General features: G+C 44.6%; 51 protein-coding genes (1 of these 51 only partly in view). 32 read left to right on the plus strand and 19 right to left on the minus strand.

The window, feature by feature from the left end; all coding sequences use genetic code 11:
- From A136_RS16405 to yfcE, 5 genes are all read left to right on the plus strand, one after another.
- A partial coding sequence (locus A136_RS16405) for a DUF1538 family protein (RefSeq protein ID WP_017063399.1) occupies window positions 1–321 on the plus strand: 321 nt, incomplete at its 5' end.
- Window positions 318–1,112, plus strand: a complete 795-nt coding sequence (locus A136_RS16410; protein WP_017063400.1) for a DUF1538 domain-containing protein — start codon at window positions 318–320, stop codon at window positions 1,110–1,112. The genes A136_RS16405 and A136_RS16410, both read left to right, overlap by 4 nt.
- A complete protein-coding gene (locus tag A136_RS16415; protein ID WP_017062207.1) occupies window positions 1,102–1,452 on the plus strand; it encodes a P-II family nitrogen regulator in 351 nt (116 codons plus the stop codon). Before A136_RS16410 ends, A136_RS16415 begins: the two co-directional genes overlap by 11 nt.
- Window positions 1,449–1,856, plus strand: coding sequence for a CBS domain-containing protein (locus tag A136_RS16420; protein ID WP_017062206.1), 408 nt, complete (start codon window positions 1,449–1,451; stop codon window positions 1,854–1,856). The genes A136_RS16415 and A136_RS16420 overlap by 4 nt, the downstream gene beginning before the upstream one ends.
- Window positions 1,857–1,903: 47 nt before the next feature.
- Complete coding sequence (gene yfcE / locus A136_RS16425) at window positions 1,904–2,449, plus strand: phosphodiesterase (protein WP_017063401.1); 546 nt, start codon at window positions 1,904–1,906, stop codon at window positions 2,447–2,449.
- Between the two features lie 24 nt (window positions 2,450–2,473).
- Here the strand turns inward: yfcE and A136_RS16430 are convergent, their stop codons facing one another.
- The 3 genes from A136_RS16430 to A136_RS16440 form a co-directional block, all read right to left on the minus strand.
- Window positions 2,474–2,794 (minus strand): SelT/SelW/SelH family protein, encoded by a 321-nt coding sequence (locus tag A136_RS16430; RefSeq protein WP_017062204.1) that lies wholly within the window; start codon window positions 2,792–2,794, stop codon window positions 2,474–2,476.
- Window positions 2,795–2,929: 135 nt separating this feature from the next.
- Entirely contained in the window at window positions 2,930–3,445 is a 516-nt protein-coding gene (locus tag A136_RS16435; protein ID WP_017063402.1) for a regulatory protein ToxS, read from the minus strand.
- 1 nt (window position 3,446) lies between these two features.
- Complete coding sequence (locus A136_RS16440; RefSeq protein WP_017063403.1) at window positions 3,447–4,358, minus strand: transcriptional regulator; 912 nt, start codon at window positions 4,356–4,358, stop codon at window positions 3,447–3,449.
- Window positions 4,359–4,629: 271 nt separating this feature from the next.
- Here A136_RS16440 and htpG point away from each other — a divergent pair, with 271 nt between their 5' ends.
- The 3 genes from htpG to hemH all read left to right on the plus strand — a co-directional run bounded on the left by htpG (window position 4,630) and on the right by hemH (window position 8,808).
- Complete coding sequence (htpG, locus tag A136_RS16445; protein WP_017062201.1) at window positions 4,630–6,534, plus strand: molecular chaperone HtpG; 1,905 nt, start codon at window positions 4,630–4,632, stop codon at window positions 6,532–6,534.
- 389 nt (window positions 6,535–6,923) lie between these two features.
- Entirely contained in the window at window positions 6,924–7,568 is a 645-nt protein-coding gene (adk, locus tag A136_RS16450; RefSeq protein WP_017062200.1) for an adenylate kinase, read from the plus strand.
- Between the two features lie 277 nt (window positions 7,569–7,845).
- Window positions 7,846–8,808: a ferrochelatase gene (hemH, locus tag A136_RS16455; protein WP_017063404.1), complete on the plus strand. Its 963-nt coding sequence runs from the start codon at window positions 7,846–7,848 to the stop codon at window positions 8,806–8,808.
- 123 nt (window positions 8,809–8,931) lie between these two features.
- Here the strand turns inward: hemH and A136_RS16460 are convergent, their stop codons facing one another.
- Window positions 8,932–10,329 carry a peptide MFS transporter gene (locus A136_RS16460; RefSeq protein WP_017062198.1) on the minus strand — a complete coding sequence of 466 codons (1,398 nt, stop codon included), beginning with the start codon at window positions 10,327–10,329 and terminating at the stop codon, window positions 8,932–8,934.
- 501 nt (window positions 10,330–10,830) lie between these two features.
- Here A136_RS16460 and rfaH point away from each other — a divergent pair.
- Entirely contained in the window at window positions 10,831–11,337 is a 507-nt protein-coding gene (gene rfaH, locus A136_RS16465) for a transcription/translation regulatory transformer protein RfaH (protein WP_017062197.1), read from the plus strand.
- A gap of 78 nt (window positions 11,338–11,415) precedes the next feature.
- Here rfaH and asnB read toward each other — a convergent pair whose 3' ends face one another.
- The 4 genes from asnB to nagA form a co-directional block, all read right to left on the minus strand.
- Window positions 11,416–13,086: an asparagine synthase B gene (gene asnB, locus A136_RS16470; RefSeq protein ID WP_017063405.1), complete on the minus strand. Its 1,671-nt coding sequence runs from the start codon at window positions 13,084–13,086 to the stop codon at window positions 11,416–11,418.
- 235 nt (window positions 13,087–13,321) lie between these two features.
- Window positions 13,322–14,908 (minus strand): cation:proton antiporter family protein, encoded by a 1,587-nt coding sequence (locus A136_RS16475; protein ID WP_017062195.1) that lies wholly within the window; start codon window positions 14,906–14,908, stop codon window positions 13,322–13,324.
- Between the two features lie 83 nt (window positions 14,909–14,991).
- On the minus strand, window positions 14,992–16,206 hold the full coding sequence (nagC, locus tag A136_RS16480) for a DNA-binding transcriptional regulator NagC (protein ID WP_017062194.1): 1,215 nt from the start codon (window positions 16,204–16,206) through the stop codon (window positions 14,992–14,994).
- Window positions 16,207–16,208: 2 nt separating this feature from the next.
- Window positions 16,209–17,345 (minus strand): N-acetylglucosamine-6-phosphate deacetylase, encoded by a 1,137-nt coding sequence (gene nagA / locus A136_RS16485; RefSeq protein WP_017062193.1) that lies wholly within the window; start codon window positions 17,343–17,345, stop codon window positions 16,209–16,211.
- A gap of 475 nt (window positions 17,346–17,820) precedes the next feature.
- On the opposite strand from nagA, the gene nagE reads away from it, so the two are divergent.
- Window positions 17,821–19,371: an N-acetylglucosamine-specific PTS transporter subunit IIBC gene (nagE, locus tag A136_RS16490; RefSeq protein WP_032546287.1), complete on the plus strand. Its 1,551-nt coding sequence runs from the start codon at window positions 17,821–17,823 to the stop codon at window positions 19,369–19,371.
- A 299-nt stretch (window positions 19,372–19,670) separates the two neighbouring features.
- Complete coding sequence (gene glnS / locus A136_RS16495; protein WP_017063407.1) at window positions 19,671–21,338, plus strand: glutamine--tRNA ligase; 1,668 nt, start codon at window positions 19,671–19,673, stop codon at window positions 21,336–21,338.
- Between the two features lie 162 nt (window positions 21,339–21,500).
- Here the strand turns inward: glnS and fcrX are convergent, their stop codons facing one another.
- Window positions 21,501–21,947, minus strand: a complete 447-nt coding sequence (fcrX, locus tag A136_RS16500; protein WP_017061956.1) for a ferric iron uptake transcriptional regulator FcrX — start codon at window positions 21,945–21,947, stop codon at window positions 21,501–21,503.
- A gap of 207 nt (window positions 21,948–22,154) precedes the next feature.
- Between fcrX and A136_RS16505 the strand changes: the two genes are divergently transcribed.
- Window positions 22,155–22,661, plus strand: coding sequence for a DUF4442 domain-containing protein (locus A136_RS16505; RefSeq protein WP_017061955.1), 507 nt, complete (start codon window positions 22,155–22,157; stop codon window positions 22,659–22,661).
- A gap of 96 nt (window positions 22,662–22,757) precedes the next feature.
- Here A136_RS16505 and fldA read toward each other — a convergent pair whose 3' ends face one another.
- From fldA to A136_RS16520, 3 genes are all read right to left on the minus strand, one after another.
- Window positions 22,758–23,291, minus strand: coding sequence for a flavodoxin FldA (gene fldA / locus A136_RS16510; RefSeq protein ID WP_010436745.1), 534 nt, complete (start codon window positions 23,289–23,291; stop codon window positions 22,758–22,760).
- A 58-nt stretch (window positions 23,292–23,349) separates the two neighbouring features.
- The gene (locus tag A136_RS16515) at window positions 23,350–23,568 is read right to left on the minus strand and encodes a DUF2788 domain-containing protein (protein ID WP_004737900.1); all 219 of its coding nucleotides are present in this window, start codon (window positions 23,566–23,568) and stop codon (window positions 23,350–23,352) included.
- A gap of 108 nt (window positions 23,569–23,676) precedes the next feature.
- Window positions 23,677–24,438 (minus strand): alpha/beta fold hydrolase, encoded by a 762-nt coding sequence (locus tag A136_RS16520; protein WP_017061954.1) that lies wholly within the window; start codon window positions 24,436–24,438, stop codon window positions 23,677–23,679.
- Window positions 24,439–24,531: 93 nt separating this feature from the next.
- Here A136_RS16520 and seqA point away from each other — a divergent pair, with 93 nt between their 5' ends.
- Together seqA and pgm are read left to right on the plus strand one after the other, a co-directional pair.
- Window positions 24,532–25,071 (plus strand): replication initiation negative regulator SeqA, encoded by a 540-nt coding sequence (seqA, locus tag A136_RS16525; RefSeq protein ID WP_017061953.1) that lies wholly within the window; start codon window positions 24,532–24,534, stop codon window positions 25,069–25,071.
- A gap of 92 nt (window positions 25,072–25,163) precedes the next feature.
- Window positions 25,164–26,810, plus strand: a complete 1,647-nt coding sequence (pgm, locus tag A136_RS16530; protein WP_017061952.1) for a phosphoglucomutase (alpha-D-glucose-1,6-bisphosphate-dependent) — start codon at window positions 25,164–25,166, stop codon at window positions 26,808–26,810.
- A gap of 122 nt (window positions 26,811–26,932) precedes the next feature.
- Here the strand turns inward: pgm and A136_RS16535 are convergent, their stop codons facing one another.
- A complete protein-coding gene (locus A136_RS16535; protein WP_017063408.1) occupies window positions 26,933–27,691 on the minus strand; it encodes a DUF1853 family protein in 759 nt (252 codons plus the stop codon).
- Between the two features lie 90 nt (window positions 27,692–27,781).
- Between A136_RS16535 and A136_RS16540 the strand changes: the two genes are divergently transcribed.
- The gene (locus A136_RS16540) at window positions 27,782–28,540 is read left to right on the plus strand and encodes a Nif3-like dinuclear metal center hexameric protein (RefSeq protein ID WP_017063409.1); all 759 of its coding nucleotides are present in this window, start codon (window positions 27,782–27,784) and stop codon (window positions 28,538–28,540) included.
- A gap of 248 nt (window positions 28,541–28,788) precedes the next feature.
- On the opposite strand, the gene A136_RS16545 is transcribed toward A136_RS16540, so the two are convergent.
- A complete protein-coding gene (locus A136_RS16545; protein ID WP_017061949.1) occupies window positions 28,789–30,078 on the minus strand; it encodes a citrate synthase in 1,290 nt (429 codons plus the stop codon).
- 416 nt (window positions 30,079–30,494) lie between these two features.
- Here A136_RS16545 and sdhC point away from each other — a divergent pair, with 416 nt between their 5' ends.
- From sdhC to sucD, 8 genes are all read left to right on the plus strand, one after another.
- Window positions 30,495–30,887 carry a succinate dehydrogenase cytochrome b556 subunit gene (sdhC, locus tag A136_RS16550; protein WP_017061948.1) on the plus strand — a complete coding sequence of 131 codons (393 nt, stop codon included), beginning with the start codon at window positions 30,495–30,497 and terminating at the stop codon, window positions 30,885–30,887.
- Entirely contained in the window at window positions 30,881–31,228 is a 348-nt protein-coding gene (sdhD, locus tag A136_RS16555) for a succinate dehydrogenase, hydrophobic membrane anchor protein (protein ID WP_010436768.1), read from the plus strand. The genes sdhC and sdhD overlap by 7 nt, the downstream gene beginning before the upstream one ends.
- A complete protein-coding gene (sdhA, locus tag A136_RS16560) occupies window positions 31,229–32,995 on the plus strand; it encodes a succinate dehydrogenase flavoprotein subunit (RefSeq protein ID WP_017061947.1) in 1,767 nt (588 codons plus the stop codon).
- Window positions 32,996–33,007: 12 nt separating this feature from the next.
- Window positions 33,008–33,721: a succinate dehydrogenase iron-sulfur subunit gene (locus tag A136_RS16565; protein ID WP_010436773.1), complete on the plus strand. Its 714-nt coding sequence runs from the start codon at window positions 33,008–33,010 to the stop codon at window positions 33,719–33,721.
- A 97-nt stretch (window positions 33,722–33,818) separates the two neighbouring features.
- Window positions 33,819–36,635, plus strand: a complete 2,817-nt coding sequence (gene sucA, locus A136_RS16570; protein ID WP_017063410.1) for a 2-oxoglutarate dehydrogenase E1 component — start codon at window positions 33,819–33,821, stop codon at window positions 36,633–36,635.
- A gap of 21 nt (window positions 36,636–36,656) precedes the next feature.
- The gene (gene odhB, locus A136_RS16575) at window positions 36,657–37,865 is read left to right on the plus strand and encodes a 2-oxoglutarate dehydrogenase complex dihydrolipoyllysine-residue succinyltransferase (RefSeq protein ID WP_017056410.1); all 1,209 of its coding nucleotides are present in this window, start codon (window positions 36,657–36,659) and stop codon (window positions 37,863–37,865) included.
- Between the two features lie 206 nt (window positions 37,866–38,071).
- A complete protein-coding gene (gene sucC / locus A136_RS16580) occupies window positions 38,072–39,238 on the plus strand; it encodes an ADP-forming succinate--CoA ligase subunit beta (protein ID WP_017063411.1) in 1,167 nt (388 codons plus the stop codon).
- Window positions 39,238–40,110, plus strand: a complete 873-nt coding sequence (sucD, locus tag A136_RS16585; RefSeq protein WP_017061945.1) for a succinate--CoA ligase subunit alpha — start codon at window positions 39,238–39,240, stop codon at window positions 40,108–40,110. Before sucC ends, sucD begins: the two co-directional genes overlap by 1 nt.
- A gap of 114 nt (window positions 40,111–40,224) precedes the next feature.
- Here the strand turns inward: sucD and znuB are convergent, their stop codons facing one another.
- Together znuB and znuC are read right to left on the minus strand one after the other, a co-directional pair.
- A complete protein-coding gene (gene znuB, locus A136_RS16590; RefSeq protein ID WP_017061944.1) occupies window positions 40,225–41,010 on the minus strand; it encodes a zinc ABC transporter permease subunit ZnuB in 786 nt (261 codons plus the stop codon).
- Window positions 41,010–41,789, minus strand: coding sequence for a zinc ABC transporter ATP-binding protein ZnuC (gene znuC / locus A136_RS16595; RefSeq protein WP_017061943.1), 780 nt, complete (start codon window positions 41,787–41,789; stop codon window positions 41,010–41,012). The genes znuB and znuC overlap by 1 nt, the downstream gene beginning before the upstream one ends.
- Window positions 41,790–41,872: 83 nt before the next feature.
- Between znuC and znuA the strand changes: the two genes are divergently transcribed.
- From znuA to A136_RS16620, 5 genes are all read left to right on the plus strand, one after another.
- On the plus strand, window positions 41,873–42,763 hold the full coding sequence (gene znuA, locus A136_RS16600; RefSeq protein ID WP_017063412.1) for a zinc ABC transporter substrate-binding protein ZnuA: 891 nt from the start codon (window positions 41,873–41,875) through the stop codon (window positions 42,761–42,763).
- Between the two features lie 269 nt (window positions 42,764–43,032).
- Complete coding sequence (locus A136_RS16605) at window positions 43,033–46,395, plus strand: helix-turn-helix domain-containing protein (RefSeq protein WP_017063413.1); 3,363 nt, start codon at window positions 43,033–43,035, stop codon at window positions 46,393–46,395.
- A gap of 613 nt (window positions 46,396–47,008) precedes the next feature.
- Complete coding sequence (locus A136_RS16610) at window positions 47,009–47,230, plus strand: FeoA family protein (protein WP_004734203.1); 222 nt, start codon at window positions 47,009–47,011, stop codon at window positions 47,228–47,230.
- The gene (gene feoB, locus A136_RS16615; protein WP_017061939.1) at window positions 47,231–49,504 is read left to right on the plus strand and encodes a Fe(2+) transporter permease subunit FeoB; all 2,274 of its coding nucleotides are present in this window, start codon (window positions 47,231–47,233) and stop codon (window positions 49,502–49,504) included.
- Complete coding sequence (locus A136_RS16620) at window positions 49,501–49,731, plus strand: FeoC-like transcriptional regulator (protein WP_017061938.1); 231 nt, start codon at window positions 49,501–49,503, stop codon at window positions 49,729–49,731. Before feoB ends, A136_RS16620 begins: the two co-directional genes overlap by 4 nt.
- Before the next feature lie 132 nt (window positions 49,732–49,863).
- Here the strand turns inward: A136_RS16620 and A136_RS16625 are convergent, their stop codons facing one another.
- Window positions 49,864–50,292 (minus strand): HIT domain-containing protein, encoded by a 429-nt coding sequence (locus A136_RS16625; protein ID WP_017063414.1) that lies wholly within the window; start codon window positions 50,290–50,292, stop codon window positions 49,864–49,866.
- Window positions 50,293–50,683: 391 nt separating this feature from the next.
- The gene (gene argS, locus A136_RS16630; protein ID WP_017063415.1) at window positions 50,684–52,417 is read right to left on the minus strand and encodes an arginine--tRNA ligase; all 1,734 of its coding nucleotides are present in this window, start codon (window positions 52,415–52,417) and stop codon (window positions 50,684–50,686) included.
- 347 nt (window positions 52,418–52,764) lie between these two features.
- Here argS and A136_RS16635 point away from each other — a divergent pair, with 347 nt between their 5' ends.
- Complete coding sequence (locus A136_RS16635) at window positions 52,765–53,361, plus strand: VOC family protein (RefSeq protein ID WP_017063416.1); 597 nt, start codon at window positions 52,765–52,767, stop codon at window positions 53,359–53,361.
- A gap of 315 nt (window positions 53,362–53,676) precedes the next feature.
- Here A136_RS16635 and purU read toward each other — a convergent pair whose 3' ends face one another.
- On the minus strand, window positions 53,677–54,510 hold the full coding sequence (gene purU, locus A136_RS16640) for a formyltetrahydrofolate deformylase (protein ID WP_029235131.1): 834 nt from the start codon (window positions 54,508–54,510) through the stop codon (window positions 53,677–53,679).
- Window positions 54,511–54,811: 301 nt separating this feature from the next.
- Between purU and A136_RS16645 the strand changes: the two genes are divergently transcribed.
- The 3 genes from A136_RS16645 to tsaB all read left to right on the plus strand — a co-directional run.
- A complete protein-coding gene (locus tag A136_RS16645) occupies window positions 54,812–55,012 on the plus strand; it encodes a hypothetical protein (protein ID WP_017062381.1) in 201 nt (66 codons plus the stop codon).
- Window positions 55,013–55,184: 172 nt separating this feature from the next.
- The gene (locus A136_RS16650) at window positions 55,185–57,113 is read left to right on the plus strand and encodes an ATP-dependent DNA helicase (RefSeq protein WP_017063417.1); all 1,929 of its coding nucleotides are present in this window, start codon (window positions 55,185–55,187) and stop codon (window positions 57,111–57,113) included.
- Between the two features lie 59 nt (window positions 57,114–57,172).
- Window positions 57,173–57,671, plus strand: partial view of a tRNA (adenosine(37)-N6)-threonylcarbamoyltransferase complex dimerization subunit type 1 TsaB gene (tsaB, locus tag A136_RS16655; RefSeq protein ID WP_017062379.1) — the 5' portion only. The gene runs 203 nt beyond the window's last position; 499 of the gene's 702 nt are visible here — the first part of the coding sequence; its start codon is at window positions 57,173–57,175; its stop codon lies beyond the right edge, outside the window.

Below are 57,671 nucleotides of genomic sequence, written 5' to 3' on the forward strand. Positions count from 1 at the left end.
GCACTGTCAGTCGGTATCGCTATTTTACTCGGTGTGCTGAGAATCTTAAAAGGTTGGCCAATCCAGTACATGATCATCGGTGGATATATTGGAGTGGTCGTGCTCACTGCATTTGCTCCGGAAAACATCATTGGAATTGCGTATGACTCTGGTGGAGTAACGACATCGACGATCACCGTCCCATTAGTAACTGCGTTAGGGGTGGGTTTAGCCTCGGCAATTAAAGGGCGTAATCCGATGATAGATGGTTTTGGGTTGATCGCGTTTGCTTCGTTGCTGCCGATGATGTTTGTCATGGTGTACGGGATGGTGGTGACATGATCAGTGTTCAACAATTTATCGACACCTTTCTCGGCACTGTGATGGATGTGATCCCGATTGCGATCATCATCTTCGGTTTTCAGTTGGCGGTATTACGAAAGCCAGTCAATAACCTAGCCAAAGTGCTGATCGGTTTCTTCTACGTCATTCTTGGCTTATCACTCTTTTTGATGGGATTGGAGCTCGCGTTATTCCCTCTAGGGGAGACGATGGCAATGCAACTCACCGAGCCAAGCTTTTTGACTGAGTTTAAGATCAGTTCTGGTCTTGCTTTGGTTTGGTTTGATTATTACTGGGTTTACCTGTTTGCGTTTTGTATTGGTTTCAGCACCACGATAGCCGAGCCTTCTTTGATAGCTGTAGCGATTAAGGCGAACCAAGTTTCCGGTGGCAGTATCAGCGTCAATGGGCTGAGGATCGCCGTGGCATTGGGCGTTGCTATCGGTATCTCTCTGGGCAGCTACCGTATCGTTGCGGGTGACCCGATCCATTACTACATCATTTTGGGTTATGTCGTCGTGGTCATTCAAACCTTTTACGCCCCAAAACTCATTATCCCATTAGCCTACGATTCGGGTGGCGTCACTACATCAACGGTGACAGTCCCTTTAGTGACGGCGCTCGGGCTTGGACTTGCTTCAACCGTACCAGGAAGAAATCCTGTCATTGATGGCTTTGGATTGATCGCCTTTGCCAGCTTATTTCCCATCATTTCAGTGATGGGCTATGCCCAAATAACACAATGGTTAAACCGTTTACATACCTCTAAGGAGAGCAAAGATGCGCTTTAAACTTATCCTAGCGTTTGTAGAAGAGAGCAAGACCGACACTGTGCTCGATGCCGCGCGTGATGCGGGCGCGACTGGAGCAACGGTGATTAATAACGCCAGAGGGCAAGGCTTAAACCAAAAAACCACCTTCTTCGGCTTAACGTTAGAGGTGCAAAAAGATGTGTTGCTGTTTGTGGTTGAGGAACACTTAGCTAGGCATATTCTTGAAACTATTGGCGAAGTCGGCGAGTTTGACCAGGAGTCAGGACAAGGTATAGCGGTGCAGATCGATATCGAAGACGCAGTCGGGGTTGCGCATCAAGTCGAGACGTTAACAAAGGTTGTGGAGGATGAGCTATGAGTACCAGTGAAAAGATCCGAGTAGGCGATGTCATGGCCAATACGTATGTGATTATCGATGGGCTAACCACGGTGTTAGAAGCGATAGAGATGGCTAAAAAGCACAAAGTGAAGGCAATCATTGTCGATAAACGCCACGAAGATGACGAATACGGTATCGTATTGATGAATGACATTGCCAAGAAAGTACTGGCTAAGAACCGATCTCCAAAGCGAACCAATGTTTATGAGATCATGACCAAGCCAGCGCTAAGCGTGTCTGCTGAGATGAACGTAAAGTATTGCGCTCGCCTGTTTGAACGCTTTGGTATCAGTCGTGCGCCAGTAGTTCGTGATAACAAGATAGTCGGTATGGTTAGTTACAATAATATCGTGATCAATGGTATGGCGAGAGATGACGTGTAGCATTTAGATACGTACAATAGGCTCATAAATTTTATGGAGAAGTACGTGTGAAATTATTTTTTGCTTCAGACCTACACGGTTCGCTGCCAGCAACAGAAAAGGTATTAGAACTCTACCAAGCATCTGGTGCGCAATATTTAGTTCTATTGGGTGACATTCTGAATCATGGACCAAGAAATCCGATTCCAGAAGGATACAACCCGCCGGCGGTTGCAGATAAGTTGAATGCGTTTTCTCAAGAGATCATTGCCGTTCGTGGTAACTGCGATAGCGAAGTGGATCAGATGTTGTTGTCTTTTCCAATGATGATGGATTACTCGTGGGTGCTATTAGGATCAGGCCAGCGTATCTTCCTAACGCATGGCCATTTGTACAACACCAATAAACGCCCTGCGTTGAAGGCGGGCGATATCATTGCACACGGTCATACCCATATTCCTGTCGCCGAATACCAAGATGACATCTTTATCTTTAACCCTAGCTCGGTGACATTCCCACGAGAGGGACACGCGGCAAGCTATGGCATCTATGAAAACAATACCTTCAAAGTCATTAGCCTTGAAGGTGATGTTCTCGTGAGTGGTCAGCTTTAAATCATTGGATCGGCTGTGAAAGGCTTATTTTGAGTCCACGTGGCCGAGATCTCTGTCTGGAGCAATGATGTTTCGTACTCTTTGCTTCAGAACTTTCGCCTCTGGAAAACCGTCATCTGCTTTTCTTTCCCAAATCTGCACACCATTACAAAAGATTTCGAACCTGCCTCCTGTGTCTGGGTGTAAGCTCACTTGTTCAATTTCTTCGCTGAAGGTATGCAGTAGCTCTTGGCATAACCAACTAGAGCGAAGCATCCAATTGCATTGACGGCAATAGTGTATCGCGATTGTGGCTTTTGTTGCTGTCTCTTTCGCTGGCGCCAGATTAGGTTGTTCCGTTTTCATGGTTAATCCTTAAAATGCTACATCCGTAATTTGATACCAACGGCTAACAAAAAAGGGGCTTCATGCCCCTTTTTTCTATTGGTTTACCGTTTCATGGTATTCAGCTATTCATAAACAGTAAATAGCGATCCAATCTTAGTTTGAAAACAATACGGTAGAACCATGATTTAAGCTAGTCAGTAGCAGTGCCTTCGGGTTAACAATATCTATGCGGCGGCTTTGCTCTGCGTCCATCTTAATGACTTGAGTGATCAGCTCTAGCTGTTCTTCTGAAAAGTCTTGGCGCTGAGCCGAGGTCACATCTTTAAACTCCGTTGGCGAAACCAGTAAGTAGTTATCGTTAATATCCCACTGACCCGTTTCAGAGATGTTGATGACATTCGCAGGCTCAGTTTGATTACCGTAAAGTCTAACCACTGACATTCTTAAATATGTACCATTTGGTAGGTATTTCGCATTCGATGATAGTTCAACTCTACGAAGTGGGCCGATTGAGTCAGCTTGCTTGTTATCGCTAATCAGCGTCACCATTCTCGACTGCCATTCATGCTGAGTGAGCAAGCGCTCTACTTTTGCATTGCTGCTCCAATATAGCCAACCACTCAAAAATGCCGATAGAACCAGTAAGATAATCGATACTTTTAATTTCATGTTACTTACCACCGTTACAAATGTCGTTTACATCCGACTGGTTTGCGTAAATTCTTAGGGTTACATTTTCGCTCGAGTAATCTTGCGGGTGAATGTAATTGAGGGCAAGGTTATTGGTTTGTCCTCCTGTAGCGATCACTTCAGCCGGCTTTAACACACCAGTGTGACTCGTGTTGTAACTTAATACACACTTTTCTATTGCTGGCAGCCAACTGCTGAGGTCTGGGTGGTTAACCGGTGATTGAACCTTTACACCATCCACTTCAGTCAAAACCGTGAACTCGGACTCCACCGGGGTAGTAAACGTTAAAACGAGAATCGGCATGATGAAAGCGGCAAGCAGTAACCAAAATGTTAACCATTTATTGGTGCTTTTAGCCGGAGCTACAACAGGAGCGGTTGCTGGTTCTACTGCCACTTTAGTTTGTTGAACTTTTGTAATTGGCTCAGGTTCAAATGTGTCAGTGATTGCTTGTTCAGTCGCTGCAGGCGTTGCAAACGTTAGGATAGGTTCAACGTCATTTTCTGCAATTTCAGCGGCTACTGGCTGATCATTTGATGACAGTGGCGCAGAGCGCTCAACGGTCGCAATAAATTGGTAACCGCGCTTCGGTACTGTCTTTACGAATTCAGGAGATTTAGTCGAGTCTTTGAGCATCTTTCTCAGAGTCGATACGGCTTGCGTTAAGCTTGAGTCATCCACCTCAAAGCCTTGGTCTCGCCAAACATACTCATGCAATTCATTACGAGTGATAACTTCATTAGGCCTTTCTGACAGCATCAAGAGAATGCGGCTTTCATTGCTACCAAGACGTACGACTTCACCGTCGCTCATTTGATCGACAAGTGAATTGCTGTTTGGGTCGAATACGAACCGTTGTGCGAGAATAAACTTTGTGCCGATATTACTCATTGAATTCTTCTATTTTGGATTGTTTTGGGGGGCGAAATAGACAAATCTCAGGTGAAGTTCCGTTAATTCTTCACCAAATCATGGCTTATTTTATGTTCTTTTATATTTATCAGGCTCAAGGATAATAAAAACAGATAAAAAAAACAGTGTTTTTATGATTTTTGACCTTGAATTTACATTTGTCATCCTCATGTTAATGTACAGAAGAGTGGCATCAAGTGTTACGCCCCTATGATTATTCAACATAAAGTATAGATGTTTTGGAGTAAAAATGAGCGAAACGGCAACGCAAAATAAAGAGACTCGTGGCTTTCAATCTGAAGTAAAACAACTACTTCATCTAATGATTCACTCACTGTATTCAAATAAAGAAATCTTTCTACGTGAGCTGATCTCTAACGCATCTGACGCGGCTGATAAGCTTCGTTTTCAAGCTCTATCGAACGGTGACCTTTACCAAGGTGATGCAGATCTAGGTGTAAAACTTTCTTTCAACGCGGAAGCAAACACGTTAACCATTTCTGATAACGGTATCGGTATGAGCCGCGACAACGTTATTGAGCATTTAGGTACGATTGCTAAGTCAGGCACTGCAGATTTTTTCTCAAAGCTGTCTGAAGACCAAAGCAAAGACTCTCAACTGATTGGTCAATTTGGTGTGGGTTTCTATTCTGCATTCATCGTCGCAGACGCGGTAACGGTTCGCACACGTGCAGCTGGCCTGCCGAACAATGAAGCTGTTCAGTGGCACTCTGCAGGTGAAGGCGATTACACAATCGAAGACATCACTAAAGAGTCTCGTGGTACTGACATCGTTCTGCACATGCGTGAAGACGGTAAAGAGTTCTTAAATGAGTGGCGTCTGCGTGAAGTGATTGGTAAATATTCTGACCACATCGGTATTCCTGTTTCTATCTTCACAGCAGTGAAAGATGACGAAGGTAAAGACACCGAAGAGAAACATTGGGAACAGATCAATAAGGCGCAAGCGCTTTGGACTCGCAACAAATCTGATATCGAGAAAGAAGAGTACCAAGAGTTTTACAAGCACGTATCTCACGACTTTGCTGATCCACTAACCTGGAGCCACAACAAGGTTGAAGGTAAGAACGATTACACAAGCCTGCTTTACATCCCAGCGAAAGCACCTTGGGACATGATGAACCGTGACCACAAGAGTGGCTTGAAACTTTACGTGCAGCGTGTATTCATCATGGATGACGCAGAGCAGTTCATGCCATCTTACATGCGTTTCGTTCGTGGCTTGATTGACTCAAACGATCTGCCATTGAACGTGTCTCGTGAAATCCTGCAAGACAACAAGGTAACTCAGTCTCTTCGTGGCGCATGTACCAAGCGTGTACTGACTATGCTTGAGCGCATGGCGAAGAATGACAATGATAAGTACCTAGAGTTTTGGAAAGAGTTCGGCCTAGTATTGAAAGAAGGCCCGGCTGAAGATATGGCGAACAAAGAGAAGATCGCTGGTCTACTTCGTTTCTCGTCAACGGAAGTGGATTCTGCTGAACAAACCATCAGCCTAGAATCTTACGTTGAGCGCATGAAAGAAGGCCAAGATAAGATTTACTACCTGACAGCAGATAGCTACGCCGCCGCTAAGAACAGCCCACACTTGGAGCAGTTCAAAGCTAAAGGTATTGAAGTGGTTCTAATGTACGATCGTATTGATGAGTACGTAATGAACTACCTGACTGACTTCGACGGTAAACAGTTCCAATCGATCACTAAAGCAGGCTTAGACCTAAGCAAGTTTGAAGGTGAAGAAGAGAAAGAGAAGCAAAAAGAGACAGAAGAAGAGTTCAAATCTGTTGTTGAGCGTACTCAATCTTACCTAGGTGGTCGTGTTAAAGAAGTTCGTACGACCTTCAAGCTAGCAACGACACCTGCGGTTGTTGTGACTGACGACTTCGAAATGGGCACGCAAATGGCGAAGCTTCTTGAAGCTGCGGGTCAAGCGGCACCGGAAGTGAAGTACATCTTCGAGATTAACCCTGAGCACGCACTGGTTAAACAGATGGCTGACGAAGCAGACGAGCAAGCGTTTGGTCGTTGGGTTGAGTTGCTACTTGGTCAAGCGATGCTGGCTGAAAAGGGCTCAATGGAAGATCCGTCACAATTCTTGGGTGCAATCAACGAGCTACTAACAAAGCGTTAGTCTTTCGACTTTAGGTTAAGCCAACAATTACAATAAAAAGCTCGCAAATGCGGGCTTTTTTTTATGAACGTCGTTGAAAATTGACCTAACGTGGTCAACGTCACCGTTATCGTCACAACAAATGTTGTCGATGCATTCTTTAGTCGTAAATTCAGCCAAATTGAATATTAATGTGATAGAATGCTCGACCTAATCAGCTGGGGCTAAGAAGCGACTATCTCCAGTTGTATGATTTTTAAACGTTATACCGAAACTTACCGTTTTGCTTCTGTTCACAGTTTTGCTTAGCCTCAATGGTTACTTAACGCTTTCTGTTCATCCTAAAAATGAGCAAGAATGGAGGGATAGTGAGCTTCGGTATAAATCATAATTTTATAAGAGGATTAAACATGCGCATCATTCTTCTAGGTGCTCCTGGCGCGGGTAAAGGTACTCAAGCTAACTTCATCATGAACAAATTTGGTATCCCTCAAATTTCAACTGGTGACATGCTACGTGCTGCTATCAAAGCGGGTACTGAGCTTGGTAAGCAAGCAAAATCAGTAATCGACGCTGGTCAGCTAGTTTCTGATGAAATTATCCTTGGTCTTATCAAAGAGCGTATCGCTCAAGATGACTGTGAGAAAGGTTTCCTACTAGACGGTTTCCCACGCACAATCCCACAAGCTGATGGCCTAAAAGAAATGGGCATCGCTGTTGATTACGTTGTTGAATTTGACGTAGCTGACGATGTGATTGTTGAGCGTATGGCTGGTCGTCGTGCTCACCTTCCTTCTGGTCGTACATACCACACTGTGTACAATCCGCCTAAAGAAGAAGGTAAAGATGACGTAACGGGTGAAGACCTAGTGGTACGTGATGACGACAAAGAAGAAACAGTTCGTGCACGTCTAGGTGTATACCACGATCAAACAGCTCCGCTTATCTCTTACTACGGTAAAGAAGCTGAAGCAGGCAACACTCAGTACCTTAAGTTTGATGGTACTAAGCAAGTTGCTGAAGTTAGTGCAGAACTTGAGAAAGCACTAGCATAATTGGCTAACAGCCAGTTTTAGAATTTGATATATTGGAAGCGACCTTAAGGGTCGCTTTTTTTGTTTCAATTTTTAGTACGATACCAATCTAGATAATTTGATTGCACATGATTCAGAACGGTTCAGACCCGATGGCAGTGGCTAGCAATTGAGAGTGGATGTTGTGTATCTCATATGAAGAGTGATTATTCAGACTTTCATTGAGGCGCAATGATCTTAAACTTATGCAGATTAGTATATTACTTTCCAGAAAATCACATATTGGTCTCAGGTATCTATGGAAAATAATAAAAAGCAGGGTGTTTTACTGGTGAACTTAGGAACTCCAGATTCGGCGACCCCCGCTGGCGTTCGTCGATTTTTGAGTGAATTCTTACACGACAAGCGAGTTGTAAACCTAACGCGTTGGCTTTGGTGTCCTATATTACATGGGGTGATTTTACCGATTCGCTCGCCTAAAGTTGCTAAGCTGTATCAGTCTGTCTGGATGGATGAAGGCTCACCACTGCTTGTGTACTCTCAAAGACAAGCTGAAAAGCTCCAGAAGAAGCTAGAGATGCCTGTTGCACTGGGTATGACCTATGGCAACCCAAGCCTAAAGACTGGTGTTGAGCAACTGATGGAGCAGGGCGTTGAGGACATCATCGTACTGCCTTTATATCCGCAGTACTCTGGTACAACCACAGCGGCGGTTTCTGATGGTTTAACCAAAGCCTTTAAGCAGATGCCAGTTATCCCGAGCTATCGCTTTATTCGCGACTACTACGCGCACCCAAGCTATGCCAAAGCATTGGCTGAAAGCGTCCGCAGTCATTGGGATAAAAATGGCAGAGCCGATCATTTAGTGTGTTCTTTCCACGGTATTCCGAAGCGACTGGCTGATGAAGGCGATATCTACCCTCAGCATTGTGAAGCGACAACAAAGCTGCTTGCGGCAGAGTTAGGTTTGTCAGCGGACGATATCACAATGACATACCAATCGCGATTTGGTCGAGAAGAGTGGTTGAAGCCATACACTGACGAGACACTTGAATCACTGCCGAGTAAAGGCATCAAGAAGATCGACATTATGGCACCTGCCTTTTCGGTTGACTGTTTGGAAACGTTGGAAGAGATTTCAGACCAGTGTAAAGAGACTTTCATTGACGCTGGTGGTTCGGACTTTAGCTACATTATGTGTCTGAACGACAGAGATTCGCACATCGATATGATGGCAGAGTTAGTGGCGCTGTATCGCTAACAGATGCTGAGCCTTGATTATGACTTATCGTTAGCATTAAGGCGCATAATACAAATAACAAAAGGGCTGCTCATTGAGCAGCCCTTTTTGATCAGGATATTTCGTTTTGAAACAGCTTGAGAGTTAAGCCGCAGATGTCTCTGTTGCTTGCTTAGCTTTAGGCTCTGCTTCAAGCGTCATGTTGGTTTCTACGCCGTGCATCCATGACACAAGCTTACCAGCACAAAGCAGCAGTAATATGCCACTCACCGTTGCTGTGATAGCAATACCACTGAAGATTGACATAGCACCAAGCTCACCAACGTGAGAACCAACCAGGCCTGCCACGTAGTTTGCCACCGCATTGAAGCCAAACCATGCACCCATCATCAATGATGCTAGGCGAAGCGGAGCTAACTTAGTGACCAACGACAGGCCAATAGGAGATAGACAAAGCTCACCAAGGGTATGGAAGAAGAAAGCGCCGACTAGCCATAGCATTGATGTTTTCACTGTTAGGTCACCGCCTTGCTCCATTACCGCGCCCATCATGCACACAAAGCCCAGTGCTAAGAAGAACAATGCCATTGCAAACTTCACAGGAGAGTTGGGTTCACGCTTACCCAGTTTCACCCAGAACGCAGCAATGATTGGAGCAAGTGTAATGATGAAGAATGGGTTCAAAGATTGGAACCACGCAGCAGGAACTTCAAAGCCACCAATCATACGGTCAGTATATTGTTGAGTGTAGATGTTCATTAGGCCGCCAGCTTGTTCAAAGCCCGCCCAGAATACAATCACGAACAGACCCATGATAAGAATCACTTTTAGTCTGTCGAACTCTTCTTTGGTCAGTGGCGCTTTTTCTTTAGATTTGTTCAGTGCTTTCGCTCTTGCAGCAGCAGGTACAGAACCGATGTTGCCTAACCAAGACTGAGCCATTGTCACTTGCATGATCAAGCTAATAACCATACCAATACCAGCGGCTAGGAAACCTGCTTTCCAACCGAATGAATCGACAGCAGCACCTGAAATTAAGCCACCAAGCAGCGCACCTAAGTTGATGCCCATGTAGAAAATGGTGAAAGCACCGTCACGGCGGTTATCGCCTTCTTGGTACAGATCGCCAACCATGGTTGAGATGTTCGGCTTAAACATACCGTTACCACTGATTAGCAGTGCTAAACCAAGGTACAGAGCGTTCACTTGGTCTAAACCGATGAAGCCGTTAGGTAGAGCCAGTGTAAATTGGCCAAGTGCCATTAATACACCGCCAATCAGAATTGATTTACGCTGACCTAGGTAGTTATCGGCAATCCAGCCACCAATTAATGGTGTGATGTAGACTAAACCGGTGTAAATACCGTAGAGATCGAGTGCGTCTTTCGTTGACCAACCCAGTCCACCGTTGAGGGTAGTGTCAGTCAAAAATAAGACAAGGATGGCGCGCATCGCATAGTAAGAGAAACGTTCCCATAGCTCTGTGCTAAAAAGTAGAAATAGGCCTCTAGGGTGGCCAAAGATGTTGTGGTTGCTTGGCATAAGTTTTACTAATTTTAGGTATTAAAAGATTTTATAGTCATTCATGTATACACAGTGGGATAAAAGTCTGCAATAGACGTATTTTATGGTTACGACAACTTGGTTTATCTAAGGTATTGATATTAATCATCTTTACTTTTAATGTTGCCCATTTTAAGTGTGCTGCAAACTAATTTTCCAGATTTGAGCTGGTTGGTTAATAACCTTTATTAAAGTCGTGTTGAATAAAAATCTTTAGATGCATTGCTCTGGTGTATCATTTTGAGTTTAAAGGGAGTGGTGTGCTCATTAGGTGGGGTATACATATGCTTACAACAATGAGTCTTTTGATCTCTAAATGATCTCTGTACAATGCTTAACCACTCCGACACCTATAACTTTTTGTTGATAAATTGGTCTGCTACGCATTATTTTTCGTTAGCAACGATTCATTTTATTAATGGCGATTCAACCGTTTTAGGCATGTGGTAAAATATCTAAAAATATAAAATGGCTAGTTAAATGAAACGTTGGTATTTGCTTTACTGTAAGCGTGGTGATCAAAAACGCGCTCAGCAGCACTTAGAGAATCAGGGGGTAGAGTGCTTTTACCCTCAAATAGAAGTCAAAAAGGTGGTGAGAGGGAAAGAAAAGCAGGTCAAAGAACCGCTGTTTCCGTCTTACATCTTTGTTCGCTTCGATTATGAGCAAGGTCCTAGCTTCACGACCGTTCGTTCAACACGTGGCGTTGTGGACTTTATTAAGTTCGGTTCACTGCCGCACGAGGTCCAAGGAGACTTGGTGTTTGAACTTAAAGAGTTTGAGAAGTGCTGCAGTAACGAAGTGGAAGATTGTTGTGTTGAGTTTGAATCTGGACAGGTAGTTAAGATTCAGAGTGGCCAATTTGCTGGGGTTGAAGCTATTTTCGATCAGAAAGACGGTGAGGCTCGATCGATTATGCTGGTGAAAATGATCAGCCAAGTCGTTCCAATCAGTATTGAGAACGAAGCACTACAAGCTCGCGCATAACTGCAGTAATAAAAATAGGCTTAAAACAAAAGGCGCATAATGCGCCTTTTTTAGTCTTTAGGATTTGTTCAAAACGCTCTAAGCGTTGTAAGCATCGTTGTGAACGGCTTGTACTGCACGGCCTGATGGGTCGACACAGTTTTTGAATGACTCATCCCACTCAATCGCTTTCGCTGATGAACAAGCAACTGAAGGACCACCAGGTACACACTCTGCCGCAGATCCTAGAGGGAATAGCTCCTCAAAGATTTCACGGTAAACATAACCTTCTTTGGTTGTTGGCGTGTTGTAAGGGAAACGGAACTTAGCAGCTTCCATTTGTTGATCCGTTACTTTTGCTTCAGCCGTTGCTTTCAATGTATCAATCCAATCGTAGCCAACACCATCAGAGAACTGCTCTTTTTGACGCCATGCGATTGAATCTGGTAGGTAGTCTTCAAAACACTCACGCAGGATGTGTTTCTCCATCTTACCGTTACCGCACATCTTATCTTCAGGGTTCAGACGCATTGCGACATCGATGAACTCTTTATCCAAGAATGGTACACGGCCTTCAACACCCCATGCCGCTAGCGATTTGTTTGCACGAGCACAGTCGAACATACTTAGAGCAAGCAGTTTACGTACTGTCTCTTCGTGGAACTCTTTCGCGTTTGGCGCTTTATGGAAGTACAGGTAACCACCAAAGATTTCATCAGCACCTTCACCTGAAAGTACCATCTTGATGCCCATCGCTTTGATCTTACGAGCCAGCAAGTACATTGGCGTTGATGCACGAATCGTCGTTACATCGTAAGTTTCGATATGGTAGATAACGTCACGGATTGCGTCTAGGCCTTCCTGAATAGTGTAAGTCATCTCATGGTGCACAGTTCCGATCTTGTCCGCAACTTCACGAGCAGCGATAAGGTCTGGTGCGCCTTCAAGACCAACAGCGAACGAGTGCAGTTGTGGCCACCAAGCTTCAGATTGCTCATCATCTTCGATACGCATTGCCGCAAAGCGTTTTGCAACTGCTGAAGTAATTGATGAATCCAGGCCACCAGATAGAAGTACACCGTAAGGAACGTCAGTCATTAGTTGACGTTTAACGGCTGCTTCTAGCGCTTCAGTCAGTTCTTCTTTGCTTGTGCTGTTGCCTTGTACCGCAGCGTACTCGTTCCAATCGCGGATGTAGTAGCGTTGAGGTTCAGCATCTTTCGAAGAGTAGAAGCTACCTGGAGGGAATTCACTGATCGTCTTACATACTTCAACCAATGCTTTCATCTCTGAAGCCACGTAGTAGTTGCCGTGCTCATCGTAACCTTGGTAAAGCGGGATGATACCAATATGGTCGCGGCCCACTAGGTACTCGTCTTTCTCTTCGTCGTATAAAACGAATGCGAAAATACCGTTAAGCTCTTCTAGAAGGTCTGCACCCATCTCTTGGTATAGCGCTAGGATAACTTCACAGTCAGAATCAGTCTGGAACTGGTACTTATCTTCATAGCGTGCACGAAGTTCTTTGTGGTTATAAATTTCACCGTTTACTGCAAGAATGTGCTTTTTGTCTTGACTGTATAGTGGTTGAGCACCACTGTTCAAGCCAACAATAGCAAGACGTTCATGAGCAAGGATTGCTTTTTCACCAGCATAGATACCAGACCAGTCTGGACCACGGTGACGAAGCTTCTTAGACATTTCTAAAGCAATAGGGCGAAGTGCTGCGGCATCACTTTTAATGTCGAGAATGCCAAATACTGAACACATAGAACTTCCTTTTAAATAATTTCCAAATCAACTGCATTCAATTTGCCATTCTGGCTAAAAAAAGCAACCGGATGTGAGCAAAAAAATAATATAAAGGGTGTTCTGTTAGAAATTATCTAATTTTTATGTGCTTTTGGTGTGTGGTGTTTAATTGCGGTTGGTTTTTTAAACAAAAACCTCTCAAAAGTGCGAAAAATAGGCAGTTTTGAGAGGTTTAGTTGAACACTGTCTAATACTAGATTTTATTGATATTTGGATTTAACTGTTCGCAAACGTGGCGAGCAAAACCACTACCAGCCTCGCTGTAAATGTTAAATGCCGCATCAACGCCATTCTCTTTCAGTGTTTCGAGTTGATCGGGATATTCAGCAATAGCCGCAATTTGGCCTTTAAAGTTACGTGACTTTAATTGTTCTAAAGCGGTTTGATTACCTTGGTGGTGAGGCATTGCCAAAATCACCAGCTTTACGTTTGCTGTATCTAGAATTCGCTCCCAGAAATCTGGGTCAGTCGCGTCGCCAGAAATCACGTTTCTGCCTTGGCTTCTGTGGTTGTGCGCGGCTTCTTCACGCACTTCTACACCTAGGCTGACCTTGCCATAGCGAGTACGTAATTCGTCATAAGCACCGGTACCAATTCGGCCCATACCTAGAATAAGCACTTGGGCACGACCAGGGTCAATTCGCTTATCACGTCGGTGAAGCTTTTCTGACGCATGCTCTTTTAGCCATTTACCTGACTGCTGATAAAGCTTATGACCAGCTCGGTTTAAAGGAGCAGCGATTAGAAAAGACAGTGAAACTGCAATGGCAACGGCAACTAAGATATCACCCGACATCCAACCCATCTTGAAGGCGAGACCACCAACGATGAGGCCAAACTCGCTATAGTTAAACAGTGATAGCGAGGCAAGTAGAGACGTTCGAACACGGAACTTGAAGCGGTTGAGTACCAAGAAGTAGAGAACACCTTTCACTGGCAGCATCAGCAAGAACAAGATTGCGAGCATAAAGCCTTGAATGGTTGGTTGCTCTGACAGACCAATATTCAAGAAGAAACAGACAAGGAAAAGTTCTTTAAGGTTAAACAGCGACTTTGATAATTCTGAGGCTTTTGGGTGACCAGCAAGTAACATACCTAGAACAAGAGCCCCCAAATCTGGTTTCACACCAACCAAATGGAATAAACCAGCACCGACGACTAATGCGAAGAAGATGCCGGAAAGAACCAGCATCTCACCGTGACCAACCCAATCGAGCACTTTGTAGAACAGTGGGCGTAATAAGGGTAGGGCAAACAGAGCAATTGCATACCACTCAGGTATTTTGCCCGTAGAAGCCGTTAAGAATACTACGGCGAAGATATCCTGCATGACCAAGATACCAATCGCTAACGTTCCGTAGGTCGCATTCATTTCGCCTTTCTCTTGCAGAGTCTTAACCGCAAATACAGTACTAGAGAATGAAAGAGCAAAACCGAGCAGAACGATCTGTTCTACCGACATGGCAGCTAGCGATGAAATACCTAAGAACTTAAAGCCAAACAGGGCGACGGCGAAAAACAGAGTGGACAAAAGGTTGTGGATTGTCGCGCCAGCCCAGATCTCTTTAGAGAGTAGGGTTTTGATATCGAGCTTTAAGCCGATAGTAAATAGAAGCAGCGTGACACCAAGGTCAGCTAAAGTAATGATGGTGTCATTGGTTTCAAAGCCAAAGGCAAAAAGCCCAAAGCCTGCAACCAAAAAACCAACTAATGGGGGAAGGTGACACTTTAAAGCAATAAATCCTGCGATAAACGCAGTGGATATTAATATAAGTTCCATAACTTGTTGTTGTAGTTCCCTAGCTTAAAAAAACGGGCCGTGTTTATACAAACACGGCCCGCGGAAAATCAGAATTGTTTTCTCTAGTCTTCGAGAAGCTTCTGCAGTAACACGCCGTTAAGCATGGCGCGCTTAATCATAGCAAAAGCTCCCATCGTAGGATGTTTATCGATCTGTGATGCTACAATAGGCAGGCCGCTATGGAAAGTCGTTAACGACTGATTCTCTACATTGCGCTTAATTGCAGGAAAAACAATCTCTTGTGCCTTGGTAATATCACCAGCAATGATAACTTTTTGAGGGTTAAATAAGTTAATCGTCATCGCGATAGCCTTACCTAACTGGTTTCCTACTCGAACTAAGCTTTGCTTGGCTAGCTCATCACCATTAATCGCGTGGTCACAAACGTCTTGAATCGTAATATGCTCAAGCTCTGTTAAAGAAGACTCATAGCCTTGTTTAATCAGCTTCTGCACGCGTTCAACGATAGCTGGGTTTGCCGCTACTGTTTCAAGACAGCCGAAGTTACCACATTGGCATTGCTCGCCTAGCGGATCAATTTGGATATGACCAATTTCACCCACATTACGGTTATGACCTAGGAAAACCTGACCATTAACGATAATACCTGCACCTGTACCACGGTGAACACTGACCAAAATAGAATCTTGGCTATCTTTACTTGCACCGAAGTAGTGCTCAGCAAGCGCCATTCCACGAACATCGTTACCAACAAAACAAGCAACATGGAATGTATCGCGAATAATGTCGCTTAATGCGAGGTTATCGATGTCGGTATTCGGCATGTACTCAACAACACCGGTCGTTGGGTTAACCAAGCCTGGAAGCGTGACACCAATAGCAATCAGTTGATCGATCTTTGGTTGATGCTCAGCAATGAAAGCTTTGAGGTTATTGACCAAGCCTTGGGTAAGGTCTGATTGGTCTGAATAATTCAGGTCTTGCTGTTGGAAAGCCAATTCACGACCACCAAGGTCATGCAGGCTTATTTGAATGTAGTCTCGACCCAAACGCACAGCAACAGAATGAAAAGGCTCTACTTCTGTGGTTAGGGAGATAGCGCGTCTACCGCCAGTAGACGCTTGCTGCGCAACCTCTTTAATTAGGCCGCGCTCTAAAAGTTGGCGGGTAATTTTTGTAACACTTGCCGGTGCGAGTTGGCTTACATCAGCCACTTGTATACGACTGATAGGCCCCTGTTGGTCTATAAGTCGGTATACCGCCGCACTGTTTAGTTGTTTAACTAAGTCTACGTTACCTATTTGTCCGCCATTCATACTTAATTGTGCTCGTATTGTCCGTTAACAACAGTCGCTTTAACGTTAAAGTCTCGGTCAAATACAGCTAGGTTTGCAACCATGCCTTTTTTGATTCGACCTAGCTTGCTTTCTACACCGATAGCCGTAGCTGGGTATAGCGTAGCCATGCGAAGAGCTTCGTCTAAAGCGATACCAGCGTGCTCAACTGTATTCTGAACTGCTTCAATCATAGTCAGAGCTGAGCCGCCCAGTGTGCCGTTTTCATCAACACACTTACCATCACGGTAATATACTTTCTTACCGACAAAAATAAAGTATTCCATGTCAGCACCTGCAGGAGCTGTGGCATCCGTCACTAATACCAACTTTTCTCCCTTGATTTTATGCGCAATTCTGATGTTTGCGTAATCAACGTGGAAGCCGTCGGCAATAATGCCAGCGTAAACCTCAGGAGTATCGTAAATCGCGCCAACAACGCCAGGCTCACGACCAACCATCGGCGTCATTGCATTGAACAGGTGAGTGGCGAACGTGATACCAGATTCGAAACCTTGACGCGCTTCTGCGTAAGTTGCGTTGGTGTGGCCGATAGAAACGACAACGCCAGCTTTGTGCAGGCGTTCGATGTGTTCAGGGTCGTTAAGCTCTGGAGCCAATGTTACTTTTGCAACAAGGTCACGGTTCTCACAGATAAGCTCAATCATTTCGTTGTCAGATTTACGAATGTGATCGACGCTATGGATGCCTTTTTTCGCAACGTTTAGGTAAGGGCCTTCAAGGTGCAGACCTAAAGATTGGTTTTGGTACTGGTTATGGTATTCACGAGCTGCCGTAATAACCGCACGCATATCTTCGTCTGAAGAGGTGATAAGCGTTGGTAGGAAGCTAGTACAGCCAGATTTCAGGTTTGCTTTGTGCATGATCTGCATGGTTTCTGCAGTGATCTCATCGTTAAGCATTACACCGCCACAACCATTCAGTTGTAGGTCAATGAAACCTGGGCTTAGGTTTGCTCCGTCTAGGTCGCGAAGCTCGATTCCTTCTGGCAATTCAGAGATAGGACAGACTTTTTTGATCAGTTCGTTTTCGATTACAACAGCATGATCGGTTAGAACATCACTACCAGTGTAAATTTTACAGTTACTTAGCGCGTACATAGTCAGCTAATCCTTATTTCGTGAGATCTTTTAAATTCGTTCGTTACCTAAATGCGGACTTAGTTTGCGAGCATCATTTACGTAACGATTTATCTTTTATGGGCAAACGGCTTCAAAATGAGAAGCGATTTAAGTTGTTGAAAAACATATGAACAATTGATTTTTATTATACATTTAGGTCCATCAACAATGATTATTCACGGTGCTCTATAAGCCCGGAGTTACCATCTTTTTGCCTAATGATTAGATTTGGATTTTATCCATAAATGTTCATTTTTTTGAATGATAAAATAAGTTTTATGATCTCGCTAGCAAAAACCTCTGGATTTGGTAAAAACTGGTGATTAGGATCACAAATGGTAAGGTTTTAATTTGCGGGGCAAAATTAATTGAATACACTGAATAGGACTAAATTGAGCGACTAAAATAAGTTTCTCAAACGAATTCTAAAAAATCCTATAGGGGGAAACAACTGGTGAATATTCTAGGATATGCGCAGAAGCTTGGTAAGGCGTTAATGCTACCAATCGCAACGCTTCCGATTGCGGCATTGCTGCTACGTCTGGGTCAACCAGACTTACTCGATATCGCATTCATGGCATCTGCTGGTAACGCAATCTTCAGTCAACTACCATTATTGTTTGGTTTGGGTATAGCTATTGGTCTTTCTAAAGACGGTAACGGCGCAGCAGGTCTTGCTGGTGCAGTTGCTTACTTTGTTCTGACAGCAACCGCAACAAACATCGATGCTAGTGTAAATATGTCATTCTTCGGCGGTATCTTTGCAGGTATCATCGCAGGTCACTCTTACAATGCATTCCACGCGACTCGTCTTCCAGAGTGGCTAGCATTCTTCTCTGGCAAACGTCTAGTTCCTATTATGGCTGGTCTATTTGCTCTAGTTGCTGGCGCAATCTTTGGTGTTGTATGGCCTGCTGTTCAATCTGGTCTAGATGCACTTGCTCACGCAGTTTCAACGTCTGGCGCTATCGGTCAATTTGTTTACGGTACTCTTAACCGTGCACTTATCCCAGTAGGTCTACACCATGTACTGAACTCGTACTTCTGGTTCGGTATGGGCTCTTGTCAAGAGATCGTAGTTGCTGCAGAAGGCTTCTCTCAACTTTGTGTTGACCCTGCACTAGCTAAAACTTTAGTTGTTGGTCAAGAGTACACATTTGAATTTGCTAACTCAGTTAACCCAGAAATTGTTGCAACTGTTAAAGAAGTAACTGAAACAGTTAAATCTGGCGACCTACACCGTTTCTTCGGCGGCGATAAAGGCGCTGGCGTATTCATGAACGGTTTCTTCCCAGTAATGATGTTCGGTCTACCAGGTGCTGCACTTGCAATGTACCTAGCTGCTCCTGCTGAAAAACGTAGCCAAGTTGGTGGCGCACTATTCTCAGTTGCATTCTGTTCATTCCTAACAGGTATCACAGAGCCGCTAGAATTCATGTTCGTATTCCTAGCTCCTGCTCTATACGCAATGCACGCTGTATTTACAGGTTTGTCTCTAGTAGTTGCTAACATGTTTGGTACTCTGCACGGTTTCGGTTTCTCTGCTGGTCTTATCGACTTCGTATTGAACTGGGGTCTAGCAACTAAACCATTCGTACTACTACTAATCGGTCTTGGCTTCGGTGCTCTATACTTCTTCACTTTCTCTTTCGCAATCCGCGCTTTCAACTTGAAATCGCCAGGTCGTGAAGATGATGACGAAGCTGTTGCAGCTCCTGCTGGCGACGCACCAAAGGGCGACCTTGCACGTCAATACCTGAAAGCTCTAGGTGGTCACGACAACCTAACTTCAATCGACGCTTGTATCACTCGTCTACGTCTAACTCTTAAAGACCGCTCTGTTGCAGATGAAGTTGTTCTTAAGAAACTTGGTGCTAAAGGTGTGGTTAAACTAGGTGAAAACAACCTACAGGTTATCCTAGGCCCACTAGCTGAAATCGTAGCTGGCGAAATGAAAGCTATTGGTGCAGGCGAAGACCTATCTGATGTAAAACTTCCACAGTAAGGGAAGTACTTAATTAAGACGTAAAGTTACTCTTAAGTAAGTGTCAAATTGAAAGCCTCCCACATGGGAGGCTTTTTTGTGCCTACAGTTTAAGACCAGCGAACACGGTTCGTTCTATTCTTCATCGAATAGCAGAAATAATCGCAATTAACGGACGGTTCTTATTGTGCAAAGGCTAAGAATTGTGGATGATTAGCAACAATGATCTTTCTATCTTTGACTGGCGCTATAAGCGACCGTTTTCTTGGGGACGAAAGATAACTTTCTCTGACAATACTAAATACATAGAGGTGCTATAGATGAGTGAAGCTGAGGCTCGTCCATCGAATTTCATTCGCCAAATTATTGATAAAGATTTAGCGGATGGTACACACAGTAGCGTGCATACTCGTTTCCCGCCGGAGCCAAATGGCTACCTGCACATTGGTCACGCTAAATCTATTTGCTTGAACTTTGGTATTGCTCAGGACTACCAGGGACAATGTAATCTTCGTTTCGATGATACAAACCCTGAAAAAGAAGACGTTGAATACGTTGAGTCAATTAAGAATGATGTAAGCTGGTTAGGCTTCGAATGGTCTGGTGATATTTGTTACTCATCAAACTACTTCGATACGCTTTACGCTTATGCTGTGGAATTAATTAATAAAGGCTTAGCGTATGTTGACGAGCTAAGTCCTGATCAAATCCGTGAGTACCGTGGCACGCTAAAAGAGCCTGGTAAAGCGAGCCCATACCGTGACCGCAGCCCTGAAGAGAACCTAGCGTTGTTTGAAAAAATGCGTGACGGTGGCTTTGAAGAAGGTAAAGCGTGTCTACGTGCTAAGATCGACATGAGCTCTTCGTTCATGGTTATGCGCGATCCTGTTATCTACCGTGTTCGTTTTGCTCACCACCATCAAACGGCTGACAAGTGGTGCATTTACCCAATGTACGACTTTACTCACTGTATCTCTGATGCGCTGGAAGGTATTACGCACTCTATCTGTACGCTTGAATTCCAAGATAACCGTCGTTTGTACGATTGGGTTCTAGATAACATCACGATTGACTGCCAACCTCGTCAGTACGAGTTTAGCCGCCTGAATCTTGAATATACAGTGATGTCTAAGCGTAAGCTGAACCAACTTGTGGTTGAAAACCTAGTTCAAGGTTGGGATGACCCACGCATGCCTACTATTTCTGGCCTACGTCGTCGTGGTTTTACTTCAAGCTCGATTCGTGAATTCTGTAAGCGTATTGGTGTAACTAAGCAAGAGAACATGATTGAGTTCGGTTCACTTGAATCTTGCATCCGTGATGATCTGAACGAAAATGCACCTCGTGCAATGGCTGTTCTGGATCCAGTTAAGATCGTTATCGAAAACTACGAAGCAGATACAGTAGAAACGCTAACGGTTGCAAACCACCCGAACAAGCCAGAAATGGGTACTCGTGAAGTTCCATTTACACGCGAAGTTTGGATCGAACGTGACGACTTCCGTGAAGAAGCAAACAAAAAGTACAAGCGTTTGGTTCTAGGTAAAGAAGTTCGCCTGCGTGGTGCTTACGTGATCAAAGCTGAACGTATCGAAAAAGATGCAGAAGGCAACATTACGACTATCTTCTGTTCTTACGACAATGAAACATTGGGTAAGAACCCTGCAGATGGCCGCAAAGTGAAAGGCGTTATCCACTGGGTATCTGCTGATAAAGCACTGCCTGCTGAGATTCGTTTGTACGATCGTCTATTCACAGTGCCAAACCCAGCCGCTGCTGATGACTTCGCTGCAACGCTAAACCCTGAATCTCTTGTTACGCTAAATGGTTTTGTTGAACCTAGCTTAGCAGAAGGTGTGGCAGAGCAAGCGTACCAGTTTGAACGTACAGGTTACTTCTGTGTGGATTCGAAAGACTCTAAAGCAGATGCACTAGTCTTCAACCGCACGGTTGGTCTACGTGACACATGGGGAAAAACTGAAGCTTAATCGCTAAAGTGATTCGCTTTCGATAAGCACCCTAATAAAAAACCGGCTTAGAGCCGGTTTTTTGTATCTGAATAAAGTCGTCAATTATAGAATAAGTTGCGATTAATCGTCTTATGTAGTGACCATATAAAAAACGCCGGCCTAAGCCAGCGTTCTGTATTACTACTTCGCTTTATGCGCGTCTGGATTGCCTTTGCAATCTCCGTTAATGCTTTTGCCGTACAAGTACAAACTGTGGTTTGTTAGTTGCACGTTGTAACGCTGAGCAATCTCTTTCTGTCTTTCTTCGATGATGTCATCAGAGAATTCGATCACTTCGCCACAATCTAAACATACAAGGTGGTCGTGGTGGTGCTGTGTAGAAAGTTCAAATACAGACTTGCCGCCTTCGAAGTGGTGACGAGTTACAATGCCAGCGTCATCGAATTGGTTAAGTACTCGATAAACGGTTGCAAGACCGATTTCTTCACCTAGGTCGATCAGCTTCTTATATAAATCTTCAGCACTAATATGTTGGCAGTCTGGCTGTTGTAATACTTCTAAAATTTTGAGCCGTGGAAGGGTCACTTTAAGACCTGCATCTTTTAGCGCTTGATTATTGTCTGACATATACTTTCCTGTTGATGATCTGCAGCAATTAACAGAATTCAATATTAATACCATTATAGTTTAGTCAGGCATAACAATAAACCACGAACTTCAAAGGGTTACTTACTGACATCACAATCTGTTTTGTAAATTGGAAGTATCTCACTTATAGTGGAGGTACGACCAGTCAAGGTGACGGTGTTTCTGATATGAACATGGAATGTTGTTATGAATAAGCAACTCGCAAAAATATATAAACCCAACATTGTAAAATTTGCTCTTAATATTTGGCCTCCCTTTTGGGGAGCGGGTATTCGAATAGCCCACATTAGCACTGACTTTAGGGTTGTTAAGACAGTACTTAAGCTACGCTGGTGGAATAAGAACGCCAATCGTACTCAATATGGCGGCAGTATCTTTTCTCTTACCGATCCCGTTTACTCATTGATGTTAATGGGAATTTTAGGTGAACGATATTATGTTTGGGATAAAGAAGCGAGCATTAACTTCATCAAGCCGGGGCAATCGGACTTGTATGCAGATTTTGAGATAAGGCAAGGGCAGCTTGACGATATCTATCGTCAGACGCAACTCGGTGAAAAGTGCTTCCCCGAATTTATTATTCACGTGAAAGATAAGCAGGGTAATGTGGTTTCAGAAATTCAACGCACCCTCTATGTAAGAAAGAAGCCGCAATTTAGAGATGATGATGAAGCATTAGAGGCTGAGTGCTAATTAATAGATTTTAAATAGCAAAAAACCTCCTATAAGGAGGTTTTTTCATATCTACATAATGGTTATTAACTGTAACAATTAACAACCACTAGAGAATTAGTCTTCTAGCTCTGCTAGGCACATCTCTTCGTGGATTTGTTTAACCCAGTTAGATACGCGCTCATCAGTTAGCTCAGGTTGACGGTCTTCATCGATACATAGACCAACGAATTGGCTGTCATCGCCTTCAACTAAACCTTTCGATGCTTCGAATTCGTAGCCTTCAGTTGATGTGTGACCTAGGATAGTACCGCCTTTCGCTTCAACGATGTCACGGATAGTACCCATAGCATCACAGAAGTATTCTGCGTAATCTTCTTGGTCGCCACAACCAAAGATAGCAACAAGCTTAGTTGAGAAATCAATAGCTTCTAGCTCTGGGAAAAAGTCATCCCAATCACATTGTGCTTCGCCGTAGTACCACGTAGGGATACCAAGCAGCAGTAGATCGAAGTTATCGATATCTTCTTTGCTGCTTTTTGCAATGTCTTGAACGTGAACGAGCTGTTTGCTCAATTGCTTTTGAATCATCTTAGCAACAGCTTCAGTGTTACCTGTATCGCTACCAAAGAAGAGACCTACACTTGCCATAGAATCATTACCTTTCATTTTGTCTGTTGTCGGTGTAATAAAGTTCGGAAGAGAATCGTTAGATCCCAGTTCCTTCCCAGCTTAGTTGGATTATCCCTTTGGCGATAAAACCCGCACAGCCAAGGAAAAGTACTAACCATACGATGCGACGACCAAATGGAGGAACATTTCCCTGCTTGAGAACGTCCTTAATTGCCATACCGATTAAAAAGAAAATCGCGGCAAACAGGAGATCTAAACCAACAGATTCGATGATGTTCATGTAGTCGTAAAGCATGGGAACCTTATATACCAATTTTGCTTGGGCGCACTATATCACTGTTGTGAGATAAAGTTAATCTGCAGTAATTACACAGCTCTCATTTATCTGCACGAAAAAGCGCAGTTAAGCGATGAATTTTCTAATTGCTCTAAGTACTTCTGCTGGTTTTTCAGCATGCAGCCAGTGACCTGTGTTGGCAATGACATGCGCTTTTGCGTTAGAAAATTGCTGCTGAACGGCTGCTTGATGTTCTGCGGTGAGGTAATCTGAATCCCCACCTTTAATGAGCAAGGTTTTGACCGAGGTTTTCTCGATCGGTTCCCAACCAATAATATGTGGGTAGTTGCTCAATAACGAAGCAACATTGAAGCGCCATTCCATGATGCCTTGCTCTGTTTTGAACAAAGATTTGGTTAAAAACTGGCGAACGCCATCGATCTCGATATGTTTTGCGAGAACCTTGAGTGCATCTGAGCGTGAAGTCGGCTCTTCTTCTATCACGGCTTGCAGGCCTGCGAATACGTTGTCGTGGCGACTCTGAGTGTACGCGACCGGAGCCATATCCAAGACAATCAATTTATGCAGCGCAAGATGTTGTGTCAGTGCCATCGCTACTTTGCCACCCATCGAGTGACCAATCACAGTGACGTCTTCTGACTTAAGATCATGCAGCAGTTGAGCCACGTCTTGTGCCATCGCTTGATAGTTATGAGTGTCACTATGGAAGGATTGACCGTGGTTGCGGAGATCGATACTAAGTACCTGATGATCGGCTTTTAGATCCCTAGCGAGCAAGCCAAGGTTGTCCAGATTACCGAATAATCCATGGATCAAAACAATGGTGTGACCCTCACCTTCAATTTTATAGTTGAGCTGTACTGACATTTTTATCTTATTCATGGTGGGTTTGACGTAGAGTATCCGCGCGGATCTCGCTATAATCCCCCAGAGTTTAAACATTGAGATTGTGAAAAGCGAATGAAAACAATTGAGGTTGATGAGGACCTATACCGTTTTATTGCGGGTCAGACAGAACGTATTGGCGAAAGCGCTTCAGATATTCTGCGCCGCTTGTTACAGGTTGATAGCCAAGGCATGGCTCCGATCGAAGAGATCGTTGAGCCAAAAGGTATCGTTGTTAGCAAAGAGGTAGGCTTTACTCCAGAGAAGTTCGATGGCGTTAAAGAAATGCGCTCACTACTAATATCAGATGAGTTTGCATCACTAAAGAAAGCCATTGATCGTTTCATGCTTGTGTTATCAACACTGCATAAAATCGACCCTTTAAGCTTTTCAGAAGCAACTCAAGTAAAAGGCCGTAAGCGCGTTTACTTTGCAGATAACGAAGCGACGTTGCTAGCAAACGGCAACACGACTAAGCCTAAAGCTATTCCACAAAGTCCTTTTTGGGTTATTACTAATAACAATACAAGCCGAAAAAGACAGATGGTTGAGCAGCTTATGAGCCGCATGAATTTCCAAGCAGAATTGATAGAAAAAGTAACAGGTTCAATTTAACGAAATCTGATTTAAACCTCATAATATCCATGGATAAGAAGATATTATGAGGTTTTTTTGTTTTAAAATTTTATATATAAGGATGTCGAAAAATGGCTATGCACCCTCGTGCTGGGCAGAAAGCTCAGCAGGAAGATCTTCATAATATCCCGGCTTTAGTTGCTAACTATTTCTTACAGCAACCGGATGCTACGAACCCAGATCATAAAGTACTTTTCGGTACTTCAGGTCACCGCGGTACAGCAGACAAATCAACATTTAACGAAAACCACATTCTAGCAATTGCACAAGCGGTTGCTGAAGTTCGTGCCGAGCAAGGTACAACTGGCCCTCTTTTCTTAGGTAAAGATACTCACGCTCTATCTGAGCCTGCGTTCTCTACGGTTATCGAAGTGCTTGTAGCGAACGGTGTTGAAGTTATTATTCAAGAAAACAACGGCTTTACTCCAACACCTGGTATCTCGCACGCGATTCTTACGCACAACCTAGTGAATGACAAAAAAGCCGACGGCATTGTTATCACGCCTTCACATAACCCACCTCAAGACGGCGGTATTAAATACAACCCGACACACGGTGGCCCAGCTGAAGCTGAACTGACTCAAGCGATTGAAGACCGTGCGAACGTGATCATTGCTGAGCAAATGCAAGGTGTTAAGCGTACGCCTATCGCACAGGCTAAACAGTCTGAGCTAGTAAAAGAAGTTGACCTAGTCGCGCCATACGTCGCTGATTTGGTTAACGTCGTGGATATGGAAGCGATCCAGAAAGCAAACATCAAGATTGGTGTTGATCCACTGGGTGGCAGCGGTATTGATTACTGGCGTCAAATTGGTAAAGCGTACAATCTAGATCTTACTCTGGTAAGTGAAGCGGTTGACCCTTCATTCCAATTCATGTCTCTAGATAAAGATGGCGTAGTTCGTATGGACTGTTCTTCTCCATACGCAATGGCAGGCTTACTGGCGCTTAAAGACGAGTACGCTCTAGCATTTGGTAACGACCCAGATTACGATCGCCACGGTATCGTGACACCTAAAGGTTTGATGAATCCAAACCACTTCTTAGCGGTTTGTATTGATTACCTATACCGTAACCGTGAAGGTTGGGGTAAAGACGTTGCTGTTGGTAAGACACTAGTATCAAGTGCATTAATCGATCGCGTAGTTTCTGACTTAGGTCGCGAACTTTGTGAAGTGCCAGTTGGTTTCAAATGGTTCGTTGATGGCTTATACAACGGCCAGTTTGGTTTTGGTGGCGAAGAGAGCGCAGGTGCTTCTTTCCTACGTAAAGACGGTACGCCTTGGTCAACAGATAAAGACGGCCTGATTCTTTGCTTGCTTGCGGCTGAGATCACAGCAGTGACAGGTAAGAACCCACAAGAATACTACGAAGAACTTGCCGCTAAACACGGTGAATCTAAGTACAACCGTATTCAAGCGGTAGCAAATGGTGCACAGAAAGACGTGCTGAAGAAACTATCTCCAGAGATGGTTTCTGCTGAGACGTTGGCTGGTGATGCAATTACTGCACGCTTAACACACGCTCCAGGTAACGGTGCTGCGATTGGTGGCTTGAAAGTGACAACTGAGAACGGCTGGTTTGCTGCGCGTCCATCAGGCACTGAAGACATCTACAAGATCTACTGTGAAAGCTTTAAGGGTGAAGAGCACCTGAAAGCAATCGAAGCAGAAGCTCAAGAGATTGTTAACCAAGTATTTGCAGCCGCTGGCCTATAATCGAATCTCGATTACTAGAGTTGCTAAGTAAATAGAAGAAGGGTTGATGTGAAAGCATCAACCCTTTTTGTTTGTGTTAGTTACGTATAAGCGGGAAAAGGTAAATGAGTTAGCTCAGACGACTAACCGTGTGGCCAACTTTGTGGCATCACAAACCAGAATTGACCAGACTTGGTTTGCCCATGAACGAAGCGATCACCAAATTCGGCGATGGGTTCACCGCTGAAATCATCCGTTCCAGCGGCCCATTGCTCTTTGCTTAGAGGATAGAGTGTTTCGGTGATCTGGTGAGCCTGATTTTGATAGCACCAAAATCCGTTTACTTGGCTTGGGTTAATGTTGTATCCCAAACACTCCGTAGGTACGTTTTGTTCTAGAAATGGGTTGGTATAGAGGCGACCTTGCATCAAAAGGTGTTTTGAGTCGACATCGATATCTGGATACTGATCAATAAAAGCGCTTGAAGAGGACATACCAAGTTGATGGCAGAGCATCCTATCGAGCTTCTTGTCCAATTGGTCGTGAGAATTGGGACCAAACCATGTTTGTTCGTGGAGCAGATAAAACTTAATCGCCACTTCCCAATGTTCCAGCTTTTGGCTGCTCTCTTCTTTAAGAATAAAGTCGATTGCACCGAGAGTTCTGCCTTCCACATTGATCTGAATCTCGTCGTGCTTTATCGAGTAATTCGGTGAGGCAGCGATCACTTGCTCGCATAGATATTGGTAGAGGAAACCTAATCTAGGATTACCCTCATAAGTATGTGATGAGTCGATGGCATGGTTGCTAGAGAATGCACTGAGATCCGAAACCGGTGGCTTGATTTCTAGTAATGGCGGTGAGTCGATGACCCATTGGTAAAAACGTTGCAGTGCTGTCATCTCTTCCTCATAAACTCATCGTGGGGCTTTCGACATTCTACCCGTAAATTGATATAACGACGTTATTATAAAGGTAAGCTGGAAAGAAAAATGATTAACTTACAATTAGAAAAGCTACTTAACGAAAAACTGCAGCCACAGCAGATTAAAGATTACTGTCCTAATGGTCTTCAAGTTGAAGGCGCGACAGAAGTGAAGCGAATCGTTACTGGTGTAACAGCTTCTCAAGCCTTGATTGATAAAGCGGTAGAACTGAACGCAGACGCTTTGTTAGTCCATCACGGCTTTTTCTGGAAAGGCGAGTCAGAAGCGATTCGTGGCATGAAGGGCAAGCGCATTCGTACCTTGATTAAAAATGACATCAATCTTTTAGGTTATCACTTGCCGCTTGATATCCACCCTGAGCTTGGTAATAACGCGAAACTGGCGGAGTTACTTGAGATAGAAGTCGAAGGCGGTTTGGAAGGGCACCCACAATCGGTTGCTATGTTTGGTAAATTAAAAACACCAATGACAGGTACTGAATTCGCAGCAAAAATCGATCAAGCTCTAAATCGTAAACCACTGCATATCGCTCCAGAAAACCAAGACAAAATGATAACGACCGTCGGTTGGTGTACTGGTGGTGGTCAAGACTACACTGAGCTAGCGGCTTCTCAAGGCATTGATGCTTTTATTTCTGGTGAAATTTCTGAGCGCACTACTTACTCAGCACGCGAGCAAGACATTCATTATTTTGCTGCTGGCCACCACGCGACTGAGCGATACGGTGTAAAAGCGTTAGGTGAATGGTTAGCGGAAGAACATGGCTTGGATGTTGAGTTTATTGATATCGATAACCCAGTTTAAGAGCAGATGCGAGATAAGGGGTACGAGTCGAGTGTATGCGTCGTTCTCTAGAATTGAGCAGGTAACCTGTATAGTTTATCTGCTCGCTTAAGGAGATCCCCAACTCATTCGTCCCTCGTTCTTGGGGATGACGATATTATTTTATTCGTTCACTTCGCATTCTTGAGGATGACGGGGTTGAGAGCGTACAAAAGAAAAGGGGTTGATGTTCTCACATCAACCCTTTTTAACATTATGATTTATAGCAACTATTCACGTTCGTGAAGTGCTTTAAAGTCACGTTGTTCTTCACCAGTATATAGCTGACGAGGACGACCGATACGGTTCGTCGGATCGCTGTGCATTTCGTTCCAGTGAGCAATCCAACCGATGGTACGAGACATCGCGAAGATTACTGTAAACATAGATACTGGAATACCGATTGCTTTCAGAATGATACCTGAGTAGAAATCTACGTTCGGGTATAGCTTCTTAGAAACAAAGTACTCATCAGAAAGAGCGATACGCTCAAGTTCCATCGCTACGTCTAGTAGTGGATCTTGGATGTTTAGCTCTTTAAGCACTTCGTGACACGCTTCGCGCATTACTGTTGCACGTGGGTCGTAGTTCTTGTAAACACGGTGACCGAAGCCCATCAAACGGAATGGGTCATCTTTGTCTTTTGCTTTCGCAACGTATTCTTCAATGTTATCTACGCTACCGATCTCTTCAAGCATGCGCAGACAAGCTTCGTTTGCACCGCCGTGAGCTGGGCCCCAAAGTGATGCGATACCTGCTGCGATACACGCAAACGGGTTAGCACCAGATGAACCAGCAAGACGCACTGTAGACGTAGAAGCGTTCTGTTCGTGGTCAGCATGTAGAGTGAAAATCTTATCCATTGCACGAGCAACGATAGGGTTCACTTCATACTCTTCACATGGGTTTGCAAACATCATGTGTAAGAAGTTTTCTGCGTAGCCTAGGTCGTTACGTGGGTAGATAAACGGCTGACCGATTGAATATTTGTAACACATTGCAGCCAGTGTTGGCATTTTTGAAATCAGGCGGTATGCCGCAATTTCACGGTGTGTATCGTTGTTGACATCAAGTGAGTCGTGGTAGAACGCCGCTAGAGCGCCTACAACACCACACATTACAGCCATAGGGTGAGCGTCACGACGGAAGCCGTGGAAGAAACTAGCGATTTGCTCGTGCACCATAGTGTGACGTGTCACGGTAGTCTTGAACTTTTCATACTCAGCTCGAGATGGGGCTTCACCGTAAAGAAGTATGTAACATACTTCTAAGTAATCAGCGTTATTGGCAAGTTGGTCGATTGGATAACCACGATGTAAAAGAATGCCTTTTCCACCGTCAATAAAAGTGATTTGAGACTCACAGGATGCAGTGGCAAGAAAACCAGGGTCAAAAGTGAAAAAACCATTAGAACCTAGTGTACGAACATCGATCACTGGAGTACCAAGTACACCTTCTGTAATCGGCAGCTCGATTGGCGCTTGACCTTCAATGTGAAGGGTAGCTTTCTTATCCGCCATAACAATCTCCTTTGTTTATTATTAATCCGTCCAGGATGTTTATGTGCCATTTTTTTACTGGTCTTACGTGGGAAAGTCAATTTTTCTACAGCTTTGTGTGCACTTGTTAGTGTTTTTTACATTAAATTCGTTAAAAATCTGGTCTGTGTAGCATTATTTGTTACATCAATTGTATTAGAATGTTGCCAGCCGTATAGTGGCGCTGAAAAGTTTGGTTAAAACCTTATAAATGCAAGGCTAAGAAGAAATGTGAGGTGTCTTTCTTAATCGAGCAGTTAACAATTATTTTACAATTATCTAAGGCTCAACTTCAGTTATTTGTTAAGTTAATGTTAAATTTTGAAGGTTTGCAATCAAATTTTGTCCATAACAATATCATAAGGTTATTTAATGACCATAATGCTCAATGGAGCTGAGTGAGCAAGCCCGTGAAAGAAAGAAAGACAAGACCTGTTAATTTAGATTTACAGACCATCCACTTTCCAATCACAGCAATAGCTTCCATCCTACACCGTGTGTCTGGGGTGATAACTTTTGTCGCGATTGGAATTTTGCTTTGGTTACTATCCATTTCCCTCTCATCCCCAGTAGGCTTTGCCGAAGCTAGCGACATTGTCGATGGTTTCTTCGTGAAGTTTATTCTGTGGGGCATTTTAACCGCTTTGGCTTACCACATTGCTGGTGGTATTCGTCACCTTCTTATGGACCTTGGTCACTTTGAAGAGCTGGAATCTGGCGCGAAGAGCGCTAAGGTTGCATTCGCAGCAACAGCGGTATTGTCTCTACTAGCGGGGATCTTAGTATGGTAAACAACGTTTCTACTTTTGGTCGTAATGGTGTCCACGATTATCTATTGATTCGTGCTACTGCCATCATTATGACGCTTTACACTATCTACCTAGTTAGCTTTTGTGCTTTCTCTGGTGATATCTCTTACGCATCTTGGACGCAATTCTTTGGTGGAACCTTCACTAAAGTCTTCACCATGTTAGCGCTTACTTCTGTTTTGGTTCACGCGTGGATCGGCCTATGGCAAGTACTAACTGACTACATCAAATGCGCAAAACTGCGTGTTGGTCTTCAAGTCGGTGTTGTTGCAGTTCTTCTTGGATATTTCTTCTCTGGTCTGTTTATTTTGTGGGGTGCGTAAGTGACTATTCCTGTTCGTGAGTTTGATGCCGTAGTGATCGGCGCTGGTGGTGCAGGTATGCGTGCCGCACTGCAAATTTCTGAGCAAGGCCTTTCTTGTGCATTGCTTTCTAAAGTTTTCCCTACTCGTTCTCATACGGTTTCAGCGCAAGGCGGCATCACTGTTGCTCTTGGTAACGCGCATGAAGACCATTGGGAACAACATATGTATGACACAGTAAAAGGTTCTGATTACATCGGTGACCAAGACGCTATCGAATACATGTGTAAAAACGGTCCTGAGTCGGTAATCGAACTCGAAAAAATGGGCCTGCCTTTCTCTCGTTTTGAGAACGGTACTATTTACCAGCGTCCTTTCGGTGGTCAATCTAAAAACTTTGGTGGTGAGCAAGCGGCTCGTACCGCAGCTGCAGCCGACCGTACTGGTCACGCACTGCTTCATACGCTTTACCAACAAAACATTAAACACAAAACGACGGTTTTCTCTGAGTGGTATGCACTGGATCTTGTTAAAAACGAAGATGGTGCAATTTTAGGTACTACCGCGCTTTGTATGGAAACGGGCGAGGTTTGCTACTTCAAAGCGAAGGCAACAATCCTTGCGACTGGTGGTGCTGGTCGTATCTACGCATCAACAACCAATGCACACATTAACACTGGTGACGGTGTTGGTATGGCGATTCGTGCTGGCGTTCCTATGCAAGACATCGAAATGTGGCAGTTCCACCCGACGGGTATCGCTGGTGCAGGTGTATTGGTAACGGAAGGTTGTCGTGGTGAAGGTGGTTACCTTCTCAATAAAGACGGCGAACGCTTCATGGAACGTTACGCACCAAACGCTAAAGACTTAGCGGGTCGTGATGTTGTTGCTCGTTCAATGATGGTTGAAATTCGTGAAGGTCGCGGTTGCGATGGCCCTTGGGGTCCACACATCAAGCTTAAGCTTGATCATCTAGGTAAAGAGACACTTGAATCTCGTCTTCCTGGTGTATGTGAACTTTCTCGTACCTTTGCTCACGTTGATCCAGTGAAAGAGCCAATCCCAGTAATCCCTACATGTCACTACATGATGGGTGGTGTTCCAACACAAGTTTCTGGTCAAGCTATTAAGCAAACCGAAGACGGCAACGATGTTGAAATCCAAGGTCTCTTTGCTTGTGGTGAAATCGCATCAGTATCAGTACATGGTGCCAACCGTCTAGGTGGTAACTCACTGCTTGATTTAGTGGTATTTGGTCGTGCGACAGGTCTACACCTAGGTGAGACACTGAAGAAGCAAGACGAAGCGAAACCTGCAACTGAAGCTGACATTGAGCGTTCACTAGAGCGTTACAACCGTTGGGAAAACAGCACAGACGGCGAAGATCCAGCGCAAATCCGTAAAGATCTTCAGCAATGTATGCAGAACAACTTCTCAGTATTCCGTGAAGGCAAAGCAATGGCTGAAGGCCTAGAAGAGCTAAAAGCGATTCGCGAGCGTCTGAAAAATGCACACCTATCTGATAAGTCTACAGAGTTCAACACTCAACGTATCGAGTGTCTAGAGCTTGAAAACTTGATGGAAACGGCATTCGCAACGGCTGTTGCTGCAAATTTCCGTACAGAGAGCCGTGGCGCACACGCTCGATTCGATTTCCCTGACCGTGATGATGAGCAATGGCTATGCCACTCACTTTACAACCCAGAGTCAGAGAGCATGACTAAGCGTGGTGTAAACATGGAACCTATCCATCGTGAAGCGTTCCCACCAAAAGCACGTACGTACTAAGGAGATATGACCATGAAACTGAATTTCTCTTTATATCGTTACAATCCAGATGTCGACCAGAAACCTTATATGAAGGAATACACTCTAGAAGTGGATGAAGGTTCAGACATGATGCTTTTGGATGCGCTTATTCTGTTGAAAGAGCAAGATCCAACAATCTCATTCCGTCGCTCATGCCGTGAAGGTGTATGTGGCTCGGATGGTTTGAACATGAACGGTAAAAATGGCCTAGCGTGTATCACGCCATTGTCTGCGCTTTCGGGCCAAGACAAGATTGTGATTCGCCCACTGCCTGGCTTACCCGTTGTTCGTGACCTGATTGTAGACATGACTCAGTTCTACGATAACTACGAAAAAGTGAAGCCATTCTTAGTGTCTGATGGCAATGTGCCACCGGCTCGTGAAAACTTACAAAGCCCTGATGAGCGTGCTCATTTAGATGGATTGTACGAATGTATCATGTGTGCATGTTGTACAACGTCATGCCCATCATTCTGGTGGAACCCTGACAAATTCATCGGACCAGCAGGCCTGCTTGCAGCGTACCGTTGGCTAATTGATAGCCGAGATACAGCGACAGACGAACGTTTGTCCGATCTTGATGATGCATTTAGCGTTTTTCGTTGCCATGGCATCATGAATTGTGTAAGTGTTTGTCCTAAGGGATTAAATCCGACGAAAGCGATTGGTCACATCAAGACCATGCTAGTGAATCGTTCGGTTTAAGTTATATAAAAATTGCCGCCCTAGAAGTTTTGGGGCGGCCTTTTAATAGCTCGGCATAGACCGCAGCAAACGTGAAAACTACTGGTTAAGGGAAAATATGCACAACGGCGTGATGAAGGCATGGCTCGAGTCTTCACACTTGGCTGGCGCCAATGCAACGTACGTAGAAGAACTCTATGAACTGTATCTAAGTGACCCAGATTCGGTAAGTGACGAATGGAGAAGTGTTTTTGAAGAACTGCCTGTGCAAGCTTCAGAGACAGTGGAACAACCACACTCTCGTGTTCGTGAATACTTCCGTCGACTCGCTCAAGAAACAAAGCATTACAGTGTCCAAGTTAGTGATCCAGATGTCGATGCGAAACAAGTAAAGGTTCTGCAACTTATTAATGCCTATCGATTCCGAGGGCATCAAGCAGCAAATCTAGACCCCCTAGGTTTATGGAAAAGAGCGACAGTTGATGAACTGGACCCTTCTTTCCACACTCTTACCGAAGATGACCTCAATGAGACGTTCAACGTCGGCTCTTACGCCATTGGCCAAGAGACGATGGTGCTTAAAGATCTCTACAAATCTCTAAAGCAAACGTATTGTGGCTCTATTGGTGCTGAATACATGCACATGACAAATACAGAGCAAAAGCGTTGGATCCAACAACGTTTAGAGTCTGTATCTGGTCAACCCTCTTTCAACAAAGAAGAAAAGCAAGCTTTCCTAGAAGAGCTAACTGCTGCTGAAGGTCTTGAGCGCTATCTTGGTGCGAAATTCCCAGGCGCAAAACGCTTCTCGTTGGAAGGTGGTGATGCTCTTATCCCAATGACGAAAGAAATTATTCGTCATGCTGGCGGACAAGGCATGCGTGAAGTTGTTGTTGGTATGGCTCACCGTGGTCGTCTAAACATGTTGGTCAACGTGCTTGGTAAAAAGCCACAAGACCTGTTTGACGAGTTTGCGGGCAAGCACGATGACACGTGGGGTACTGGTGATGTGAAATACCACCAAGGCTTCTCTGCGGACTTCGCAACGCCAGGCGGCAACGTTCACTTAGCACTAGCATTTAACCCATCTCACTTAGAAATCGTAAACCCGGTAGTTATCGGTTCAGTACGTGCACGTCAAGATCGCCTTGGTGATAATGATGGTAGCCGTGTACTTCCAATTACTATCCACGGTGACTCAGCTATCGCTGGTCAGGGTGTAGTACAAGAGACGTTTAACATGTCTCAAGCTCGTGGTTTCTGTGTAGGTGGTACGGTTCGTATCGTTGTAAACAACCAAGTTGGTTTTACAACGTCTAACCCTCGCGATACACGCTCTACGATGTACTGTACCGATATCGCGAAGATGGTTCAGGCTCCAATTTTCCACGTTAACTCTGATGATCCAGAAGCGGTTGCGTTTGTTGCGCGTCTTGCATTGGATTACCGTAATACGTTTAAGCGTGATGTTGTTATTGATTTGGTTTGTTACCGTCGCCACGGTCACAATGAAGCCGATGAGCCGAATGCAACACAGCCTTTGATGTACCAAAAAATCAAGAAGCACCCAACACCACGTAAGCTTTACGCTGACGTGCTAATGGAGCGCGGTGAGTTTGGTATTGATACAGCAACTCAGCTAGTTAACGAATATCGTGATGCACTTGATCACGGTGAAGTTGTGGTTAAAGAGTGGCGTCCAATGGCACTTCACTCAGTAGACTGGTCTCCTTACCTAGGTCACGACTGGAACATCGAGTGGGATAACAAGATTGATATCGAGCGCCTGAAAGAGCTTGGTACCAAACTTTGTCAATACCCGGACAGCCACAAGCTGCAAAGCCGAGTAAATAAACTGTACAACGATCGTACTGCCATGGTGAATGGTGAGAAACAAGTCGATTGGGGTATGGCTGAAACTCTGGCATACGCAACACTTGTTGACGACGGTAAGCGTATTCGTATCTCAGGCCAAGATTCAGGTCGTGGTACGTTCTTCCACCGTCACTCAGTACTGCACAATCAATCAGATGCAAGCACGTATGTTCCTCTTGCGAACATTCATGATAAACAAGGGCCATTCCAAGTGTTTGACTCTGTGTTATCTGAAGAAGCGGTACTCGCATTTGAGTATGGTTACGCGACAGCAGAGCCAAGCGGTCTAACCCTTTGGGAAGCTCAATTTGGTGACTTCGCAAACGGTGCACAAGTTGTTATCGACCAATTCATTTCATCAGGTGAGCAAAAGTGGGCACGTCTATGTGGTCTAACTATGCTGCTTCCTCACGGTTATGAAGGCCAAGGCCCGGAGCACTCTTCTGCACGTCTTGAGCGTTACCTTCAGTTATGTGCTGAACAAAACATGCAGGTTGTTGTTCCTTCAACACCAGCTCAGGTTTACCACATGATTCGCCGTCAGGTTGTTCGACCAATGCGTCGTCCACTGATTGTAATGTCACCTAAGTCATTGCTTCGTCACCCTCTGTGTACTTCTTCTCTTGAAGATTTGGCAGAAGGCACGTTCCAACCAGCTATCGCAGAAATTGATGATCTGGCTCCTGAGAACGTAAAACGCGTCGTGTTCTGTTCAGGTAAGGTTTACTTTGACCTGCTTGACCAAAGACGTAAGAACGTGCAAGACGATGTCGCTATTGTACGTATTGAGCAACTTTACCCGTTCCCTTATGAGGACGTGAGAGCTGCCATCGCACAGTACACAAATGTAGTCGATTACGTTTGGTGTCAAGAAGAGCCACAAAACCAAGGTGCTTGGTACAGTAGCCAACATAATTTCCGAGCTGCTATCCCAGTAGGTGCTGATATTCAATACGCAGGTCGTCCTGCATCAGCATCACCAGCTGTTGGCTATATGTCAGTACACTTGAAACAACAAAAAGCGTTAGTTGACGACGCTTTGACCCTACTTAAGAACTAGAAGTAAAAGGAAAATACGCACATGACAATTGAAATTCTGGTTCCAGATTTACCTGAATCTGTGGCTGATGCAACAGTTGCTACTTGGCACAAAAAACCGGGCGAAGCGGTTGCACGTGATGAAGTCATTGTAGATATCGAAACAGATAAAGTAGTTCTAGAAGTACCGGCTCCTGAAGCGGGTGTTCTGGAAGCTATCATCGAAGAAGAGGGTGCTACGGTACTTTCTAAGCAGCTTTTGGCTAAAATCAAGCCGGGTGCTGTCGCTGGTGAACCAACGAAAGACACCACTGAAGATACAGAAGCATCTCCTGATAAGCGCCATAAAGCTGCGCTAACAGAAGAGAACAACGACGCACTAAGCCCAGCTGTTCGTCGCCTGCTTGCTGAGCACAACCTACAACCAGCTGACGTTAAAGGCACTGGTGTTGGTGGTCGTATTACTCGTGAAGACATCGACGCACACCTAGCAGCAGCGAAAGCGGCTCCGGCAGCAGCATCTGCACCAGCAGTTGAAGCGCCAGCAGCGGCTCGCAGCCAAAAACGCGTGCCTATGACTCGCCTGCGTAAGACAGTTGCAAACCGTCTTCTAGAAGCGAAAAACAGCACAGCAATGCTGACTACTTTCAACGAAGTGAACATGAAGCCAATCATGGACCTTCGTAAGCAGTACAAAGACCAATTCGAGAAACGTCACGATACGCGTCTTGGCTTCATGTCTTTCTACGTGAAAGCAGTAACAGAAGCACTGAAGCGTTTCCCAGAAGTGAACGCTTCTATTGATGGTACAGATATCGTTTACCACAACTACTTCGACATCAGCATGGCGGTATCTACGCCACGTGGTCTAGTGACTCCAGTACTCAAAGACTGTGACACACTAGGTTTCGCTGATATCGAAAAAGGCATCAAAGAGCTAGCAATCAAAGGTCGTGACGGCAAGCTAACGGTTGATGAACTGATGGGCGGCAACTTCACTATCACAAACGGTGGTGTATTTGGTTCTCTAATGTCTACGCCAATCATCAACCCGCCTCAAGCGGCAATTTTGGGTATGCACAAAATCCAAGACCGTCCAATGGCTGTTGATGGCAAGGTAGAGATTCTACCAATGATGTACCTAGCGCTTTCTTACGACCACCGTCTAATCGATGGCCGTGAATCAGTTGGCTTCCTAGTGACCATCAAAGAGCTTCTAGAAGATCCTGCCCGTCTGCTATTAGACGTTTAGTATCGCTAAAACGTCTAGTTAACCCCGTTAGCTAGACGTAAAAAGTTTCAAAGGCTAGGCTGCTCAACGTTTGGCCTTCAATTAAACTGTAAAGCCATTAGAAAATGGACAGCAGTTGTTTTGAGAAGACCCTACAGACGTAACACAGGAAACTGTGTCGTTATGGAAATAATAATCCCTTAAGGGAAAATAAACGGAATATCAAAATGAATTTGCATGAATACCAAGCCAAACAGCTGTTTGCAGAATTCGGTTTGCCTGTACCAGAAGGTTTCGCATGTGATACTGCACAAGAAGCTTTCGAAGCTGCAGGTCGTATCAGTACAGCCAAGAAAGTCGTTAAGTGTCAAGTACACGCTGGTGGCCGCGGTAAAGCGGGCGGCGTAGAGCTACATGACACCAAAGAAGGTGTTAAAGAGTTTGCACAAAAGTGGCTAGGTAAAAACCTAGTGACTTACCAAACAGACGCTAATGGTCAGCCTGTAACTAAGATCCTAGTTGAAGAAGCATCAAACATTGATAACGAACTTTACCTAGGTGCTGTTGTTGACCGCGCAACGCGTAAAATTGTATTCATGGCGTCAACTGAAGGCGGTGTGGACATTGAGAAAATCGCTGAAGAAACTCCAGAGTTGATTCACCAATCAGCGATCGATCCTCTAGTAGGCCCTCAAGCTTACCAAGGCCGTGAACTGGCGTTCAAACTTGGTCTAGTTGGCGATCAAATCAAACAGTTCGTTAAGATCTTCATGGGTCTTGGCCAAATGTTCTCTCAGTACGACCTAGCTCTACTAGAAATCAACCCGCTTGTAATTACTGGCGAAGGCAACCTGCTTTGTCTAGACGGCAAGATCAACATCGACTCAAACGCGATGTACCGTCAGCCTAAACTACGTGAAATGCACGATCCATCTCAAGAAGATGAGCGCGAAGCACACGCAGCACAGTGGGAACTGAACTACGTAGCACTAGATGGTAACGTTGGCTGTATGGTTAACGGTGCAGGCCTTGCGATGGGTACGATGGATATCGTAAACCTACACGGCGGCAAGCCAGCAAACTTCCTTGATGTAGGCGGCGGCGCGACAAAAGAACGTGTAGCTGAAGCATTCAAGATCATCCTTTCTGATGACAATGTTAAAGCAGTACTCGTAAACATTTTCGGTGGCATCGTTCGTTGTGACATGATCGCTGAAGGTATTATCGGTGCAGTTAAAGAAGTCGGCGTAACAGTTCCTGTAGTTGTTCGTCTAGAAGGTACAAACGCAGACCTAGGTCGCGAAGTACTTGCTAATTCTGATGTTGATATCATTGCAGCTGAATCTCTAACAGATGCTGCTCAGAAAGTTGTTGCTGCTGCGGAGGCTAAATAATGTCTGTATTAATTAACAAAGACACTAAAGTAATCTGTCAGGGTTTCACTGGCGGTCAAGGTACATTCCACTCAGACCAAGCTATCGCATACGGTACGCAAATGGTTGGTGGTGTTTCACCTGGTAAAGGTGGTCAAACTCACCTTGGCCTTCCAGTATTCAACACAGTACGTGAAGCGGTAGAAGTAACTGGCGCAACAGCAACAGTTATCTACGTACCAGCTCCTTTCTGTAAAGATGCAATCCTAGAAGCGATTGATGCAGGTATCGAACTGATCGTAACGATCACTGAAGGTATCCCTACAACAGATATGATCGACGTTAAAGTGAAGCTAGAAGAAACTGGCGTTCGCATGATCGGTCCTAACTGTCCAGGTCTTATCACTCCAGACGAGTGTAAGATTGGTATCATGCCTGGTCACATCCACAAGAAGGGTAAAGTAGGTATCGTATCTCGTTCAGGTACTCTGACATACGAAGCAGTTAAGCAAACAACAGATGAAGGCTTTGGTCAGTCTACATGTGTTGGTATCGGTGGTGACCCTATCCCAGGTTCAAACTTCATTGATATCTTGAAACTTTTCCAAGAAGACCCAGAAACTGAAGCAATCGTAATGATTGGTGAAATCGGTGGTACTGCGGAAGAAGAAGCGGCTGATTTCATCAAAGCAAACGTAACTAAGCCAGTTGTATCTTACATCGCTGGTGTTACTGCTCCTCCGGGCAAACGTATGGGCCACGCAGGCGCAATCATCTCTGGCGGTAAAGGTACTGCTGAAGATAAATTCGCAGCACTAGAAGCAGCAGGCGTTAAGACTGTTAAGTCTCTTGCTGACATCGGTAAAGGCCTACGTGAAATCACGGGTTGGTAATCAGCTGGCTTTTATCGATTGAGATAGAAGTTAATTGAAACGATATTAAAAAGGCTTGGTCACTGACCAAGCCTTTTTTTATGTTTTCGAGATACGAGATCGTACTGCTAAGTGCTAAGCTCGACTTCTAACCATTTGAGATAGCATAAACATTGCTGCCGCACTGATAACCACAGACGGGCCAGCAGGCGTATCATAGAACCAAGACAAGCTTAATCCACCGAATACAGCGATAGAGCCAATAATTGATGCAAGGAAGGCCATCTGCTCAGGTGTGCTCGAGAACTTCCTTGCCGTTGCTGCAGGAATAATCAGTAGCGATGTCATGATTAACGCACCAACAAACTTCATACCGACAGCAATCACGATACCGACCAATAGCATCAGAATCAGACGCATTAAATCAATGTTGATGCCATCAACCGCCGCGAGATCTTCGTTAACCGTCGTTGATAGTAGTGGTCGCCAAAAGATAGCAAGTACTAATCCAATCACAGCAGCACCCGCATAGATGAACACTAAATCCGTTGGAGATACTGCCAGCAAGTCACCAAATAGGTAGCTCATTAGGTCAACACGAACGTTATCTAAGAAACTGACAGCAACCAAACCAAGTGATAGCGCACTGTGCGCCAAAATACCGAGTAGGGTATCGGTCGCGACCAGCTTTTGTTTTTGTAAAGTCACTAGCAACACGGCCAGCATCAAACAACAAATCAGCAGCGCGAAATACAAGTTAATGTTGAACAGAAAGCCAAGTGCTAAGCCCATCAAAGAAGCGTGAGCAAGCGTGTCACCAAAGTAAGCCATCTTACGCCACACCACGAATGAACCTAGTGGGCCTGCAATTAGTGCAATACCCAAACCCGCCAAAATAGAGGGAAGAAGAAACTCAAGCATTAGTGATGTCCGTGTTTATGGTTTGAACATTCATGCACGTCGCCTTCGACAGGCTGGCCTGCGAGATCATGATGGTGATGTTCGTGTTGGTGATGATAAAACGCTAGCGTCTCTTGGGTCGCGGTGCCAAAGAGCGCAATATACGAAGGATGGTGTTTGATGTCTGCAGGTGCGCCTGAGCAACAGATGTGGTGGTGTAAACAGATAACATCGTCTGTTTTTGCCATCACTAAATGCAGATCGTGTGAAACCATAAATACGGCACAACCAAAGCGGTGGCGAATGGTGTCAATCAAGTCATACAGGTCTATTTGCCCTTGAACGTCGACGCCTTGAGCCGGTTCATCGAGAACCAGTAGATCTGGTCTTCTTAGCAATGAACGAGCAATGAGCACACGTTGGTTTTCTCCGCCAGATAGCTGGTGCATGTTACTCTTCTGCAGATGTTCAGCACCAACAAGCTTCAATGCTTCAAGGATCTCTTGCTGACTGAAATTGCCAGTGAGTTTTAGAAAACGCTCTACGTTGAGCGGTAGGGAATCATTGAGCTTTAATTTTTGTGGTACATAGCCAATTTTCAGTTTTTTAGCTTTTGTTATTGTGCCTGAAAATTTGGTCTGTAAACCCAGTACCACTTTTACTAATGTCGACTTTCCTGCACCGTTTGGCCCAATCAGGGTGGTGATTCTGCCGCGCTCTAAATTTAGAGAGATGTTGTCTAGAACTTTTCGACCGTCAAATTCGACGCTCACAGAATCTAGTTGGATTAAGTTATCCATGAATAGAACTCATTTGCAATTCGCTAATGTTATAATGTAACATTTACCTCAAGCCTAAGCTACTTTTCTATTATCGAGGGATTATGTCACGTTCATCTTTTATACTTGCTACTTTGCTTTTAGCGCCAAGTGTCGCAAGTGCCAATACTATTCTAACAAGCTTTAAACCAATTCAAATGATTGTGACAGAATTAACGCAAGGCGTTAGTGAGCCGGATGTGTTGATGAACAGCAATGCTTCGCCGCACGATTATGCGCTCAAACCATCAGATGTCAAAAAAGTTCATAGTGCAGATATGGTTGTTTGGTTTGGTCCAGACTTAGAAGCGTTTCTGACCAAGGTGATTGAGTCGAACGATAACGTTATCGAAATCGCTAAAATCCCTGGCATCAACTTACGCGCTTATGGACACGAAGAGCATGACCATGATGCACACGAAGGCCACCACCACGGCAGCCATGACCCGCATTTTTGGTTGGGGATCGATCAGGTTGAAGTTGCCGCGAAATACATCTCAGACAAGCTAATTGAAACTGACCCAGACAACGCAATGGCGTACCAAGAGAATCTCGATTCATTCCTGATTGCATTGAAAGAGAAGCAACAGTCTATTCGAGAGCAACTTGCACCCGTGAAAGACAAAGGTTACTACGTTTTTCATGACGCGTATGGTTACTTTGAGCAAGAGTTTGAGCTAAATAACTTAGGTCACTTTACGGTGAGCCCAGAGCGTAAGCCGGGTGCAAAAAGCCTGATCGCTATTAAGAAAACGATAGTACGTGAAAACGTTCAATGTGTGTTTTCTGAGCCTCAATTCACTCCTGCTGTGATTGAATCAGTGACGCGCGGAAGTAACGCAAAACAAGGTCAGCTTGACCCTATCGGTTCAACAGTTGAAGTGAAGAGTGGAAGCTATTTCGATTTTCTTCAGCAACTTACAGATAGCTATACAAGTTGCTTAGACGAGAAGTAAGTCATAAACGAGTATTCTTTACTCTACTTTGCTCTCGTTAATTTATGAATCATGCCGCTTTTTGCGGCATTTTCGTGACCGCTAAGATAAAACCTCCTAACAAATAACAAACCTCCTTTCTCCTTTTCTAATTTCCGCTAAAATGGAAAGATAATAATAAGCACAAAAAAACTCAGTTTTTGGTTTAGCAACGATAAGACGTTGTGGTACCCAAAATTTCATGTGTTGTTGCTGTTCAGGATTAAGAGTTGTATCGAATTATCTTCAAAATGTTCATGTTAATGAGCATTTCATTTAGCGTTCTAGCGGTAAATACCTCGCCCTCCGTTTTCTATCCTTTGCCCGCTCAAGCGCAAGGGAATTTCCTTGCGGCTAAAAACTTGTATTTAGGTGCCGGAGGTGGGCTCTGGGTTCATGATGTGCATGGAAAAGTACTCTTTTACGATGGTCGAACTCTATTCCCTCGTAAGGGAAGCTTACTGCAATTTTCTTCGGAAAGAGTCGCCTTTCTGAACGATGAGTTTTGGACATTTTTCGACAATGAGGTCTATCGACATAACCCTGGAATTGGCAACGAATTGGCGTTTAGCCTAAGTCCCGGCGCTGAAATAGCGAATATCGGTGCATCAGGCGATTATATTTGGGTTACTGACGGCAGTAATTTCTATACCTACAACACTCAATCTTTAGAATTCAACACCTACTCTCTACTTAAACTGTACCGATACAATAACAGCAGTGACATTGCGATTAACGACGCTGAGTGGGTACTATCAAAGTGGGTGCTAGCGACCAGTTCTGGCGTTTACCTTTCAGAGAATCAAGAGTTTACCCATGTCACCGCATCAGACAAAAACCATATTGAGACGGTTTATTTTTCGAATGCTCGACGTGAGTTAGTGATCGGTACTTTAAATGGTGCTGTGATTGTTGATCTCGCGAACCCAGACAAAGAGACCATCGTTAAAGGGTCGCATGTTCTCTCGTTGGCCGAAACTTCGGACCAGTATTGGATTGGTACAGAGCACGGCCTTATTAGCTACAACTTTATTACGGGACAAATTACTCGATTCGAACAAGCCGCTAGTCAAGACTTCTCGTTACCGGGTGAGAAAATATATTCGTTGATAAACGATCATGCTGGTGGTATGTGGGTTGCGACAAACAACGGTATCCGATACTTCTCACTGTTCAGCAAAACCTTCTCGAGAACACCCCTAACTGGAATGGGCATGCATTCGAGTAGTGTGGTGATCAATAAAGTACTGCCTGTCAGTGACCAGTTATCTTGGGTCGCGTCTTCAATGGGGCTCTACTTGGTTGATTCTGAAAGTGAAGAGAACCCAATTCGTGTTTACTCTAACCCTGTTAATGATTTTGAGATCTTTGGCTCTTCCATTTGGTTGGCGACCGAACAAGGTATCATCAGTCTAAATACGGAAACACTACAACCCGAAGCCCTTGATTTACCAAGGCCAATTGAGGGAGTGCGTGTTGAAAACCTTGCGCTTCAAGCCGATAACGTTCTTTGGATGACCTCTGGGCAAAACCTCTATTCGTTATCTATCGAAACCATGAAACTGACGAGTTATGGCACTGACTGGTTAGTCGACAAGTTCTTGCCTGCGAAGATCACCGCTCTCAATGTAGGCTTGCTAGGTCGCATCTATATAGGAACGGATCATGGCTTCTACTCGTTCATTGATAAACGAATTAGCTTTAGTCGTTCCAGCGAACGGTTTGGCAAAGTCGTCGATATTGAAAAAGCGAAGGATGGAGCGCAGTGGTTTGCGAGCAGTTATGGCGTGTATCGAATCCCGGATGACAGCTCTATTATTCAAGAAATCACTCTTGTTGAAGACAATATTAGCCCCAACTGCCTGATAAGCGATGACAATGGTGTTTGGTTAGGCTCTTCGAAAGGCATCAGTTATTACGGATTGGATGGGCAACTGCATAAACACATAGGTTCGCCATTTGGTTTGATCACCAATGAACTGGCGGCAGGAGCGTGTGCTCTTTTTTACAGTCAAGATAGCCAACCTTCGAGGCTTGTTTTCGGCTCAAAGTATGGTGTAGTCAGCGCGTTATCTAACGAGTTACTGGTATCAACTACACCTCATAGCCGTGCCTTGTTGAGTAAGATAAGTGTCGACCAACAAACGGTATCACTTGGCGGGAAAACGGCAGAGATGGATGAGATTCCTTATGGTTCATCGATGGGGTTTAAGCTAGGTATCTTACCAGCAACGTTCGCACCTGCGATGGAATACCGACTGAGCGACGATGAACCTTGGAGTGAGTTTGAAGGGGGCTTGTTAACGCTCGATCATCTTCTTCCAGGGGATTACACACTTGAAGTGAAGCCGGTTAAAGGCTCCCATTATCGCTTTGTGTCAACCAATCAAAGCTTCTCGATTGCGGAGCCTTGGTATCTGACCAATTGGGCTGCAGCAAGCTCTCTGATATTACTGATTGGCGTTGTGACTATCTTAGTCTTTTGGCGTTCGCGTTATGTCACTTTTGCCAACCGGCACTTAAAAGCGCAAGTTGCACTGAAGACAGACCAATTGAGGCACCAAAGCCGGATATTACTCGCCACTAATCAACAGCTTAAAAAGCAGCTATCCGTGAAGAATGCGCTTGTGTCTCACACTGCCAATGAACTCTCTTCTGAAGTGAATCATATTGCTGCGATGCTCCCGAATTGGAATGACGAGCTCGGGAAGTCGCCGATTCTAACCTTGAAAAATGGCTTAGCTCAATTGAGTAATACGCCTCAAGGAGAAGGGCAAGTTTGTTACGATATAATTTTAATCTTAGAGGTGGTACTCAAAGCTTGGCAGGATGACTTAACCAAAGCCGGTATTGAACTGGATATTAAAGTCGAAACAAAACAACGATATGTCTCGTTGCTGTATTTTAATCTCGATATTATCTTCAATAGCTTGGTCGGGAGCATCATCAAGAGAAACTTTAAGTCGCAGAGTATGGTGGTTCTGGTTGAAGAGGTTAAGGAGCATCTTGTTGTAACCATTCGAGATCATGGCATGCCTTTCCCTAAGCTGGCATCAAGCATGGGTGACAATACCGGAAAGTCGACCGACCTTAACATCGAAAAGCTGCCGCTATTGATGAATCAGAGCGGTGGCGAGCTTAATGCCTTTGTTTCGGAGTCTCAAAATAAGGTTCAGCTTTCGTGGCCAATTGAGTATCAAGTACTCGACAATCTCGAAGCCAGCACAATTGAACAGATTGAAACCATTAAGCTTGCCGCCTCAACACCAGAGCAACAAAAACTGACAGCGGAACAAGAGTGGAAGAACAGAGTGTCGCAGCTTGTGAGTGAAAACTACGCTGATGCCGAGTTCAGTACTGCAACTGCCGCTAAGTATTTGTTTATGTCTGAGAGAAGCTTACAGAGACGCTTTAAATCGGCTTACAACAAGACCTTCAAAGAGCACTTGAATGAAGTACGTCTAGAGCATGCGTGTGAGCGCTTACTCGCTGGAGAGAAGATCTCTGATGTGGCGTTTGATTCGGGGTTCAATGACCCTTCCTATTTCAGTCAAAGGTTTAAGCACCACTTTGGCATGTCACCATCTAAGTTTGCTGAAAACAACGAAGAGTAGCACGCAGCGGATACTCAGCTAGAACATAAATAAAGATACTTTAGCCTCGACATTCGTGTTGGGGCTTTCTTATGCTTCTACGAGATACGAGATACGAGATACGAGATACGAGATACGAGATACGAGATACGAGATAAATGGGGAGTTTAAAAAGGTTGTTGGGATAAAACAAAGGGAAGAAAAAAATATCGTGGCATAGCCGGGGGGACTATACCACGGGTGCCAACGACACCTTCGCTTGCTGCCGGAGTGATATAGCAAAGCCATATCACCTCTGGAATAAAATTAAAGAGAAGTAGTTTCTCTTCGATGGAGTAACTATACGTCCAGCTACTTATTTTACTTATGAAATTAACGACAGATACCTATGATAAAACCGACATTGTCTCAAGTGATTGATAATTAATGATTTGTTTTTTTTGGGAGGGTTTGTACTAGTGAGGTAGTTCTCGCTAGTTGTTGAAAGTAACGTTTTTGACGTAAACGTTTTTAACGAAACTTACGAGTATGTATTTTCGAAAACATTGATTTCACACAATAGAATTGTGGGCATGTATGTGTATCATGGCGTTAATAACAATCTTTCTCATTATCAGTCACGAATTGGGTACTTATGAAACTCTCACAACTAGAGCAAGGAAAGGCGGCTTCTATTGTTGCACTAACAGGTTTAACACCAGACGTAAGGAAGAAACTTATGGTCATGGGTATGTTGCCAAAAACCGAGGTGACGCTTATCCGCCGTGCACCTATGGGTGATCCGCTTCAAGTTGAAGTGAGAGGTGTTTCTATCGCCATTCGTGAAAGCATTGCAGAACAAATCGAGGTTATCTAAATGGATTATCAAGTTCTTACCGTTGGTAACCCGAATAGTGGTAAAACAACACTGTTCAACGCACTGACTGGTGCTAAGCAGCACGTTGGTAACTGGGTTGGTGTCACTGTTGAAAAGAAGACGGGTTTATACTCGCACGCTGGTGATCAGTTTCAACTAACGGATTTACCGGGTATCTACGCACTAGACAGTGGTAATGATGCGAACAGCATCGATGAGTCTATCGCGTCTCGCGCTGTTTTAACTCACCCAGCAGATGTGATCATCAATGTTGTCGACGCTAACTGTCTAGAACGAAGCTTATATATGACATTACAGCTGCGTGAGTTGGGTCGCCCAATGATCGTTGTGTTGAACAAAATGGATGTATTAAAGCGCGAACGTCAGGTGATTAACCTTAAAGCACTAGAGAAAGAGCTAGGTTGCCCAGTTCTAAGCTTGTCTGCAAACGATAAAGGTCAAGTGGTTCGCTTTAAAGAGCGTCTGCATAAACTGCTTGTTCAAGGTGTGAGCCTTGACCCTATCTCTATTGATTACGATGCCGCGTTAGAAGCTCTTATCCCTTCTGTTGAGTCACAATTTGATGATGCTGACGTATCTCACCGAGCGCTAGCGATTCGTGCTTTAGAAAATGATTACTTGGTATTGAATGGTTTAGCCCCACAAACTCGCACTCAAATTGATAGCGTGCGTCTTGGTGCCGATTTCGATATTGACCTTGCTGTTGCTGACGCTAAATACACTTTCTTACATGACCTTTGTAAACGTGTTCGTCGCAGCGAAGGCAAACTAAGCCGTAACTTTACAGAGAAAGCAGACCAATTCATTTTGAACAAATGGGTCGGTATTCCTTTCTTCTTCGTTATCATGTACCTAATGTTCATGTTCTCTATCAATATCGGTAGTGCGTTTATCGACTTCTTCGATATTGGTGTTGGAGCAATATTAGTTGATGGTGGACACCACTTATTAGATGGCCATTTACCAGTTTGGTTAGTCACTGTACTTGCTGATGGTATTGGCGGCGGTATCCAAACGGTTGCGACCTTTATTCCTGTTATCGCAGCGCTTTACCTATTCTTAGCGGTACTAGAAAGCTCAGGCTACATGGCTCGTGCTGCATTTGTACTTGATAAAGTGATGCAGAAGATTGGTTTACCGGGTAAAGCATTTGTCCCACTTGTACTGGGCTTTGGTTGTAACGTGCCTTCAATCATGGCAACTCGTACTCTTGACCAAGAGCGCGAACGTAAACTAGCAGCATCAATGGCGCCGTTTATGTCATGTGGTGCTCGTTTACCGGTATACGCACTGTTCGCGGCGGCGTTCTTCCCAGGTGCAGGACAAAACGTAGTATTCGCTCTGTACATCATGGGTATCGTTGCTTCTGTATTTACGGGTTTGTTCCTGAAAAACACGATCTACCCAGGTAGCAGTGATAGCTTAGTGATGGAAATGCCAGATTACGAATTGCCGACAGTGCAAAACGTAATGTTGAAAACTTGGCAGAAGCTGAAGCGTTTCGTACTTGGTGCAGGTAAAACAATCGTGATGGTTGTGGCTATTCTTAGCTTCCTAAACTCTCTAGGTATGGACGGCAGCTTTGGTAACGAAGATAGCGAAAACTCAGTACTGTCTAGAGCAGCTCAAGTTGTAACACCTGTATTCCAACCAATTGGTATTACTGAAGAGAACTGGCCTGCAACGGTTGGTATCATCACAGGTATTTTCGCTAAAGAAGCCGTTGTTGGTACATTAAATAGCCTATATACAACGCCTTCTGATGAAGAAGCAGCTGAGTTTGACTTAGCAGCAAGCCTGCAAGAAGCGGTAATGACGATCCCTGAAAACCTAGCCGGATTGAGCTACTCAGATCCATTAGGTATTGAAGTTGGCGACTTGTCTGACTCTAATTCTGTAGCAGCTGACCAAGAAGTCGATACCTCTATCTTTGGTAACTTGAAAGACAAGTTTGTATCTGGTCATGCGGCATTCGCTTACTTGATTCTTATCCTGCTTTACACGCCTTGTGTGGCCGCGATGGGTGCTTATGTTCGTGAATTTGGTCAGACGTTTGCACGCTTCATCGCGGTTTGGACGATGGCTCTTGGTTACTTTGGTGCGACTTTCTACTACCAAGCGGCAAACTTTGCTGCGCATCCTGTGACAAGTGCAGTATGGATGGTGGCGATTGCTGGTGGTTTTGTGGTGACGTATCGCGTCTTCAAGAAAGTGGGCAGTAAGCAGAAAGCACTAGAGGTGCAAGTAGTATGATTTTAACTGAACTTCATCAATACATTGATAGCCACGGCGTTGCGGCTCGTAAAGAGCTCGCTGCAAAGTTTGGCATGAGTGAAGATGGTGTCGATGCGATGCTGAGTGTTTGGGTCAAGAAAGGGAAAGTTTCTCGCTTGGTCGATACGAATAAGCATGGTCATACAACGCGTATTCGCTACACCATCAGCAAACAAGATGGTTTGTCGCTTAACGTGATGATGTAGTTCGGTCTTCAGACTCTCGTTGAAAAAGGCGAGATTAGAAAATGACAAAGCCGCTTATCTAAGATGAGCGGCTTTTTGTTATGTGTCTTTTCTGAAGTGTTTTGCTTTAAAGCTCAATGAGATGAACTCGAATTATGCTTTCTTGAAGATAGAGCTCAGTGACAGAACGTTTTGGATACGAGTCAGGATAGCGGCTTGATCTTCTTCACTGCGCTGTTCGCCTTTTGTATTACCCCATACTGGGCCGGGCCAAGCAATGTCGTCTTTGAAGCGTGCAATATGGTGGATGTGCAGTTGTGGCACCATATTACCCAGCGCACCAAGGTTCAATTTGTCTGGTTGGAACGTTGCTTCTAATGCTTGGCTTACCGCCTGAGATTCATGTAGGAACTGCTGTTGCTCTTTCATTGGTAAGTGGTGCAACTCTTTTAGGTTGGCACGTTTTGGTACCAAGATAATCCAAGGCACTGCGTTATCTTTGTGTAGCAGGGCTAAGCTCAGTGGAAATTCGCCGATAAGTGTGGTGTCTTTCGCAAGTTGCGGGTGAAGTTCGAAGCTCATGATCTTTCCAATTAATTGTTTTACATGAGTATAAGGTCGGAGTTTGAATGTGGCTAGGGCTTACGTTCTCAATAAGCAGATTCCCTATCACGTTCGTCCCTCACTGTAGGGAATGATGGCGAGAAGAGGGATAACGATTTGGTGTGGTTTGATGGCGCATCATTGATGTTGTCTTGGATTCACTACACCTATTCTCGTCATCTCCTAGAGCGACGAATGAGCGTAATAGGAGATCTCTTGCTGTGTAGGTTAGCTAATCGCTTAAATAATCGAGTAAACAAACCTCCAGACAAAAAAAAGGTTGACGCTTTCACGTCAACCTTTCTAATTTTCTCGAATCTCGAATCTCGAATCTCGAATCTCGAATCTCGAATCTCGAATCTCGAATCGCTTACATGCGCTCTAGAGTGTCGATACCTAGAAGCGATAGACCTTGCTTGATCGTCTTCGCTGTTAGTGCAGCAAGCTTCAGACGGCTCTGCTTAACAGCTTCGTCTTCAGCAACTAGGATAGGGCAAGCTTCGTAGAAGCTAGAGAATTGACCAGCTAGTTCGAATAGGTAGCTACACATGATGTGTGGTTGACCTTCACGAGCAACAGACTGTACTGCTTCTTCAAACTGTAGAAGTTTCGCGATAAGCGCTTTCTCTTTCTCTTCAGTGATTTTGATTTCACCTTCAAGCGAGTCCATAGAAATGCCAGCTTTAGCAAATACAGAAGCAACACGAGTGTATGCGTACTGCATGTATGGTGCTGTGTTGCCTTCGAATGCAAGCATGTTGTCCCAATCGAACACGTAGTCAGTAGTGCGGTGCTTAGAAAGGTCTGCGTACTTAACCGCTGCCATAGCAACAGTGTTCGCGATCGCTTTCTTCTCGTCTTCTGCTAGTTCTGGGTTCTTAGATTCGATTAGCTGCGCTGCACGAACTTCGGCTTCATCAAGAAGATCAGCAAGACGAACAGTACCGCCTGCACGAGTCTTGAATGGTTTACCGTCTTTACCTAGCATCATGCCGAATGCGTGGTGCTCAAGAGAAACAGATTCTGGGATGTAACCTGCTTTACGAACGATAGTCCAAGCTTGCATTAGATGCTGGTGTTGACGTGAGTCGATGAAGTAAAGAACGCGGTCTGCGCCTAGTTCTTCAAAACGGTATTTTGCACAAGCAATGTCGGTTGTTGTGTAAAGGAAGCCGCCGTCGCGTTTCTGGATGATAACGCCCATTGGGTCACCATCTTTGTTTTTGTATTCGTCTAGGAATACAACTTGTGCGCCGTCATCTTCTTTAGCAAGACCTTGCTCTTTCAGATCCGCAACAATAGTTGGAAGCATGTGGTTGTACATGCTTTCGCCCATTACGTCATCACGTGTTAGAGACACGTTTAGACGATCGTAGTTGCGTTGGTTTTGAATCATTGTTACGTCAACAAGCTTCTTCCACATCTCTGCGCAGAACTCGTCGCCGCTTTGCAGTTTAACAACGTAGCCACGTGCTTTAACTGCGAACTCTTCGTCTTCATCGTAGAGCTTTTTAGATTCACGGTAGAAGCCTTCAAGGTCAGCAAGTTCCATTGAAACTTCACCAGACTCAGCCTGAACGCGCTCAAGGTTTGCGATAAGCATACCGAATTGAGTACCCCAGTCACCGATGTGGTTAGCGCGGATAACGTTGTGGCCTAGAAATTCTAGAGTACGAACTACTGCATCACCGATGATAGTTGAACGTAGGTGACCAACGTGCATTTCTTTAGCAACGTTTGGCGCAGAGTAATCCGCAACAATTGTTTGTGTTTCTGCTACTGCAACACCAAGGCGAGAATCAGCCAATGCTGCGTCTGCTTGTTGTGCTAGGAAAGCTTCATCTAGGAAGATGTTAAGGAAACCTGGGCCTGCGATTTCAACTTTAGAAGCGATACCGTCTAGGTTTAGAACGTCCAATACTTTTTGAGCAAATTCTCGAGGGTTAGTGCCTAGTCGCTTAGCAACGCCCATAACGCCGTTTGCTTGGTAGTCACCAAATTGTGGTTTTGCAGATTGGCGAACAGCCGCAGGAGAGCCTGCAGGTGCGCCAGCGGCTTCTAGAGCCTGAGATACTTTGTCATTAATAAGTGCTTGGATATTCACACGCGTTTCCTTCAATTCAAGGATGATAAGAGTGGCCGTTATTTCGAGGTCATTAAATTGGTTAATTATGCGTCTAGTTAACGATTTAATGCCGAAATGAACAACAGACACTGTTTAAGTTCACAAAAATGGCGTTAATCATACCAATTTTGTGGGGTTTCTTATAGGTCGAATTGATAGAAAATTAACATTTCCTGAGTAGTTTTTGACAATCGACTTTTAGCAAGACGCGTTTGCATGTTTAAGGAGCGAAAAGAACATAGTTATTGAGTGTTTTTTGTAAAAGCAACGCTTGTTGCAAAAGGCAAAACTGATAACATGCAGCCATTATTTGGAGAACACAGACAATGATGATGAGCCTGAAGCAAGCTGAACTAGAACCACAACAAATGATCGCCCGCCTTGATACTTTTATGGCAAAAATCGAGAGCCTAGGAAATACATTAGGTTTGGATTTAAGCTTTGCTCAAGCGGATCATATTGCGCTGCGAATCAATGACACTGAGCTAGCGAAATCTGCCCATCAAGCGTGGTCTGAGTACGGCTCTACGATTTCTGAGGCGATGATTAATGGTCGTCTAATTGTGGTGTTGGCTTTCGATGAACCCTTGCAAAGCCTTGGCTGGAAAATTGAATGTTTGGAGCTGCCATATCCAGCAGAAGGTAAGATTTACCCAAGCCAAGATTGGGAACATGTAGAGTTTGTGATTCCTTCTCATGCCCAAACAGCTGATGAGTATCTAGCGGATCTTAAAGAAACTTACCCGCAGTTCGCTGCTAACTTTGAAACGCTGGGTGAGCAAGGCGTTAAGATCAAACTCTCTAGCCCGAAAGGCGAGGGTGAACGCTTGAATAACCCAACAGTGGCTTTTAAACATCAAGGGATTTGCATCAAGCTGCATCCACACTCTTTGAAGAAGATTGTGGAATCAGAACAGGCTTAATTTGAATAGAGAGTTGCTAGGAAAGAGATTCCTGATCTCGCCTTGGCTCGTCGGAATGACGGGGTGTTCGATGAAATTTGCCAGAGTCTATCTTTGGATAGTGACAGACTGAGCGTTCGAGAGCGTATGTTAGAGCCTATAGCTTGAAGATTCATCATCGAGTTCGTCATTCCCGATAGCGACGAAGGAGCGTAGTCGGGAATCTCTCAAAGCGAGTCTGATCATCAGATACAAAAAACGCGCGATGGGCTTTCCCTATTGCGCGTTTTTTATTGGGTTTTAACTGGAAGTCTTACCGGAAATCGAATATCCGATTTACAGAATTACAGTCTTGTTGCCGTAAACAAACACATGATCATTGATCACCTTGTTTAACGCCTTACTTAATACATTCTTCTCTACGTCACGACCGGCTTGTGCCATGTCTTTCGCGCTGAAGTTGTGATCCACAGGGATAACATCTTGCTTGATGATTGGACCTTCATCCAAATCATTCGTCACAAAGTGTGCCGTTGCGCCAATGATCTTCACGCCGCGCTCATACGCTTGTTGGTATGGCTTCGCGCCAATAAATGCTGGCAAGAAGCTGTGGTGGATATTGATGATCTTGTGGTGGTATTTTTCAACAAAACCTGGTGTCAGCACTCGCATGTACTTAGCCAAAACAAGGTAATCCGCCTCGTACTGGTCAATCACTTCTAGCATCTTCTTCTCATGTTCTTCACGGTTTAGCCCTTCGTGAGAAACATGGTGGTAAGGGATGTCAAAACGCTCGGTTAGGCTTTGTAGAATGTCGTAGTTACCGACAACGGCCGCAATTTCAACGTCTAAGCTGCCATCGAAGTTCTTCATTAGAATGTCGCCAAGGCAGTGTGCTTCCTTGGTCACGAGTATCACAACACGCTTGCGAGACGAATCAACAAGCTTACGTTTCGTATTTGGTGGCAGGGCTTGGTCTAAATCGGCAAGCAAGGTTTCATCATTGAAATAGCCTTCCAGCTCGGTGCGCATAAAGAAGTGGCCACTTGTGTTATCTACGAACTCATTGTTGTGAATAATATTGAGTTGGTGCTTATAACAAATATTGGTGATCTTAGAGATGAGGCCGGGGGCATCAGTACAATGTGTTAGTAAAGTTTTTCTTTCCATTTGCATCTTACTTCCATGAAATGTTGCACTTATTATATGAAATCGGGATTCTTCAAATTTAATGCAGGCCGTCGAACGGTGAACTGAGCCGCAATATCATCGTTATAATTAATCTATTATCAAGTTGGTTTCAACAAATTCTGCTGCTCATTTATCGCTTTGATAAATTGTTTGATATAGAAATATCAGTTTTTAGATAGAAAAACAGGCAGAAGCTTCATTTTTAAAAGTTTTGACCGTAGTACGCATTTGAACTTCAACCGAGGCATTTACGCCTTGGCCAAAAATAGAGGTGATACTTATGGATAAAGAGTTACTAGCCAAAAAACTGTACTGCAAGCGAGTGAATTCATTGGCGAGAGGTACCGAATTAGATGGTCATGTTCTAGATGAAATGTGGGAAAGTAAGACCTCACCAACCGATGCAGCGAAAGCCATACAGCCTGGTGATAACCATTTTGAAGGTGCTCCTTGGCTATCACGTTATCTCAGTCGAAAATAAAAACGATTCTCTAATTCCTACTTCTTCAATTCTTACCTTCAAGGTAACTTAAGCCACGTCAAGCCAAACCAAACACCTCCGGTGCGAAGTCATTCTTGATTCGCGCCGGCTCACTAAACCTGCCATAATTCTCCTTCTCCTTCTCCTTCTCTTTTTCTAAACTTCGTACTCTATGATATCTAAAACGTTTTCTGCTGATGGCGCTCTGGGCAAAGCTATCCCTGGGTTTCAACCAAGACAAGCTCAGTTAGACATGGCTGAAGCGGTTTCACAAGCTATTGAAAATCAAAGCCAGTTGGTTGTTGAGGCTGGAACAGGTACTGGTAAGACGTTTGCTTACCTAGTGCCTGCGCTGCTTAGTGGCAAGAAAACCATCATTAGTACGGGGTCTAAAAACCTTCAAGAACAGCTGTTTCACCGAGATTTACCCTTGATGGTCGATGCGCTTGGCTTTTATGGTCAAGTTGCGTTGCTCAAAGGACGTTCAAACTATTTGTGTTTGGACAGACTCAGCCGCCAAATGATCGAGAGTCATGGTGCTCATACCGATCCAACGCTGCTGGCTCAGTTAGTCAAAGTTCGTAGTTGGTCGTCATCCACTCAAACGGGTGATTTAGGCGATTGTGATGATATCGCTGAAGACAGCCCGGTTATTCCAACCATTACCTCGACCAATGATAATTGCTTGGGTAAAGAGTGCCCAAGCTATACCGATTGCTTTGTGCTTAAAGCGCGTAAAAAAGCGATGGATTCCGATGTGGTGGTCGTAAACCACCACCTTTTCCTAGCTGATTTGGCGATCAAAGAAACCGGATTTGGCGAATTGATACCTGAAGCTGACGTGTTTATTTTCGATGAAGCACATCAACTTCCTGACATCGCCAGCCAGTACTTCGGACAATCGGTTTCCAGTCGACAGATCCAAGAGTTAGCCAAAGACATTGAAATTGCTTACCGAACTGAAGCCAAAGACATGCGTCAGCTACAGAAAGTAGGGGATAGGCTCGTTCAATCGTCAGCCGATCTGCGTATTGTGCTTGGTGATACCGGCTTTCGTGGTAACTGGCGCGAAGCTTTGAAATCCGAGTCGATTGCACGCGAGTTAGTTCGTTTGCAAGATGCTCTGCAACTTGCTGTTGATGTATTGAAGTTAGCACTTGGGCGAAGCCAGCTGTTAGATACCGCTTTCGAACGCGCAAATATGATTAAGTCGCGTATCGAACGTGTGTGCGATGTGTCGATCACTGGCTATTCGTATTGGTATGACACTACACCGCGCCACTTTGCTCTGCATATCACACCGCTTTCTGTCGCCGATAAATTCCACGAACAGATTGAGCTGAAGCCGGGCGCATGGGTGTTTACCTCAGCAACCTTGGCGGTGTCGGATGATTTCGAACACTTTACTTCTCGATTAGGGTTAAAACCGTCGGCACAGTTTTCACTGCCGAGCCCGTTTGATTATCCGAATCAAGCGCGCTTGTGTGTGCCTCGTTATCTTCCAGAACCGAATAGCCCCGGTCTCGCGGATAAGCTAGTAAGAATGCTGACTCCTGTGATTGAGCAAAACCAAGGCCGCTGTTTCTTCTTGTGTACTTCACACAGCATGATGAAAGAGTTGGGGGAGCGATTCCGTGAAACCCTCTCGGTTCCCGTTCTATTGCAAGGTGAGACAAGTAAGCAAAAAACCTTAGCCGAATTCATGGAATTAGGTAACGCATTGCTGGTGGCTACAGGTGCTTTCTGGGAGGGGATAGATGTTAGGGGCGACGCATTAAGCTGTGTTATCATCGATAAATTGCCCTTTACAGCCCCTGATGACCCTTTACTTAAGGCTCGAATCGAGGACTGTAAGCTAAAAGGGGGTGATCCTTTTGCACAAGTACAGTTGCCAGACGCTGTGATTACCTTGAAACAAGGTGTCGGCCGATTGATACGTGACAAGCGCGATAATGGTGCTTTGATTATTTGCGATAACCGATTGGTGACTCGCGATTACGGTGGCATATTTTTGGCGAGTTTACCGCCTATCCCTCGTACACGTGACTTAGGGGTCATTAAAGAATTCTTAGCTAAAGACCATTCAACCGCTGCTGAGTAATTGGCATTGTTGAGTTTAGCCATTATTTTTAGATTAGATAACGAATATTTGAGACACAAATGAGCGCGAAAATTCTTGCAGTAGATACCGCAACTGAAAACTGTTCAGTTGCATTAGTAATTGGTGACCAGGTGTTCGCACGTAGCGAAGAGGCTCCTCGAGACCATACGAAGAAAATTCTACCTATGGTGGATGAAGTACTGAAAGAAGCGAATGTCGCTTTAACCGATATCGATGCTATCGCGTTTGGCCAAGGCCCAGGCAGTTTCACGGGGGTGCGTATTGGTATTGGTATTGCTCAGGGCTTGGCTTTTGGTGCGGATTTACCAATGATTGGTGTCTCTACACTGGCAGCGATGGCGCAAGGCAGCTACCGTAAATTTGGTGAAACTCATGTAGCAACAGCGATTGATGCGCGTATGAGCGAAGTGTACTGGGCTCGTTACAGCCGCGAACAAGATGGTCGTTGGACTGCGGTTGATGCCGAATGTGTAACGCCACCAAGTGAACTGGCTGCGCAGTTAGAAGCAGATTCTGAAATATGGGCGAAAGTCGGTA

Source organism: Vibrio crassostreae 9ZC13, assembly GCF_000272045.2.
GTDB lineage: Bacteria > Pseudomonadota > Gammaproteobacteria > Enterobacterales > Vibrionaceae > Vibrio > Vibrio crassostreae_C.

What these genes read in the sequence shown, in the direction of transcription:
- A136_RS16410 (WP_017063400.1), top strand. Translation starts at nt 318, where the DNA reads ATGATCAGTGTTCAACAATTTATCGACACCTTTCTCGGCACTGTGATG.
- A136_RS16415 (WP_017062207.1), top strand. Translation starts at nt 1,102, where the DNA reads ATGCGCTTTAAACTTATCCTAGCGTTTGTAGAAGAGAGCAAGACCGAC.
- A136_RS16420 (WP_017062206.1), top strand. Translation starts at nt 1,449, where the DNA reads ATGAGTACCAGTGAAAAGATCCGAGTAGGCGATGTCATGGCCAATACG.
- A136_RS16430 (WP_017062204.1), bottom strand. Translation starts at nt 2,794, where the DNA reads ATGAAAACGGAACAACCTAATCTGGCGCCAGCGAAAGAGACAGCAACA.
- A136_RS16435 (WP_017063402.1), bottom strand. Translation starts at nt 3,445, where the DNA reads ATGAAATTAAAAGTATCGATTATCTTACTGGTTCTATCGGCATTTTTG.
- A136_RS16440 (WP_017063403.1), bottom strand. Translation starts at nt 4,358, where the DNA reads ATGAGTAATATCGGCACAAAGTTTATTCTCGCACAACGGTTCGTATTC.
- htpG (WP_017062201.1), top strand. Translation starts at nt 4,630, where the DNA reads ATGAGCGAAACGGCAACGCAAAATAAAGAGACTCGTGGCTTTCAATCT.
- adk (WP_017062200.1), top strand. Translation starts at nt 6,924, where the DNA reads ATGCGCATCATTCTTCTAGGTGCTCCTGGCGCGGGTAAAGGTACTCAA.
- hemH (WP_017063404.1), top strand. Translation starts at nt 7,846, where the DNA reads ATGGAAAATAATAAAAAGCAGGGTGTTTTACTGGTGAACTTAGGAACT.
- A136_RS16460 (WP_017062198.1), bottom strand. Translation starts at nt 10,329, where the DNA reads ATGCCAAGCAACCACAACATCTTTGGCCACCCTAGAGGCCTATTTCTA.
- rfaH (WP_017062197.1), top strand. Translation starts at nt 10,831, where the DNA reads ATGAAACGTTGGTATTTGCTTTACTGTAAGCGTGGTGATCAAAAACGC.
- asnB (WP_017063405.1), bottom strand. Translation starts at nt 13,086, where the DNA reads ATGTGTTCAGTATTTGGCATTCTCGACATTAAAAGTGATGCCGCAGCA.
- A136_RS16475 (WP_017062195.1), bottom strand. Translation starts at nt 14,908, where the DNA reads ATGGAACTTATATTAATATCCACTGCGTTTATCGCAGGATTTATTGCT.
- nagC (WP_017062194.1), bottom strand. Translation starts at nt 16,206, where the DNA reads ATGAATGGCGGACAAATAGGTAACGTAGACTTAGTTAAACAACTAAAC.
- nagA (WP_017062193.1), bottom strand. Translation starts at nt 17,345, where the DNA reads ATGTACGCGCTAAGTAACTGTAAAATTTACACTGGTAGTGATGTTCTA.
- glnS (WP_017063407.1), top strand. Translation starts at nt 19,671, where the DNA reads ATGAGTGAAGCTGAGGCTCGTCCATCGAATTTCATTCGCCAAATTATT.
- fcrX (WP_017061956.1), bottom strand. Translation starts at nt 21,947, where the DNA reads ATGTCAGACAATAATCAAGCGCTAAAAGATGCAGGTCTTAAAGTGACC.
- A136_RS16505 (WP_017061955.1), top strand. Translation starts at nt 22,155, where the DNA reads ATGAATAAGCAACTCGCAAAAATATATAAACCCAACATTGTAAAATTT.
- fldA (WP_010436745.1), bottom strand. Translation starts at nt 23,291, where the DNA reads ATGGCAAGTGTAGGTCTCTTCTTTGGTAGCGATACAGGTAACACTGAA.
- A136_RS16515 (WP_004737900.1), bottom strand. Translation starts at nt 23,568, where the DNA reads ATGCTTTACGACTACATGAACATCATCGAATCTGTTGGTTTAGATCTC.
- A136_RS16520 (WP_017061954.1), bottom strand. Translation starts at nt 24,438, where the DNA reads ATGTCAGTACAGCTCAACTATAAAATTGAAGGTGAGGGTCACACCATT.
- seqA (WP_017061953.1), top strand. Translation starts at nt 24,532, where the DNA reads ATGAAAACAATTGAGGTTGATGAGGACCTATACCGTTTTATTGCGGGT.
- pgm (WP_017061952.1), top strand. Translation starts at nt 25,164, where the DNA reads ATGGCTATGCACCCTCGTGCTGGGCAGAAAGCTCAGCAGGAAGATCTT.
- A136_RS16535 (WP_017063408.1), bottom strand. Translation starts at nt 27,691, where the DNA reads ATGACAGCACTGCAACGTTTTTACCAATGGGTCATCGACTCACCGCCA.
- A136_RS16540 (WP_017063409.1), top strand. Translation starts at nt 27,782, where the DNA reads ATGATTAACTTACAATTAGAAAAGCTACTTAACGAAAAACTGCAGCCA.
- A136_RS16545 (WP_017061949.1), bottom strand. Translation starts at nt 30,078, where the DNA reads ATGGCGGATAAGAAAGCTACCCTTCACATTGAAGGTCAAGCGCCAATC.
- sdhD (WP_010436768.1), top strand. Translation starts at nt 30,881, where the DNA reads ATGGTAAACAACGTTTCTACTTTTGGTCGTAATGGTGTCCACGATTAT.
- A136_RS16565 (WP_010436773.1), top strand. Translation starts at nt 33,008, where the DNA reads ATGAAACTGAATTTCTCTTTATATCGTTACAATCCAGATGTCGACCAG.
- sucA (WP_017063410.1), top strand. Translation starts at nt 33,819, where the DNA reads ATGCACAACGGCGTGATGAAGGCATGGCTCGAGTCTTCACACTTGGCT.
- odhB (WP_017056410.1), top strand. Translation starts at nt 36,657, where the DNA reads ATGACAATTGAAATTCTGGTTCCAGATTTACCTGAATCTGTGGCTGAT.
- sucC (WP_017063411.1), top strand. Translation starts at nt 38,072, where the DNA reads ATGAATTTGCATGAATACCAAGCCAAACAGCTGTTTGCAGAATTCGGT.
- sucD (WP_017061945.1), top strand. Translation starts at nt 39,238, where the DNA reads ATGTCTGTATTAATTAACAAAGACACTAAAGTAATCTGTCAGGGTTTC.
- znuB (WP_017061944.1), bottom strand. Translation starts at nt 41,010, where the DNA reads ATGCTTGAGTTTCTTCTTCCCTCTATTTTGGCGGGTTTGGGTATTGCA.
- znuC (WP_017061943.1), bottom strand. Translation starts at nt 41,789, where the DNA reads ATGGATAACTTAATCCAACTAGATTCTGTGAGCGTCGAATTTGACGGT.
- znuA (WP_017063412.1), top strand. Translation starts at nt 41,873, where the DNA reads ATGTCACGTTCATCTTTTATACTTGCTACTTTGCTTTTAGCGCCAAGT.
- A136_RS16605 (WP_017063413.1), top strand. Translation starts at nt 43,033, where the DNA reads ATGTTCATGTTAATGAGCATTTCATTTAGCGTTCTAGCGGTAAATACC.
- A136_RS16610 (WP_004734203.1), top strand. Translation starts at nt 47,009, where the DNA reads ATGAAACTCTCACAACTAGAGCAAGGAAAGGCGGCTTCTATTGTTGCA.
- feoB (WP_017061939.1), top strand. Translation starts at nt 47,231, where the DNA reads ATGGATTATCAAGTTCTTACCGTTGGTAACCCGAATAGTGGTAAAACA.
- A136_RS16620 (WP_017061938.1), top strand. Translation starts at nt 49,501, where the DNA reads ATGATTTTAACTGAACTTCATCAATACATTGATAGCCACGGCGTTGCG.
- A136_RS16625 (WP_017063414.1), bottom strand. Translation starts at nt 50,292, where the DNA reads ATGAGCTTCGAACTTCACCCGCAACTTGCGAAAGACACCACACTTATC.
- A136_RS16635 (WP_017063416.1), top strand. Translation starts at nt 52,765, where the DNA reads ATGATGATGAGCCTGAAGCAAGCTGAACTAGAACCACAACAAATGATC.
- purU (WP_029235131.1), bottom strand. Translation starts at nt 54,510, where the DNA reads ATGGAAAGAAAAACTTTACTAACACATTGTACTGATGCCCCCGGCCTC.
- A136_RS16645 (WP_017062381.1), top strand. Translation starts at nt 54,812, where the DNA reads ATGGATAAAGAGTTACTAGCCAAAAAACTGTACTGCAAGCGAGTGAAT.
- A136_RS16650 (WP_017063417.1), top strand. Translation starts at nt 55,185, where the DNA reads ATGATATCTAAAACGTTTTCTGCTGATGGCGCTCTGGGCAAAGCTATC.